The organism is Parvularcula oceani (assembly GCF_000733125.1).
GTDB lineage: Bacteria > Pseudomonadota > Alphaproteobacteria > Caulobacterales > Parvularculaceae > Parvularcula > Parvularcula oceani.
In genome coordinates this window covers 278464-333794 of record NZ_JPHU01000003.1, presented here as the reverse complement: position 1 = coordinate 333794, position 55331 = coordinate 278464, and the positions used below count along the sequence as shown (strand labels likewise).

The 55331-nt window shown below is 66.6% G+C and carries 55 protein-coding genes and 1 tRNA gene (2 of these 56 only partly in view); 31 read left to right on the top strand and 25 right to left on the bottom strand.

Going from position 1 to position 55331, the window contains the following annotated elements; all coding sequences use genetic code 11:
• The 3 genes from IE88_RS0105840 to IE88_RS0105830 all read left to right on the top strand — a co-directional run.
• On the top strand, positions 1-25 hold the 3' end of the coding sequence (locus tag IE88_RS0105840; RefSeq protein ID WP_031551511.1) for a superoxide dismutase. It extends 584 nt beyond the left edge of the window; only the last 25 of its 609 coding nucleotides appear in the window; its start codon lies off the left edge, out of view; it ends in the stop codon at positions 23-25.
• Between the two features lie 98 nt (positions 26-123).
• The gene (locus IE88_RS0105835) at positions 124-1110 is read left to right on the top strand and encodes a PRC-barrel domain-containing protein (protein ID WP_031551508.1); all 987 of its coding nucleotides are present in this window, start codon (positions 124-126) and stop codon (positions 1108-1110) included.
• Positions 1111-1141: 31 nt separating this feature from the next.
• Positions 1142-2005 carry a glutaminyl-peptide cyclotransferase gene (locus IE88_RS0105830; protein ID WP_081871472.1) on the top strand — a complete coding sequence of 288 codons (864 nt, stop codon included), beginning with the start codon at positions 1142-1144 and terminating at the stop codon, positions 2003-2005.
• Positions 2006-2035: 30 nt separating this feature from the next.
• Here the strand turns inward: IE88_RS0105830 and IE88_RS17165 are convergent, their stop codons facing one another.
• A complete protein-coding gene (locus tag IE88_RS17165; RefSeq protein ID WP_051881552.1) occupies positions 2036-3115 on the bottom strand; it encodes a BamJ family beta-barrel-assembly machinery protein in 1080 nt (359 codons plus the stop codon).
• A gap of 229 nt (positions 3116-3344) precedes the next feature.
• Here IE88_RS17165 and IE88_RS0105815 point away from each other — a divergent pair, with 229 nt between their 5' ends.
• The 4 genes from IE88_RS0105815 to IE88_RS0105805 all read left to right on the top strand — a co-directional run bounded on the left by IE88_RS0105815 (position 3345) and on the right by IE88_RS0105805 (position 8753).
• Complete coding sequence (locus IE88_RS0105815) at positions 3345-5249, top strand: ribonucleoside-diphosphate reductase subunit alpha (protein ID WP_031551502.1); 1905 nt, start codon at positions 3345-3347, stop codon at positions 5247-5249.
• A complete protein-coding gene (locus tag IE88_RS18080; RefSeq protein ID WP_156032411.1) occupies positions 5250-5810 on the top strand; it encodes a hypothetical protein in 561 nt (186 codons plus the stop codon).
• Between the two features lie 111 nt (positions 5811-5921).
• Positions 5922-6587: a hypothetical protein gene (locus IE88_RS18075; protein WP_156032409.1), complete on the top strand. Its 666-nt coding sequence runs from the start codon at positions 5922-5924 to the stop codon at positions 6585-6587.
• A 1626-nt stretch (positions 6588-8213) separates the two neighbouring features.
• Positions 8214-8753: a hypothetical protein gene (locus IE88_RS0105805; protein ID WP_031551499.1), complete on the top strand. Its 540-nt coding sequence runs from the start codon at positions 8214-8216 to the stop codon at positions 8751-8753.
• On the opposite strand, the gene IE88_RS0105800 is transcribed toward IE88_RS0105805, so the two are convergent.
• Positions 8725-9441, bottom strand: a complete 717-nt coding sequence (locus IE88_RS0105800; RefSeq protein WP_031551496.1) for an SIMPL domain-containing protein — start codon at positions 9439-9441, stop codon at positions 8725-8727. The genes IE88_RS0105805 and IE88_RS0105800 overlap by 29 nt on opposite strands.
• Before the next feature lie 497 nt (positions 9442-9938).
• Here IE88_RS0105800 and IE88_RS0105790 point away from each other — a divergent pair, with 497 nt between their 5' ends.
• Entirely contained in the window at positions 9939-10310 is a 372-nt protein-coding gene (locus tag IE88_RS0105790) for a PH domain-containing protein (protein WP_031551493.1), read from the top strand.
• On the opposite strand, the gene IE88_RS0105785 is transcribed toward IE88_RS0105790, so the two are convergent.
• The 10 genes from IE88_RS0105785 to IE88_RS0105745 form a co-directional block, all read right to left on the bottom strand.
• Positions 10307-10984, bottom strand: coding sequence for a DUF2270 domain-containing protein (locus tag IE88_RS0105785; protein ID WP_202900434.1), 678 nt, complete (start codon positions 10982-10984; stop codon positions 10307-10309). The two genes, IE88_RS0105790 and IE88_RS0105785, sit on opposite strands and share 4 nt — an antisense overlap.
• 67 nt (positions 10985-11051) lie before the next feature.
• The gene (locus IE88_RS0105780) at positions 11052-12542 is read right to left on the bottom strand and encodes a SpoVR family protein (RefSeq protein ID WP_036766640.1); all 1491 of its coding nucleotides are present in this window, start codon (positions 12540-12542) and stop codon (positions 11052-11054) included.
• Positions 12539-12868: a hypothetical protein gene (locus IE88_RS18070; RefSeq protein WP_156032407.1), complete on the bottom strand. Its 330-nt coding sequence runs from the start codon at positions 12866-12868 to the stop codon at positions 12539-12541. Before IE88_RS18070 ends, IE88_RS0105780 begins: the two co-directional genes overlap by 4 nt.
• A complete protein-coding gene (locus tag IE88_RS0105775) occupies positions 12865-14175 on the bottom strand; it encodes a YeaH/YhbH family protein (RefSeq protein ID WP_031551485.1) in 1311 nt (436 codons plus the stop codon). The genes IE88_RS18070 and IE88_RS0105775 overlap by 4 nt, the downstream gene beginning before the upstream one ends.
• 53 nt (positions 14176-14228) lie before the next feature.
• The gene (locus IE88_RS0105770; protein ID WP_036766638.1) at positions 14229-14927 is read right to left on the bottom strand and encodes a protein tyrosine phosphatase family protein; all 699 of its coding nucleotides are present in this window, start codon (positions 14925-14927) and stop codon (positions 14229-14231) included.
• Positions 14924-15700: a glycosyltransferase family 2 protein gene (locus IE88_RS0105765; protein ID WP_031551479.1), complete on the bottom strand. Its 777-nt coding sequence runs from the start codon at positions 15698-15700 to the stop codon at positions 14924-14926. The genes IE88_RS0105770 and IE88_RS0105765 overlap by 4 nt, the downstream gene beginning before the upstream one ends.
• 38 nt (positions 15701-15738) lie before the next feature.
• Positions 15739-16674 (bottom strand): radical SAM protein, encoded by a 936-nt coding sequence (locus tag IE88_RS0105760; RefSeq protein WP_031551476.1) that lies wholly within the window; start codon positions 16672-16674, stop codon positions 15739-15741.
• Positions 16674-17534, bottom strand: a complete 861-nt coding sequence (gene arsM / locus IE88_RS0105755) for an arsenite methyltransferase (protein ID WP_031551473.1) — start codon at positions 17532-17534, stop codon at positions 16674-16676. The genes IE88_RS0105760 and arsM overlap by 1 nt, the downstream gene beginning before the upstream one ends.
• A 108-nt stretch (positions 17535-17642) precedes the next feature.
• The gene (locus tag IE88_RS0105750) at positions 17643-18926 is read right to left on the bottom strand and encodes a GAF domain-containing sensor histidine kinase (protein WP_031551470.1); all 1284 of its coding nucleotides are present in this window, start codon (positions 18924-18926) and stop codon (positions 17643-17645) included.
• 137 nt (positions 18927-19063) lie between these two features.
• Entirely contained in the window at positions 19064-21025 is a 1962-nt protein-coding gene (locus IE88_RS0105745; RefSeq protein WP_238319266.1) for a PrkA family serine protein kinase, read from the bottom strand.
• Between the two features lie 420 nt (positions 21026-21445).
• Between IE88_RS0105745 and IE88_RS0105740 the strand changes: the two genes are divergently transcribed.
• Positions 21446-22084 carry a peroxiredoxin gene (locus IE88_RS0105740; RefSeq protein ID WP_031551464.1) on the top strand — a complete coding sequence of 213 codons (639 nt, stop codon included), beginning with the start codon at positions 21446-21448 and terminating at the stop codon, positions 22082-22084.
• A gap of 76 nt (positions 22085-22160) precedes the next feature.
• Positions 22161-22949, top strand: coding sequence for a sulfotransferase family protein (locus IE88_RS17160; protein ID WP_031551461.1), 789 nt, complete (start codon positions 22161-22163; stop codon positions 22947-22949).
• Positions 22950-22979: 30 nt separating this feature from the next.
• Here IE88_RS17160 and IE88_RS0105730 read toward each other — a convergent pair whose 3' ends face one another.
• The gene (locus tag IE88_RS0105730; RefSeq protein ID WP_036766637.1) at positions 22980-24365 is read right to left on the bottom strand and encodes a mechanosensitive ion channel family protein; all 1386 of its coding nucleotides are present in this window, start codon (positions 24363-24365) and stop codon (positions 22980-22982) included.
• Positions 24362-25978 carry a lysine--tRNA ligase gene (locus IE88_RS0105725; protein ID WP_031551455.1) on the bottom strand — a complete coding sequence of 539 codons (1617 nt, stop codon included), beginning with the start codon at positions 25976-25978 and terminating at the stop codon, positions 24362-24364. Before IE88_RS0105725 ends, IE88_RS0105730 begins: the two co-directional genes overlap by 4 nt.
• 86 nt (positions 25979-26064) lie before the next feature.
• Here IE88_RS0105725 and IE88_RS0105720 point away from each other — a divergent pair, with 86 nt between their 5' ends.
• The 7 genes from IE88_RS0105720 (at position 26065) to rpsA (ending at position 33457) form a co-directional block, all read left to right on the top strand.
• On the top strand, positions 26065-26499 hold the full coding sequence (locus IE88_RS0105720; RefSeq protein WP_031551453.1) for a tellurite resistance TerB family protein: 435 nt from the start codon (positions 26065-26067) through the stop codon (positions 26497-26499).
• A complete protein-coding gene (gene rimK, locus IE88_RS0105715; protein ID WP_031551451.1) occupies positions 26496-27890 on the top strand; it encodes a 30S ribosomal protein S6--L-glutamate ligase in 1395 nt (464 codons plus the stop codon). Before IE88_RS0105720 ends, rimK begins: the two co-directional genes overlap by 4 nt.
• The gene (locus IE88_RS0105710; protein ID WP_051881551.1) at positions 27887-28249 is read left to right on the top strand and encodes a DUF952 domain-containing protein; all 363 of its coding nucleotides are present in this window, start codon (positions 27887-27889) and stop codon (positions 28247-28249) included. The genes rimK and IE88_RS0105710 overlap by 4 nt, the downstream gene beginning before the upstream one ends.
• Positions 28246-29274, top strand: a complete 1029-nt coding sequence (locus tag IE88_RS0105705; protein ID WP_051881550.1) for a quinone-dependent dihydroorotate dehydrogenase — start codon at positions 28246-28248, stop codon at positions 29272-29274. Before IE88_RS0105710 ends, IE88_RS0105705 begins: the two co-directional genes overlap by 4 nt.
• Before the next feature lie 71 nt (positions 29275-29345).
• On the top strand, positions 29346-30959 hold the full coding sequence (locus IE88_RS0105700; RefSeq protein WP_031551440.1) for an amidohydrolase: 1614 nt from the start codon (positions 29346-29348) through the stop codon (positions 30957-30959).
• 8 nt (positions 30960-30967) lie between these two features.
• Entirely contained in the window at positions 30968-31615 is a 648-nt protein-coding gene (cmk, locus tag IE88_RS0105695) for a (d)CMP kinase (protein WP_031551437.1), read from the top strand.
• Between the two features lie 138 nt (positions 31616-31753).
• On the top strand, positions 31754-33457 hold the full coding sequence (gene rpsA / locus IE88_RS0105690; RefSeq protein ID WP_031551434.1) for a 30S ribosomal protein S1: 1704 nt from the start codon (positions 31754-31756) through the stop codon (positions 33455-33457).
• A gap of 157 nt (positions 33458-33614) precedes the next feature.
• On the opposite strand, the gene IE88_RS0105685 is transcribed toward rpsA, so the two are convergent.
• On the bottom strand, positions 33615-34241 hold the full coding sequence (locus IE88_RS0105685) for a hypothetical protein (protein WP_156032403.1): 627 nt from the start codon (positions 34239-34241) through the stop codon (positions 33615-33617).
• Positions 34242-34552: 311 nt separating this feature from the next.
• Between IE88_RS0105685 and IE88_RS0105680 the strand changes: the two genes are divergently transcribed.
• Positions 34553-35014, top strand: coding sequence for a hypothetical protein (locus IE88_RS0105680; protein WP_031551429.1), 462 nt, complete (start codon positions 34553-34555; stop codon positions 35012-35014).
• A gap of 122 nt (positions 35015-35136) precedes the next feature.
• Here the strand turns inward: IE88_RS0105680 and IE88_RS0105675 are convergent, their stop codons facing one another.
• On the bottom strand, positions 35137-35877 hold the full coding sequence (locus tag IE88_RS0105675) for a pirin family protein (RefSeq protein WP_238319265.1): 741 nt from the start codon (positions 35875-35877) through the stop codon (positions 35137-35139).
• A gap of 149 nt (positions 35878-36026) precedes the next feature.
• On the bottom strand, positions 36027-36236 hold the full coding sequence (gene rpsU, locus IE88_RS0105670) for a 30S ribosomal protein S21 (RefSeq protein ID WP_031551423.1): 210 nt from the start codon (positions 36234-36236) through the stop codon (positions 36027-36029).
• Positions 36237-36362: 126 nt separating this feature from the next.
• On the opposite strand from rpsU, the gene IE88_RS0105665 reads away from it, so the two are divergent.
• Genes IE88_RS0105665 through IE88_RS0105655 form a run of 3 tightly spaced genes read left to right on the top strand, consistent with a single transcriptional unit; the run spans position 36363 to position 39097 of the window.
• On the top strand, positions 36363-37046 hold the full coding sequence (locus IE88_RS0105665; protein WP_031551420.1) for a COQ9 family protein: 684 nt from the start codon (positions 36363-36365) through the stop codon (positions 37044-37046).
• Positions 37047-37083: 37 nt separating this feature from the next.
• The gene (locus tag IE88_RS0105660) at positions 37084-38304 is read left to right on the top strand and encodes a serine hydrolase domain-containing protein (RefSeq protein WP_036766636.1); all 1221 of its coding nucleotides are present in this window, start codon (positions 37084-37086) and stop codon (positions 38302-38304) included.
• 52 nt (positions 38305-38356) lie between these two features.
• Positions 38357-39097, top strand: a complete 741-nt coding sequence (locus IE88_RS0105655) for a dienelactone hydrolase family protein (RefSeq protein WP_031551414.1) — start codon at positions 38357-38359, stop codon at positions 39095-39097.
• On the opposite strand, the gene IE88_RS0105650 is transcribed toward IE88_RS0105655, so the two are convergent.
• Positions 39094-40137 carry a phosphotransferase family protein gene (locus tag IE88_RS0105650; protein WP_031551412.1) on the bottom strand — a complete coding sequence of 348 codons (1044 nt, stop codon included), beginning with the start codon at positions 40135-40137 and terminating at the stop codon, positions 39094-39096. The genes IE88_RS0105655 and IE88_RS0105650 overlap by 4 nt on opposite strands.
• Positions 40138-40207: 70 nt before the next feature.
• On the opposite strand from IE88_RS0105650, the gene IE88_RS16350 reads away from it, so the two are divergent.
• Entirely contained in the window at positions 40208-40651 is a 444-nt protein-coding gene (locus tag IE88_RS16350) for an acyl-CoA thioesterase (protein ID WP_036766634.1), read from the top strand.
• A 44-nt stretch (positions 40652-40695) separates the two neighbouring features.
• Entirely contained in the window at positions 40696-41226 is a 531-nt protein-coding gene (gene msrA / locus IE88_RS0105640; protein ID WP_031551406.1) for a peptide-methionine (S)-S-oxide reductase MsrA, read from the top strand.
• A gap of 275 nt (positions 41227-41501) precedes the next feature.
• Here msrA and IE88_RS0105635 read toward each other — a convergent pair whose 3' ends face one another.
• The 4 genes from IE88_RS0105635 to murJ form a co-directional block, all read right to left on the bottom strand.
• A complete protein-coding gene (locus IE88_RS0105635; protein ID WP_031551403.1) occupies positions 41502-42533 on the bottom strand; it encodes a peptidoglycan -binding protein in 1032 nt (343 codons plus the stop codon).
• A 4-nt stretch (positions 42534-42537) separates the two neighbouring features.
• Positions 42538-43467, bottom strand: a complete 930-nt coding sequence (locus tag IE88_RS0105630; protein WP_156032401.1) for a hypothetical protein — start codon at positions 43465-43467, stop codon at positions 42538-42540.
• A 113-nt stretch (positions 43468-43580) separates the two neighbouring features.
• The gene (locus IE88_RS0105625) at positions 43581-44546 is read right to left on the bottom strand and encodes a glycosyltransferase family protein (RefSeq protein ID WP_156032399.1); all 966 of its coding nucleotides are present in this window, start codon (positions 44544-44546) and stop codon (positions 43581-43583) included.
• A 25-nt stretch (positions 44547-44571) separates the two neighbouring features.
• Complete coding sequence (gene murJ, locus IE88_RS0105620; protein ID WP_051881548.1) at positions 44572-46164, bottom strand: murein biosynthesis integral membrane protein MurJ; 1593 nt, start codon at positions 46162-46164, stop codon at positions 44572-44574.
• A gap of 181 nt (positions 46165-46345) precedes the next feature.
• Here murJ and IE88_RS0105615 point away from each other — a divergent pair, with 181 nt between their 5' ends.
• Positions 46346-46672 (top strand): hypothetical protein, encoded by a 327-nt coding sequence (locus tag IE88_RS0105615; RefSeq protein WP_031551392.1) that lies wholly within the window; start codon positions 46346-46348, stop codon positions 46670-46672.
• Here IE88_RS0105615 and galU read toward each other — a convergent pair.
• Positions 46669-47544 (bottom strand): UTP--glucose-1-phosphate uridylyltransferase GalU, encoded by an 876-nt coding sequence (galU, locus tag IE88_RS0105610; protein WP_031551389.1) that lies wholly within the window; start codon positions 47542-47544, stop codon positions 46669-46671. The genes IE88_RS0105615 and galU overlap by 4 nt on opposite strands.
• 176 nt (positions 47545-47720) lie before the next feature.
• Between galU and IE88_RS0105605 the strand changes: the two genes are divergently transcribed.
• The 6 genes from IE88_RS0105605 to IE88_RS0105580 all read left to right on the top strand — a co-directional run bounded on the left by IE88_RS0105605 (position 47721) and on the right by IE88_RS0105580 (position 53914).
• Positions 47721-47795: transfer RNA gene (locus IE88_RS0105605), tRNA-Gly, on the top strand.
• Positions 47796-47929: 134 nt separating this feature from the next.
• Positions 47930-48460, top strand: a complete 531-nt coding sequence (gene ppa / locus IE88_RS0105600; RefSeq protein ID WP_031551386.1) for an inorganic diphosphatase — start codon at positions 47930-47932, stop codon at positions 48458-48460.
• Positions 48461-48490: 30 nt separating this feature from the next.
• A complete protein-coding gene (locus IE88_RS0105595; protein WP_051881547.1) occupies positions 48491-49699 on the top strand; it encodes a phospholipase D-like domain-containing protein in 1209 nt (402 codons plus the stop codon).
• A gap of 60 nt (positions 49700-49759) precedes the next feature.
• Positions 49760-50821, top strand: coding sequence for an NAD(P)-dependent alcohol dehydrogenase (locus tag IE88_RS0105590; RefSeq protein WP_031551381.1), 1062 nt, complete (start codon positions 49760-49762; stop codon positions 50819-50821).
• A gap of 120 nt (positions 50822-50941) precedes the next feature.
• Positions 50942-53149 (top strand): sodium-translocating pyrophosphatase, encoded by a 2208-nt coding sequence (locus tag IE88_RS0105585; RefSeq protein WP_031551378.1) that lies wholly within the window; start codon positions 50942-50944, stop codon positions 53147-53149.
• 66 nt (positions 53150-53215) lie between these two features.
• Complete coding sequence (locus tag IE88_RS0105580) at positions 53216-53914, top strand: HAD family hydrolase (protein WP_031551375.1); 699 nt, start codon at positions 53216-53218, stop codon at positions 53912-53914.
• A 334-nt stretch (positions 53915-54248) separates the two neighbouring features.
• Here IE88_RS0105580 and IE88_RS0105575 read toward each other — a convergent pair whose 3' ends face one another.
• Both IE88_RS0105575 and IE88_RS0105570 read right to left on the bottom strand, forming a co-directional pair.
• Positions 54249-54677, bottom strand: a complete 429-nt coding sequence (locus IE88_RS0105575; RefSeq protein ID WP_238319264.1) for an MmcB family DNA repair protein — start codon at positions 54675-54677, stop codon at positions 54249-54251.
• A 118-nt stretch (positions 54678-54795) separates the two neighbouring features.
• Positions 54796-55116 (bottom strand): 2Fe-2S iron-sulfur cluster-binding protein, encoded by a 321-nt coding sequence (locus tag IE88_RS0105570; RefSeq protein ID WP_031551370.1) that lies wholly within the window; start codon positions 55114-55116, stop codon positions 54796-54798.
• A 97-nt stretch (positions 55117-55213) separates the two neighbouring features.
• Here IE88_RS0105570 and tsaE point away from each other — a divergent pair, with 97 nt between their 5' ends.
• Positions 55214-55331, top strand: partial view of a tRNA (adenosine(37)-N6)-threonylcarbamoyltransferase complex ATPase subunit type 1 TsaE gene (gene tsaE, locus IE88_RS0105565; RefSeq protein ID WP_031551367.1) — the beginning only. 299 nt of this gene lie beyond the right edge of the window; the window shows 118 of its 417 coding nt (coding positions 1-118); the start codon lies at positions 55214-55216; its stop codon lies off the right edge, out of view.

The window sequence follows — 55331 nt, the reverse complement described above, 5'->3', positions numbered from 1 at the left end:
CGAAGAGAACCTGAACAAGGCCTGAGGTCTTCTCCCCGCATCCCGGCTGCCGGGATGCGGGGCCGAACGCTTTGCGTGAAGCGCGTGTTGTCTTCCTCGAAACAGCCATTCGAGGACTGACCGATGAAAACGACGCTTCTTTCCGCCGCCGCCGTTCTCGCTCTCGCCGCCTGCGGCGGAGAGGTCACCGGCGGCGGTGTCGGTTCCGACACCGATCCCGAGCGGATCGAGGATCGCAGCGCGGTCCTCGCCGAATCCGAGCTGGCGGAGGATGGCGATCTGGAAACCCAGACCCGCCTCGGCCAGCCCTATGACGGCCAGGAGATCGACCCGGACGACCCGCGCGCGGAAGACTATCCCGCTCTCGGTCAGGAGGCGACGCGCCTGCCGATCGAACCCGGCAATGAAGAGCTTGGCGGCAAGGACCTCATGCTCGCCGACGAATACGAGGCCATGGGCTATGAGGTACCCGAAAGCGCGCGCCTCGCGCTCGAGACCGCGCGAGAGGACGCGGTCGAGCCCGTCGTGGTCTATGACGGCCGGACCTATCTGTCCTATGCCGGCCTCAGCGCCGACGGGCTGATCGGTGCCGAGGCCTATGGACCTGACGGCGAGGCCGTCGCCGAGATCCGCGATCTCGTCCTGACGCCCGATGGCGCCCTCAGCTTCCTGGTTCTCGAAGACAGCGGCCCTCTCGGCCTGACGGGCTCGTCCTATACGCTCGGGGCGGACAGGGTCGCCTTCGCCTCCTCGCCCGATACCGAGCCGCGCGTGCGCACCGGTCTGACCTATGAAGAGGCGGAGGACTTCGCCGAATTCGAGGAAGATGCGCTGCCGCCCGAGGCGATCCGCGCCACCGAGCTTCTCGATGAGGAAATCGCGCTCTCCGACGGAGCGGACAGCGCGATGGTCGCCGACCTCCTGATGGACGCGGAAGGCCGCCTCCGCATGGTCGCGATCGACCTGAACGGAGAGCAGTTCGCTCTGCCCTTCGGCGATCTCAACGTCGCGCAGGGGGCCGGCGGCTATTACGCCGAGACGACGCCGCAAGCGCTCCGGGCCGAGCCGGTCTATGTCGGAGAGCCCGCTTATCTCGCCATGGAAGAGTAGTCCCGGCGCGGCCGGTATGCGAAGCTCGGCCATGGCCGGCTACCTTCTTCCCGCTCTCCTCCTCCTGACGGCCTGTCAGGAGGCGCCTTCGGGCGCCGAACCCGCGGCGCCGGAGGCAAGAGCGGGAGAGGCAGAAGACGCAAGGGGCGGGCAGGCGCTTCCTCCCCGGGCGGCGGCGCAGGCGCCTCTCCGCGTCTATGACGCGGTGCCCGTCCGCCGCTTTCCGCATGAGCGCACGGCCTTCACTCAGGGCCTCTTCTTCGCCGATGGCGCCTTGTTCGAAAGCACCGGCAAGCGCGGCGCTTCCCGCATCCGCAGGATCGACCTCCGGACCGGCCGGGCGGCGCGCGAGGCGGCGCTCCCGGACGAGATCTTCGGCGAGGGCGCGACGGCGGTGGGGGACCGCATCGTCAGCCTGAGCTGGCGCGCGGGCCGCGGCTTCGTCCACGATCTCGAAACGCTGGAGCGCGAGGGGGAATTCCCGATAGAGGGAGAGGGCTGGGGGCTCGCCTATGATCCGCAGGCGGATCGCCTCATCCTCAGCGACGGCACGCCGCGCCTGCGCTTCCTCGATCCCGAGACCTATGAAGAGACGGGCGAGCTTCTCGTCACCCTGCGAGGCGAGCCCGTGCCGCTGCTCAACGAGCTCGAATGGGTCGAAGGCGAGATCTTCGCCAATGTCTGGCAGCAGGAGGCGATCGTGCGCATCGATCCCGAGAGCGGGGAGGTGGGCGGCCTGATCGACGTGTCCGCCCTCTATCCGGCGGCCATGCGCGAAGACCCCCGCGACGACGTCGCCAACGGCATCGCCTATGAGCCGGGAAGCGGCCGCCTCTTCCTGACCGGCAAGCGCTGGCCGACCCTCTTCGAGGTCGAGCTGCGCGAGCGGGGCTAGGGGAGGGCGCGGGGCGCCCTCCCGCCATCCTCAGTCGACCGGCTCTGCCTCCTGGGTCAGCTCCGGCGTCTCGATCTCGGGGGCGTCCTCGATCCCCAGAAGCTCGACGTCGAAGATCAGCGCCTGGTTCGGTCCGATCGGGCCGCCAGGCGTGCCCGTCTCGCCATAGGCGAGGCCCGCGGGGACGAAGAAGCGATAGGTGTCGCCGACATCCATCAGCTGCACGCCTTCGGTCCAGCCGGGGATGACCTGGTTCAGCGGGAAGGTCGCGGGCTGGCCGCGGCTGTAGGAGCTGTCGAACTCCTCGCCGCTCGGCAGCGTGCCGCGGTAATGCACGCGCACGACGTCCGTCGCCGCCGGGCTCTCGCCGTCGCCCGCATCCTCGACCACCTGGTATTGCAGCCCGCTCTCGGTCGTCTCGACGCCTTCGCGGGCGGCCGTTTCGGCGAGGAAGGCTTCGGAGGCTTGCGCGTTCTCCTGCCCCATCGCCTCGAACTCGGCCATGGCGGCGGCTCTGCGCTCCTCGAAGCGGGCCTCCTCCTCGGCGCGCAGCTCCTCGAGCCGGGCCTCGTCCTCGGGGTCGACCACTTCGACCAGCGTCATGTCGAAGATCAGCGCCTCGTTCGGGCCGACCATGCCGCCGGGCATGCCCGCTTCGCCGAAGGCGAGGTCGGGCGGCAGGACGAAGCGGGCGCGCTCGCCCTCCTGCATCATCGGCACCGCCTCGATCAGGCCGGGCAGCTGCAGGACCTCGTAGGAGGGCAGGACGACCGGCGCGCCATTGGCTTCCGAGCTGTCGAACAGGCGGCCATCGGCGAAGCGCGCTTCGTATTCGATGCGGATGACGTCGGTCGCCTCGGGGCTCTCGCCCTCGCCCTCTTCGAGCGTCTCGACCTGCAGGCCGCTCTCGGTCACCGTCACGCCGTCCATGGCGGCGTTCTCGGCGAGGAAGGCGTCCACCTCCGCATTCCCCTCGGCGGGAATAATGGCGGCATCCTCGACGACGGAGGCGTCGGCCTCGACCAGCTCGTCCTCGATCTCGACATCGTCTCCGCCGCATGCGGCGAGCAGGGCGAGCGCGCTCGCTCCCGCCAGAACCTGTCTCAACATCACTGTGCAAACCTCCTGTGGGGCAAAATCCGTTCGCGCCCTTCTGTCACACACACCGCCCTTAGCCGCATGCTTCCTAGGGTTAAAGCCTCGTTAAGGAACGGCGGCGGACACTCGTTGGAGCGAATCGCTCGATAGTGTGGATAACTAGATGGAGGGCACCCTTGGTAACGGGACCCAACATGTGGTGTTCAAATGCTTACCGGGCGGATGGGCCGAATAGAGAGGGATGCGAGCGATGAGCGTGACCGATACCAGCACCAAAAAGGCTTCCTCCACGCCTGAACAGGCGCCGAAACCGGCCGCTCCCGGCGCGCGTCCCGCCTTGCGCGTCGTGCGCGAGGTCGAGGTCGACCATTCCCGCGACGCGCTCCTGACCGCCTTCGGCAAGAAGACGATGGACGACCGCTACCTTCTCGAAGGCGAGAGCTATCAGGACATGTTCGCCCGCGTCGCGACCGCCTATGGCGACGATGCCGACCATGCCCAGCGCATCTACGACTATATCTCCAAGCTCTGGTTCATGCCCGCCACCCCCGTCCTCTCCAATGGCGGGGCCAAGCGCGGCCTGCCCATTTCCTGCTTCCTCAATGCGGTGGGCGACAGCCTCGACGGCATTGTCGGCACCTGGAACGAGAACGTGGCGCTCGCCTCCAACGGCGGCGGCATCGGCACCTATTGGGGCAATGTCCGCTCGATCGGCGAGAAGGTGAAGGGCTCGGGCCAGACCTCCGGCATCATTCCCTTCATCCGCGTGATGGACAGCCTCACCCTCGCGATCAGCCAGGGCTCGCTGCGCCGCGGCTCGGCGGCCTGCTATCTCGACGTGCACCACCCGGAAATCGAGGAATTCCTCGAAATCCGGAAGCCCTCGGGCGACTTCAACCGCAAGTCCCTGAACCTGCATCACGGCATCAACATCACCGACGAGTTCATGGAGGCGGTGCGCGACGACGCTGAGTTCGGCCTCAGAAGCCCCAAGACGGGCGAGGTGCTGCGCACGGTCGGCGCGCGCAAGCTGTGGCAGAAGATCATCGAGATCCGGCTGCAGACGGGCGAGCCCTATCTCGTCTTCTCCGACACGGTGAACCGCGCCATGCCCAAGCATCAGCGCGACCTCGGCCTCAAGGTCAGCACATCGAATCTCTGCGCCGAGATCATGCTGCACACGGGCGCCGACCATCTGGGCGAAGAGCGCACGGCCGTCTGCTGCCTCTCCTCGGTCAATGCCGAGAAATACGACGAGTGGAAGGACGAGCCCCAATTCGTCGAGGACGTGATGCGCTTCCTCGACAATGTGCTCGAAGACTTCATCCACCGCGCCCCGCCCGAAATGGCGCGTGCGGTCTATTCGGCCAAGCGCGAGCGCTCGGTGGGCCTCGGTCTCATGGGCTTCCACTCCTTCTTGCAGCAGAAGAGCATTCCCTTCGAAAGCGCCATGGCGAAGAGCTGGAACATCCGCCTCTTCAAGCATATCCGCATGGGCGCGGACGCGGCGAGCGTGAAGCTGGCCGAAGAGCGCGGCGCCTGCCTCGACGCCGAGGAGCGCGGCATCAAGCAGCGCTTCAGCCACAAGATGGCGATCGCGCCCACCGCCTCGATCTCGATCATCTGCGGCGGGACGAGCCCCTGCGTCGAGCCGATCCCGGCCAACGTCTACACGCACAAGACCCTGTCGGGCAGCTTCACGGTCAAGAACCAGGCCCTCGAAGCCCTGCTCGAAGAAAAGGGCTGCAATGACGACGACACCTGGGCCAGCATACTCGAGAACGAGGGCAGCGTTCAGCACCTGGACTGTCTGACCCAGGACGAAAAGGACGTCTACAAGACCGCCTTCGAACTCGACCAGCGCTGGGTCATCGAACTCGCCGCGGACAGGGCCCCCTTCATCTGCCAGTCCCAGTCGATCAACGTCTTCCTCCCCGGCGACGTCGACAAATGGGACCTCCACATGCTGCACTGGACGGCATGGGAGAAGGGCGTGAAGTCGCTCTATTACTGCCGCTCGAAATCCGTCCAGCGCGCCGGCAAGGTCGGCATGGCGACGGGCCCTGCGGAAGGCGCCGAAGGCGCGGAAGCCATGATGCAGGCCGCTGCGCGTACGGATTATGATGAGTGTTTGGCTTGTCAGTAGATGGATGAAGTCGAACGAGACTCGTTGCACCGGATTGCGGATCAAGTTGCTGAACAAGGCAAGGCGGTCCGCAATCAGGCATCTAGTGCCACGGAGAAGCTAGGAGTTTGGCTGGTAGTAGGTCATATTGGCGCACTCGCTCTTGTGGCTAATATATGTACAAAAGACAACTCAGTAGACTGGGGTGAGGTGGTAATAGGGCCGTTATTTTTTCTACTCGGTTCTTGTTTCGCATTCTTGGGAATATATTTTTCAGCACTTTTTGCGGCGTATGTGTCAGCTGAATTGACCTCGCGGTCGATACGAATGCGCGAATACATTATGCGAGTCATGCGGTGTGAAGGCTTCAAGCAAACCCACGATATGAATAATGACGAAATTGTTGTGTCTTATGAGTTGATGGAAAAGGAAGCTGAAGAAATAGCAGGGGCCCTCAATTCGCCAATTAGATATACATCATGGCAATCTACATGCAGATATGGCGCATTGGCGTTTCTTATCACTTCAATACTGTGCTTTCCGAGTGGAGCGATCGCAACAGGATTTTCTCTGATTGGTTAAATGTCAATTTGTTGATGGAGAATTTGGGAGTGCTATAAATGATCAGATAGTATTACTTTGTAGTTATTATGATATATTTTTCTAAAGTCTCGAAGGGGATTATATTTAAATATGCTCGACGTAGTTATAGTGATTTTGATATGGATTTTTGCCACTGCAGTCGGGTTTGTCAGATACTTTGTTGAGCTGAGAAACGAACAGAAATCTCGGAAGTATATTGTCGATTATAAAAATCGATTTGTGGCTTGGGTGAATTCACGCGGGCGGGATCAAGACGCCTATGCTAAGCTTGTGCAGGATACGGAGAAGGCCACCCTACAGGTGGGACTTTGGGGAGTGCTTGACCGCAGAATCCCGCTGCAGGGTGTGCGTTTTCGGAACTTTCAAATCTTGCCTAACTTAATTCCGGCGATCAATAGAGAATTTCATAGACCTTATGGTTCAATGACAATTGATCAAGATATAAGAGCTGTTGATGAGTGTCTGTTGAGGGCAATTGGCAGTAAGAATGAGCTAATTGCAGACCTCAAAACGAATATGTGGAACCCATTTCGGCTTGCTATTCATGGGGTGCGTTGTATTTTGGTGCTTCCCCTTTTATTGTTATCCGAAATCGGGTTGTTCCCGCTATCTATATACTTTATTATACTAGATAGTGGTATATTCAAAATATTCTCTTCTATAGTCATCTTAATCAGTTTGTTTTCTGGCGTTATGACAATCATGATTGGTTGGGAAGAGTTTTTCTCTATAACAAGTCGATTTATTCATTTGTGATGCTTCGGAAGAGGGGCTGTGCGCCTGAAGCGGATTGCGCAGCTATCCGCCGCTGATCGTGGCAGCGATCACCCTTTGTGCGGAGGGAAGGGGCGCCCTTCGGCCGCCGCGGCGGATGGCCTTCGGCAATCCGCCCTACGGCACCGCCTTCCGCCGCACCCGCTGCGTCTTCTCGAGATGGGCCCCGGCGCGGGGGCCGGGGTGACAGCGGCAACGATCAGGCGTCCCCCCGGCTGGAGCGCAGCGGAACGCCGGGGCCCATCTCGGAACGGGCGGCGCTGCGCGCGTCGGCCGGTCTCTCGCGCGGCAAGCGGCCTTGTGAAGCCGTCCGTCAGAGATCGCGCCAGCGAAGACCCTCTGCGCATCCAAAGGCCCCGCTCGGCGCCAGCCGAGGCCCCGACTGACGGGACGGCCCGTTCCATCCCTATCCCTCCGAGCTCGTCCGATACCATCCCGCGCGTCCCCGGCAGCCCGAGATCAGGACCCACCGACCGCCGCCCGGTCCGGGCTCGATCCGCCACGACGACCTCCGCCCCCACCCCGCCGCCCCGCGGCTTGACCGCGGGGTCCATGGCGCGAGGCGCTGTGTCGTCCCCGGCGGAGCCGCGGAGGCCTTTGCTGGAAGTCCGAACCCTGCCCGACGCGGCACCGCAGGGGGCAAGGTCGAAGGCCGCACCCTGGGCCCCGCGAGGCGGCGTAGGGCGGCTGCCCTGCACGGTGTGCGGCTGCTCTCGCGGCGTCGCGGCAGCCGCGTGTCGCCGGGGCCGCTTCGTGCGCCTGGCTCCGCCATCGCGCGCGGCTGCCGCGACGGCGTTCGCCGGGGGCGGGGTTCGCGGCGGGGCAGCCGCCCTACGGGGCTTGCGGGGAGGGCGCGCCTCACGGCTCGCCATTGCACCCGCTTCCTCTTTCCGAGATGGGCCCCGGCGCGGGGGCCGGGGTGACAGCGGGTAAAGCCAGGCGTCACCCCGGCTGGAGCGCAGCGAAACGCCGGGGCCCATCTCGGAACGGGCGGCGCTGCGCGCGTTGCGGCGGGCGGGGCGTAAGCGGCACCGGCGTCGTGGTGGATCACGATCCACCCTACGCTTATCCCCGCGGCCTCCACATGGCGCATACTCACCCCTCGCGCCGGGAGAGGGCTGTGCGGGATCCATCACCGCTCTGCCCGGCGCCGCGGAGCCTGCGTGCCTGCCTCATGGCAGGGATGGCACGCGCCGGGCGAGCTCCGGAGGGGCCCCGGCGAGACGCTGGAGAGCTGAAAGGGCCTCGCGCCGCGCGCGGCGAGGGTGTGGGAAGCCCGAACCGAGCCGACACAGTATTCATAGACCCTCCGTCGGCACGGAAGCCGCGCGCGGGACCCTCATCTTCTGCAAGACCGGCTCGGACGGGCGATGACGCGTGCGTGGAGCATATAGGCCAACCCCAGCGGCACCGGCGTCATGGTGGATCACGATCCACCCTACGGCCGCTACGCGCCCCGCCCCCCCCGCGCACCCCACCCCGCGGAGCGAGCGACGTCCAGGAGCGAGCCGGCGCTCCGCGCCGTCGCCGCAGGCGTCAGCACCAAGAATACTTCCATTTGCCTCTCCCGCCCTCGCGCGGCATCATCGGCGGGGGGAGGCCACGCCTATGTTTCGACTGCTCGCGATCCTGATGGCGTCCTCGCCCGATGCCTGCGCATCCGCGCCTCTGCCCGAGCTGGCCCCTCCGCCTCCGCCGCCGCCCGGCGTGACGGCCCTCCCGCCGCTGCCTCTGCCGGAGGGGGCGAAGGTGCCCGCGCAGGACCCCGCAGAGGTGACGCTGCGCTATTACCGCCTGCTCTCCCAGATCCGCTATCCCGAGGCGCAGGCGCTCTGGGCGCAGGGGACCGAGAAGCGGGGCGAGGACATCGAGGCGTTCCGCCGCTCTCTCTCGCCCTATCAGTGCTTCTCGGCGGAGGTGACCGGGGAGCCGGAGATCGAAAGCGCTGGCGGCACGCTTCACGCCACCGTGCCGATCCGCCTGACCGGCGTGCGCCGGGGCGAGCGCTTCGTGTCGGAGGGGAGCGCCACGCTCAGGCGCTGTGGCGATGTGCCCGGCTGCACGCCGGAGGAGCGGCGCTGGCGGATCACGGGGCTGAACATGGACGTGACCCGGCCGGTCAGTCCACGAGCTGAAAATCGACGGTAGTGACGACGCGGACCTTCTTGTCGATCTGGCCGCCGCCGCTGTCATAGGGGTTCGCCTCGATCAGCGGGCCGATCGAGAAATAGCCCTGGCTCGCGGTCAGGATCGGGCCGACCTCGGCGCCTGAATCGGCGGCGAAGCGCTCTGCGCCTGCGCGGGCATCGCGCGTCGCCTCGGCGATCATGGGCGGCTTGATCCCGGTCAGGCCGGTGAAGACATATTGCGGGCCCTGATCCTGCACCACGACGCCCCGCGCCACGAGCTGCGAGGTGCGGCGGCTGAGGCTCTCGACGAGGTCGACCGCGCGGGATCGGATGAGCAGCGTCTGGGTGATGATATAGCGCCCGCCCGTGATCGGCCCCTGGCGATAGGGCTGGGCGGCCTGGTCGACGACCTGCAGGCGCTGGCGGATCACGTCCTCCGCCGCGATGCCGCCCTCCGTGACGAAGGCGAGGACGGCGGCGACATCGGCCTCGACCTCGTCTTGCGTCGCGGAGAGGTCGTCGCCCGCCGCCGTGATCTGCAACGGCCATTCGGCGAGGTCGGCGCGCACCGCCCGCTCGGACAGGCCGCGCACGGTGACCTTGCGGACCGGATCGCGCCCGGCCTCATAGCCCTGGCCGATGAACAGGCCCGCCAGGGCGGCGCCGAGGCCGATGAGAAGGCTTCCGAGAATGATGCTTGCCCGCATGGCGCTCCCCCTTCTTCCGCGACCCGAGCCTAGCGGGCGGCGGCGATGGCGTCACCGCCCGGCTTCAGGCGGCGGCGGAGTTGTCCCCGCCTCGTCCGGACGAGCCTAGGCTGCGCCTTGCCGGGGTCCTGCCGGGATGGGTCCATGCCGCTGCCGAGGGGGCCTCGAAAATGTGATTGGCCGGATGCGCGGGAGGAATTGTTCCCACCCTGATCAAAGTGCATCTTCGTCTCGCGGCGATGCCGCTTTCAGGGAGTCCGAAATGGACAAGAGAACCGGGGTGAAGGCCCCGAAACCCGCCAGCAAGCCCAAAGTCGAGCAGGACGATCAGGCTGCCCGCAACAAGGGCGGCAAGCCCAAGACCGGCGGCAAGAAGCACTAAGCCTTTCCGGAGCGGGCGAGGGCCGTCCCGTCCCGCCCGCTCCGACCTTCCCGAAGATGACAGCCGCGCCGCCCTCCGCCAGACTGGGCCGGCGAGTTTCGGGAAGGATGGCAGGATGGGATCGCTTTTCTTCGGCACTGCGGGCCGGATCGGAAAGGACAGGGCGGAGGAGCAGCTCGAGCCCTTCCTGATCGAGGGCGAGGAAGTGCTTCTCGCCTTCAAGGTCATCCGCGACGTCCATGCCCTCACCAATCTGCGCCTCCTGTCGCTGAACGTGCAGGGGCTGACAGGCTCGAAGAAGGAGGTCCGGTCGATCGGCTATGGCAAGATCTCGGCCTTCTCGATCGAGAGCGCGGGCACGTTCGACATGGATGCGGAGCTGAAGGTCCATGTCTCGGGCCTGCCGGAGGTCGAGATCCGCCTCGACAAGGGGACGCCGATCACCGAGATCCAGGCCCTGCTCGCCGAGAAGACGCTCAGGGGCTAGCCCATCGAGATCGGGTTCATGCTGGTCCGGAAGCGGCGCTTGTCGGATCGCCACATGATTCCCGTGAAGACCGCCAGCCCGATATAGGCGAGGCCGCTGATCAGCGCCGTCACCCAACCGGGAACGGGGCCGAGGGCGAGGGGGTGGAAGGCAGAGCCGTCCTCGCCCGCCGGACCGAAGAGCTTGCCGAACAAAGCGAGCGTCTGGACCGAGAAGATCCACATATAGTTCCGGCGCAGGCGCCTCCCGAGCGCGCGTCTGAACTGGATATGGTGCTCCGGGCGCTCATAATCCTGGGCCAGCCGCTCCCGCCAGCTGGCGGTCTCATAGGCCCTGCGGCGCAGGAGGGGGGCATAGAAATGGACCTCGATCCACCGCGCCCGCGCCCGCCAGACATTGAAGTAGCGGTAGCGCCGCGCCTCGAGATAGAGGAACACGCCGATCAGGAGCGAGACCAGGAAGAGCGGCATGGCCGAGGCGTCTGGCGAGGCATAGGAGATTGTCAGCGCCACGCCCAGCGAGAGGACGGACCAGTTGGTCGTCGCATCGAGCCGCGTCCGCCAGATCGTCGAGCGGTAGATCTCTCCGCGATAAAGATGGGCGAGGGCGCCCATCTCCGAGCTCGTGAAGCTGCTGTCGAGTGCAGGCTCGTCCTGTTCCAGCGTCTCGGTCACCCGGCGCTCCGCTCTGGCTTTTCCTTGTCAGGCGTTAGTCGCAGCACGTAGCGCAAGACAAGGCCCGTCAACTCATCTCGAGGATCTGGACGTCGAAGCCCCAGAGGCGTTCCAGGTGGCGCAACGTGGCCGCCTTGGCCTGGGGGTCGAGCTTGCGGCCGTTATAGACCGTATGCTGAACGGTCAGCGTCCTGTCGCCTTCGAGGTCCGCGCCGGTCACCATGAGGTTCGGCTCGTGAAGGCCGATATCGTACATCTGGGACAGGGCGTTGCGGGCGTTCCGGTAGCCCGCTTCGTCATGGATGGCGGTGACCTGGTAATAGGGTTTCCGGCCGTCATCGCCGAGCGCGAAGAGGCGGAAGTCGCGCATCACCTTGGGCGAGAGATATTGCAGGATGAAGCTCTCGTCCCGGAAATTCGCCCAGGCATCCTTCAGCGCCCCGCGCCAGTCGCCGCGCCCGGCGAGGTCGGGGAACCACTCATAATCCTCTTCCTCGGGGGCCTCCGTAATGCGGACGATGTCCTGCATCATGGCGAAGCCCAAGGCATAGGGATTGATGCCCGAATAGCGCGGGTCGTCGAAGGTCGGCTGGAAGACGACCGAGGAGTGCGAATGCAGGAACTCCATGATCGCGCCTTCGCCGATCCGTCCCTGATCGTAGAGGGTGTTCATGATGTAGTGGTGGGTGAAGGTCGCGCAGCCTTCGTTCATCACCTTGGTCTGCTTCTGCGGATAGAAATACTGCGAGATGTTCCGCACGATGCGGAGGATCTCGCGCTGCCAGGGCTGAAGGACGGGCGAGGCCTTCTCGATGAAGTAGAGAAGGTTCTCCTCGGGCAGCTTGATCGATCGGACCTCGTCCTGGCGCTCTTCGGCGTCGTCCGGCGCCTCGGTCCGGTGAGGCAGGGTGCGCCAGAGGTCGTTGAAGCTCTGCTGCTCGTGCTCGGCCCGCGCCGTGACCTTGGCCAGCGCCTCTGCGTCGGACAGCTTTGGCGGACGCGAAGAGCGGTAGACGCCCTGATCCATCAGGGCATGCGCGCTGTCGAGGATCAGCTCGACTTCCTCGGTCCCGTACTCGTCCTCGCAGCGGGTGATGTATTTCTTGGCGAAGTCGAGATAGCTCAGGATCGAGTTCGCATCCGTCCACTGACGGAAGAGGTAGTTGTTCTTGAAGAAGTGGTTGTGGCCGAAACAGGCATGCGCCATCACCAGCGCCTGCATGGTCATGGAGTTCTCTTCCATGAGGTATGCGATGCAGGGGTCGGAATTGATCACGATCTCATAGGCGAGACCGGTGAAGCCCTTCTGGTAGTTGGTCTGGTCCCGCGCGAAGCTCTTTCCGAAGGACCAGTGCCGGTACATGAGCGGCATGCCGTGGCTCGAGTAGGCATCGAGCATCTGCTCGGAGGTGATGACCTCGATCTGGTTCGGATAGACGTCGAGGCCGAGGTCTTCGAGCGCGATCACCTCAATCGCGTCATAGGCGCGTTGCAGGTCCGCGAAGGTCCAGGCAGCGTCGGTGTAGAGAAGGTCGGCGGCTATCGGCGTGGCGCTCATCTCGTCGTTCCTTCTACCTCACTCAACACAGAAAAGAGATCTTCGAAGAAATTCTTCGGCGGGCTAACATATATTTCTGCATACTGAAGATGTTTGAACGCCCGTTTATAATCGCCGCCGCCTTCAGCCTCTCGGAGTAATTCGCTTGTCAAAGACAGAAGCTCGCGGCTTTCAGCCTTGCCAAGACCTTTAACGGTATCGGTCAGAACCTGCCGAAGCGCTTGGTCGTCGGTGAGATCATATCCGTACAACCAATCCTGATGCAGCATCCGACTGAATGATAGCCATGCATCGGGAACAGGTTTCTTGAGGACTCGTGCGCTCATGCTGCGGCCCCCTTCCTGTCTTTCGCGAACAGCTCGCGGAACACCGGGAAGATGTCCCTGGGATGCGCGATCCGCGTCTGGGCGAAGCAGGGATCGCTGATCGAGCGATAGGCGCGCCAGAGCTCGGCGCCCGCATCGGGGTCGGAGAAGACGTCCATCTCGCGCTCGTCCAGGATCTCGATATAGGCGTAGTACTGAAGGATCGGCAGCACTTCTTCGTTCAGGAGCTGCACGCAGCGCTGGGCGTCGCCCGACTGGGTATAGCCGTCCGAGGCCTGCGCGACGTACAGGTTCCACTGGCCCGCCGGATACCGCTCCTTCTGGATCTGCTGCATCACCTCGATCGCGGTCGAGACGATCGTGCCGCCCGACTGGCGCGAATAGAAGAAGGTCTCCTCGTCCACTTCCTCTGCATGGTGGGTGTGGCGGATGAAGACCACCTCCACCTTCTCGTATTTCCGGGTAAGGAAGAGATAGAGCAGCATGTAGAAGCGCTTGGCGAGGTCCTTCTCGCGCTCGCCCATCGAGCCCGAGACGTCCATCAGGCAGAACATGACCGCCGCCGTGGTCGGCACGGGCTCGGGCTGGAAGGCGTTGTAGCGGACGTCGAGCGGGTCGATGAAGGGCGCCCAGCGGCGGCGCGCCTCAAGCTCCTCGAGCCTTGCCAGGACCTGTTTCTTCTCGGCGATCTGTTTCCTGGTCGGCTGAGCGATGCTTTCGAGCGTGAAGAGGCGCTCTTTCAGCTCGTTGATCTCTTCCGTCGAAGGACGCTTGAGGGCGAGCCTGCGGCCATGCGCGTTGCGCATGGTGCGGACGAGGTTGAGATTGGTCGGCGCCCCGACAGAGGTCACGCCCGCCCGGCGATAGCGGAAGGCCGTGTCCTGCTTGAGCGAGGTCTTGACCATGTTGGGCAGTTCCAGGTCCTCGAAGAAGACATCGAGGAACTCGTCGCGGGTCAGGGTGAAGCTGAAGCTGTCTTCGCCATCGCCCGAGTCCGAGGCATCCTTGCCGCCGCGCCCGCCGCCCTGGGGCGGTTTTCGCAAGCGGTCGCCGGCCTGGAAGTCCTTGTTCCCCGGATGGACATGCTCGCGCCGGCCCGAGGCGGGGTCGAGGCGGAAGCGCGGCTCGGCGGTCGATTTCGACGGAATCGACACCTTGCCGGAGCGGTCGAGCTCCTTGACCGAACGGTCGCGAAGAGAGCGGTTCACCGCTTCCTTGATCTGCCCGCGCGCCCTTCGCAGGAAGCGTTGCCGGTTCCCGAGAGACTTCCCCTTGGGGTTCAATCGGCGGTCGATGAAATGCGACATGAGCAGAGCTTAGCGTGAAAAGCGCCTCCACGCATTAACTCGTGCGCAAATTCCTATTCGCGTCGAAGAACGTGCTCCGTCAGCAACGCCCCGAGCGTGGTCGGACGGAACGCCGCCTGCACCGCATCGCGGTCGTACTCCTCGCGGACCCAAGACAGGAAATGCTCCGGCGTCTCGGCCGCGCCCTCGGCCCGCGCCGCCGCGCGATAGGCGTCGAAGAAGGCGCCCAGCACGCCCGTCTTGCCGTGCCGGACATGGCCGTAGCGGAAGGTGAGCTGCTGGAGCGCCTCGTCGAGCGGCCGCTCCGCACGAAGGAAGAGGTAGAGCGCGGAGGCGAGGCCCGCCCTGTCCGCGCCGGACTTGCAGTGCAGCAGGGCCGGATATTCGATGCTGTCGAACAGCTCCGCGAGGCCGAGGATGAACTCCGGCTTCGGCGCCTCGCGGCTATAGGCGCGGAAATTGACGAGGCGGATGCCGTGGCGCTTCGCTGCCTCCTCTTCGAGAAAATAGAAGCCCGGCTGGCGCTCGTGGTTCCGCAGGCCGCGCAGATTGACGATGGTGCGCACGCCGAGGCGCGACCAGCGCGCGATCCGGCCGGGCGAAGGCTGATAACTCCGCCACATCTCCTCCGACAGGCGGTGCGTGTTGTCATAGACCGTGCGCAGCACGCCATGATCGTCGAGGAGGAGCGAGCGCCAGGCGCGCCTGCGGCCCTTGGGCGTCGCGAAGTCTTCTGGCAGCAGGAACTTCATTCCGTCTCGTCTCTCAGATGCCGCTCATAGAGCTTCACGTCCTTGAGCCAGCGGCCATAGGCCTGCGCGACGCAGAAGGCGAAGCCGTAGACCCCTTTGCGGAACAGACCCTTCAGGAGATAGCGCTTGAGGAAATAGACCGGCATGCCGAAGACGATGCGGAGCGCGAGCACCCCTTTGGGCTTCTGCGCGACGCCGCGCGCGCGGCCGGTCATGTTGCGCTCCACCTTGCGGGTCAGATCGCCGATATCCTCGAAGGCGTGGTGGTAGAGCGGGCCTTCGAGGCGCGGCGCGCGGTTCTTGTCGACTTCGAGCTGGTCCCAGGCCGGGTGGTCGGGAATGCGGATGCGGCGGCGGTCATAGAGCTTGGCGCGGAAGGCGCGGTCGACCTCGTGCCAGGGCGCGCCGAAGGGCGGCACGATGACCCAGGGCAGGGCGTAGACCGGCTCGGGCGGCTCTCCGTTCTCGAACAGCTTCGCGATGCTGCCGGCGAGGGCAGGGGAGACGACCTCGTCTCCGTCGAGGTCGAGGAGCCAGTCATGCCGGCAGAGCTCTTCGGCGATGCGCTTCTGCTTTCCGCTGCCCTGCCAGTCGCGGGTGAAGACGCGCGCCCCCGCCGCCTCGGCGAGATCCGGCGTGCCGTCGGTCGAGCCCGAATCCACCACGACGACCTGCCGCGCGACCGCGAGCGCGGCGCGGACGACCTCCTCGATGTGGTCGGCCTCGTCCAGCGTGCGGATATAGGCGGAGAGGGGCGGGCGGGTGTCGGGCACGGTGTCCGGCGTAGCGGCCTTCCCGCCGCCTCATCAAGTCAGGAGCAGCTGGCGCCGCCGAGAACGCAGAAGGTCGCGCACCAGGGATGGTTGAGCGCGACGGGGCGCGCTGCCTCTTTCAGGGTCCCGCCCATCTCGAAGCGCTCGTCATAGGCGATGAGCGTGCAGGAGAGGACGACCGGCGCCTCGGCTCCCTTGCGTCGGACCACCATGCGCGAGGAGGCGCACATGATGTCCTCTGGCTTCTTGCCGAGAATGCCCCAGCAGGCCGTGGTGATCTCCGGCGGATCGTCGCCGGGCCGCATCTCGGGAAAGAGGACGAGGGCCTTGGGGTCGGTGACGTCGAGGTCGATCCCGAGGCCTTCGAGCATGTCCGCATAGCCTCTTCGCGCATCGGCCTCGTCCTCCCCGAAGACGGTGCGCCCCGCCACGGCGAGCCGGAAGCCCCGCTCATGCAGCCATGTCATGCCTTCCACCGCCCTGGCGAAGCTGCCCTCGCCGCGCTCCCGGTCGTGCAGTGCCTGAGAGTGATGGTCGAGGCTGACGCGCAGGGTGAGGTGCGCCCTCTTTTCGGGCGGCAGGGCGAGGAGCCCCCTTTGCACGCGCGGACGCATCATCGGCCGCATGGCATTGGTCAGGACGAGGACTTCGAAGCCCCGATCCAGCGCCGCTTCCAGAATGCCGAGAATGTCGGGATTCATGAAGGGCTCGCCGCCCGTGATCCCGACCTCGCGCGTGCCCATCTCCCGCGCCTCGTCGAGGAAGGGCAAAGCATCGCTCAGCGAGAGATAGACGAGCGCGTCATTCTTGGGCGTGCTCTCGATATAGCAGCCCTCGCAGGCGATATTGCAGAGCGTGCCGGTGTTCAGCCACAGCGTGTCGAGCCTGCGCAGCGGCACGCTGGCCCGCCTCTCGCCCTTGGCCGTGAGGACCGGGTCCTCGAATTTGCCCGGATGCGGCGCGCCATCGGCCATCAGCGGGGCTTCACCGCGAAGACCTTCACCGAGGCGGCATAGTCGTTGAGGTCGTAGGCGGCCATGGTCTCGCGCAGGGCGTCATGCGCGTCGCCCTGATCGGCGGCGGGTCCGCAGCAGGACGAGGCTTCCGGCGCGGCGGCCGGGGAGCAGCAGGCCGACTGGCCCTCCACTTCGCCATAGGCGTTGAGGTCGCTGCCGTCCTCGGTGATCGTAACGTCCGAGAAGCCGGCGGCGAGGAGGCCTTCGGTGAAATCCTCCTTCGAGATCGCGCCCGCGATGCAGCCGACATAGGCCGCGACGCTCTCTTTGAGCGCCGGGGGCAGGTCCTGCTTCAGCGCGATGTCGCTGATCGCGAGGCGGCCGCCCGGCTTCAGCACGCGCGCCATCTCCGCGAAGGCGGCTCCCTTGTCCGGGCAGAGATTGAGCACGCAGTTCGAGACGATGCAGTCCACGGTGCCGGTCCCGATCGGCATGTCCTCGATGTCGCCGAGAACGAATTCGGCATTGCCGTGCCCGCCCCTTTCCGCGTTCCTGCGGGCGAGGTCGATCATGTCCTGGGTCATGTCGAGCCCGATGGCGCGGCCAGTCGGCCCGACCGCCTTGGCGGCGAGGAAGACGTCGAGGCCTCCGCCGGAGCCGAGATCCAGCACGGTCTCGCCCTCGCGCAGCTTCGCGGTGGCGGTCGGATTGCCGCAGGACAGGCCGAGATTGGCGCCTTCGGGGAGCGCGGCGAGCTCTTCGGGCGAATAGCCGAAGGCGGCCGCGACGCGCGCGGCGCCGTCCCTCTGGGCGGAGGCTGCGCCGCGGGCGGTTGCGCCGTAGAGGCTGCGGACGGCCGTCTTCAATGTCTCGGACATGGCGATCTTCCAGGCTGGGGCAGGATGGAAGATCCCGGTTAACACGTCAGGGACGGCGGGCGAAGGGACCGCACGAGGCGCGGATCGCCGCGATCTGGGGAGAGGGGCTCAGGCCGAGCGGATTTCCGCCTTCGAGGCCGCCGTCACGGAGCGGTGGGCGGGAAAGATCACCGTCACGCGCGCGCCGCCTTCTGCGGCATTCTCGAACTCCATGTCCGCCCCGTGCAGCCGGGCGAGCCGGTATGCGAGCGGCAGGCCCAAGCCCAGCCCCTCGCTGCTGCGGGTCAGGATCGGCTCGGGTCCGATGAAGGGCGTGACGAGCCGCTCGGGGTCGAGTTCGGAAAAGCCGCTGCCGCTGTCGGTCACCCGGACGCGGAGCTGGTCCTCCACCAGATCGGCCGCGACCCGGACGACGCCGCCTACGGGCGAATATTTCACCGCATTCGCGATGAGCTGGCCGAACAGCTGTTCGGCGTGCACGGGATCGGCCTTGAGCAGGACGTCGCCCGCCTCCGCCTCGACCTCGACCCGGACCTTCTTCTCCGTCGCCTCGACGGCGGCGGTGTGAAGGGCGCCCTCGAGAATGGCTCGCGGCGAGACCGTGGCCTCGTTCAGCGTGACGCTTCCGCCTTCGGCCGCTGCGAAGCGGAGCGAACTCTCGATGACATTGGAGAGGCGCTCGCTGCCCTCGCCGATCTGGTCGAGATAGTCTTCTCTCTCTTCTAGGGAGAGCATGTCGCCGGCCTGGCGCAGAAGGTCGGCAAAGCCCTTGACGACATGCAAGGGCGTCCGCAGCTCGTGGCTGACCAGGGAGACGAAGCGGGTGCGTTCCCCCGCAGCATCCTCAACGCGCCTCTGCTCGCGCTCGAGCTGTCCGAGGATGTCGAGATCCTTGTCCCGCGACAGCCAGTGCGCCTCGATGTGGCGCGCCGTGAGCGAGGCGAAGGCGCGCAGCTCGCGCTCCTGTTCGGGCGTCAGCGCATCGCGCGGGAAGGTGTCGAGGATGCAGAAAGCGCCCAGCTTGGTCCCCTCCACCACGAGCGGCGCGCCCGCGTAGAACCGGATATGAGGCGCCCCGGTGACGAGTGGGTTGTCGCGGAAGCGCGCATCGGCGGTCGTGTCGGGCAGCACGAGAAGGTCGTCCTGCACGATGGTATAGGCGCAGAACGCGATGTCGCGGGGCGCTTCCTCGGTATGCAGGCCGACCTCCGAGGCGAAGCACGCCCGCGCATCGTCGATCAGCGTCACTGCCGCGAACTCGACGCCGAAGCGGCTCGCGGCGAGCTCGGTCATCCGGTCGAAGGTCAGTGTGCTGGCCGCTTCGAGAATGCCCGAGGCGTCGAGCACCTGCTGGCGCCGGGATTCATCGAAAGGAAGCGGATAGGAAGGCATGGGTCCCCCTTGAGTCCCTAAAACTGAAGGGAGCCTAGGAGGCTGTCGTTAATGTTCCGTAGAACAGGGGCTTAAGAGCGATCACGCCCGCGTCATCCGCGGCCCGTCCACCGACGGGCCGCGGGGCGCGGTTTCGCTCAACCGGCCTTGTTCACTCTCATATACCATTCGACGAGGCGGCGAACCTGCCGCGACGTGTAGCCGCGCTCGGTCATCCGGCTGACGAAATCGTCGTGCTTCTTGGCGGTGTCGGTGTCCTTCTTGGAGTCGAAGGAGATCACGGGCAGCAGGTCCTCCACTTGGGTGAACATCCGCTTCTCGATCACCGAGCGCAGCTTCTCATAGCTCGTCCAGCGCGGGTTCCGGCCTTCATTGTTGGCGCGGGCGCGCAGGGCGAACTTGACGACCTCGTTGCGGAAGTCCTTGGGGTTGGCGATCCCCGCGGGCTTCTCGATCTTGGACAGCTCCTGGTCGAGCGTGTTCCGGTCCATGAGCTGGCCGGTATCGGGGTCCTTGAAGTCCTGATCCTCGATCCAGGCATCCGCATAGGCGATGTAGCGGTCGAAGAGGTTCTGTCCGTACTCGCCATAGCTTTCCAGATAGGCCTTCTGGATCTCCTTGCCGATGAAATCGGCATAGCGCGGGGCCAGCTCGGCCTTGATGAATTCGAGATATTTCTTCTCGGTCTCGCCTTCGAACTGCTCGCGCTTGATCGCGTTCTCGAGCACATACATCAGGTGGACCGGGTCGGCCGAGACCTCCTCGGTGTCGAAGTTGAAGGTCTCGGACAGGACCTTGAAGGCGAAGCGGGTGGAGATGCCGTCCATCCCCTCGTCGATCCCGGCCGCATCCCTGTATTCCTGATGGCTCTTCGCCTTGGGATCGGTGTCCTTGATCTTCTCGCCGTCATAGACGCGCATCTTGGAGTAGAGGTTCGAGTTCTCGTGCTCGCGCAGCCGCGTGAGGACCGAGAACTTGGCCAGCATGGGCAGGGTCTCGGGCGCGCAGGGGCTGTCGGAGAGCTCTGAAGAGGCCAGAAGCTTCTCGTAGATCCGCGTTTCCTCGGTCGGCCGCAGGCAATAGGGCACCTTGATGACCGAGATCCGGTCGAGGAACGCCTCATTGTTCCGGTTATTGCGGAACTGCTGCCATTCGCTCTCGTTCGAGTGGGCGAGGATCAGCCCCTCGAAGGGGATCGGGCCGAGCGCCTCGGTGCCCACGTAATTGCTCTCCTGCGTCGCGGTGAGCAGGGGGTGGAGCACCTTGATCGGCGCCTTGAACATCTCGACGAATTCGAGAAGCCCCTGGTTCGCCATGCACAGGCCGCCCGAATAGGAATAGGCGTCGGTGTCGTCCTGGCTGAAATGTTCGAGCTTGCGGATGTCGACCTTGCCGACGAGCGCCGAGATGTCCTGATTGTTCTCGTCGCCGGGCTCGGTCTTGGTGATCGCGATCTGGCGCAGCTTGGACGGCCACAGCTTGACCACCTCGAACTTGGAGATGTCGCCGCCATACTCGTCGAGGCGCTTGACCGCCCACGGGCTCATCAGGCCCGTCAGGCGCCGCTTCTCGATCCCGTATTTCTCCTCGAGCAGGCTCTTGAGGTCCCCGCTCTGGAAGAGGCCGAGCGGGCTCTCGAAGACGGGGCTGATCTGCTCGCCCGCCTTGAGGACGTAGATGGGATGCTGCTCCATCAGGTCCTTCAGGCGTTCGGCGAGCGAGGACTTGCCGCCGCCGACCGGGCCCAAAAGGTAGAGCACCTGGCGCTTTTCCTCGAGGCCCTGCGCGGCATGGCGGAAATAGCCCACGATCCGCTCGATCGTGTCCTCCATGCCGTAAAAGCCCTCGAACGCCTTATAGCGCTTGATCGTGCGGTTGAAGAAGATGCGCGACAGGCGCGGATCCTTGGATGTGTCCACGAATTCCGGCTCGCCGATCGCCGCGATCATGCGCTCGGCCGGCGAGGCATACATCATCGGGTCGTCGCGCGCCGCCAGCAGGTAGTCCCGCAGCGACATGGTTTCGTGCCTGGTCCGCTCATAGCCCTTCGTGAAGACGTCGAAGACGTCGAGCCCGTCACCGTTCATGCTGCCACCCATGCTTTCTCTCGCTGCCGAAGGCGGGCCGCGGGCGGAACACAAAAAAGGCGGCAAGCGCTTTGCGCTGCCGCCTGTCGGTCGGTGCGAGCGGGCCCGGCGCGCCGGGCGTGCAGGCCTCTTCTCGATATCCGATCCATCGCTGTCTCCCGCGGAACGCAGCGACCCGCCTTGCCTCGGGCTGTCGCCGCTCCCATTAACAACCTACGACCGGTCAGGACGGATTGCGAGTGCGGGCTTGCCACACCGCGCCGCCCAATTCGGCTGTGGAAAAGTCAAGGCTCTGAAATAGCAGAGGAAATCAGACGGACGGCAGAGGAAAAAAATCCGTACTGCCTTTATCAGTACCCCCGCCTACTGGCAGCCGCGCGCAGGCGCTGCCAACAGGGCGAAGGGCATCATCATCGCCAAGGAGGCACGATCATGACACTTCTTCTCGGACAGACGGTTCCCGATTTCGCGCAGGAGAGCACGCAGGGCACGATCCATTTCCATGACTGGATCGGCGACAAGTGGTGCGTGCTGTTCAGCCACCCCGCCGACTTCACGCCCGTCTGCACCACGGAACTGGGCGCGGTCGCGCGCCTCAAGGACGAATGGGAGAAGCGGAACGTCAAGGTGCTCGCGCTCTCGGTCGATCCCGTCGACGATCACCAGAAATGGGTGAAGGACATCGAGGAGACGCAAGGCGCCGATATCTGGTATCCGATCCTCGCCGATGGCGACCGCAAGGTCGCGGACCTCTACGGCATGATCCACCCGGATGCCGCCGCCAATGTCACGGTCCGGTCGGTCTATGTCATCGACCCGGACAAGAAGCTGCGCCTGACGCTGACCTATCCGCCCGCCACGGGCCGGAACTTCCTCGAGATCCTGCGGGCGATCGACAGCCTCCAGCTGACCGACGGCTACAAGGTCGCGACCCCTGCGGACTGGAAGGACGGGGAGGACGTGATCATCGTGCCGAGCCTGACCGATGAGAACGAGATCAAGCAGCGCTTCCCCAAGGGCTACAAGACGGTGAAGCCCTATCTGCGCGTCACGCCGCAGCCGAACCGCTGATCCGCGCCGGCCGTTTTCCGGATCGCCACGCCGCGGCCCGGAACCCTAACGGCCGCTGATGCTGTTGGTGGGGGCGATGGACATGCGCCCCCACCACAGACTCGCCTTCGCCGCCCTGCGGCCCCTGATCGCCCGACGGCATGAGGACCGGACGCTTCTGGTCCTCGGCGTGATGCGGTCTGGCTCGACCCTGCTCACCCATATCCTGGCCGACAATCCGGGCATTGCCGGCTTCGGCGAGGCGCATCTCGTCTATGACCGGCCCGAACGCCTCGACGAGCTCGCCTACTGGACGCTGCGCTTCTCGCATCGCTGGCCGGAGCATGGCTCCTACCTGATGGATAAGGTGCTCCACGCGGGCTACCTGCCCGACCTCGCGGAGGTCGCGCGGGCGACCCGCCTGCACGTCCTCCTCCTCCTGCGGGAGCCGGAGGGCAATGCGGCGAGCCTCGAGCGCATGTTCGCCTCGGAGGGCAGGAAGGACCGGGCCGGCACGGTGCGCTATCTGGAAAAACGCCTGCGGGAGCTGTCGGCGAGCCTCGACGCCCTGCCCGGCGACGTGCCCTTCGCCGCCCTCAGCTACGATGCGCTGCGGGCCGATCCCGAGGGCGAGCTCGCCCGCCTCACCGGGTTCCTTCAGCTCCGCCAGCCGCTCGCGCCCCGCTACGGCATGACGCCGACGACCGGACGCTGGGGGTTCGGCGATGGTTCGGCCAAGATCCGGGCGGGCACGATCGTGAAGCCGGAAAGCGCGCCGCGGCCGCAGATCAGCGCCGATCTCGCCGGTGCGCACGCCCTCTACGCCGCGCTCGAGGCCGGAGCGGCGCGGCGCGATCCCACATTCACGCCGCGGACGAGAGCCTGAAGCGGCCGCGGCGAGGCGTCGGAGCCGCGCTCAGGCGTCGTATTCGGTCGGGGCGTGTTCGGAGAGGAGGTCGCCGCCTCTCGCGTCGGAGCGGTCTTCTTCCACTTTCTGTTCGAGGGTCGGATCGGGAGAGGTGTCCTCGGCCGCAGCCGCCGCGAGCCTGCCTTTCGGCGCATCCTGCCGCCGCACCGTCGCCGCGCCTCCTTGCGTGAGGCCTTCGGGCACCTGATCGACGCGCAGGCGGTAGATCGGCTCGGGCAGGGTGAAGCCTGCCTCTTCGAGCGCGATCTTCACGCCCCGTATGGCCGCCGACTTGGCCTTGAGGAAATCCGTCTCCCGCTGATCGATCCAGGGCGCGAAGGTCAGGACGATATTGCTGTCGCCGACCTCCTCGATCCAGGCCTGCGGCGCGGGCTCCGCCAGCACGAAGGGCAGGGTGCGCAGCGCATCGAGGCCGGTCTCGATGCCGGCCTTGGGATCGTCTTCGGCGTCGATGCCGAGCGCGAAGGTGAAGCGGCGCTCGGGGTTGCGGGTATAGTTGAGGATCACCGCCTTGAAGACCTGCGCGTTCGGAATGCGCAGATGATTGCCGTCCGGCGTCATCAGGATCGTCGCGCGGGAGGTCAGGCGGACCACCGCCCCCTGCTGGCCGTCGATCTCGACGAAGTCCTTGGCGCGGAAGGGCTGGCGCAGGGACAGCATGATGCTGGCGATGAAGTTCTCGATCGTGTCCCGGATCGCGAAGCCGACGGCGAGGCCCAGAACGCCCGCCGCGCCGAGCACGGCCGACAGGATCGCCACCGCGTCGAGCACGTTGAGCGCGGAGACGAGGCCGAGAAGGACGAAGACGATCGGAATGACGGTCGCGATCAGGTCGACCAGCAGCGTGTTCTTCGCCATCCGGCGCCAGAGCCATTTCTGCCGCCCGATCAGGACGCCCAGAAGCCATGCGACGGTCACGATCACCGCGGCGATGGCGAGAAGGGGGAGGAGCGCGATGGCGTTGCGCTGGAACTCCGAATAGCGCTCCAGCGCCGGGGTCAGGCGCCCCTCGACCGAGACGTCCTGCTGGAGGCGGTTCTCGACGGCGACCACGCCATTGGTCTTGGCCGCCAGGATCTCGGCCCGCTCGACCGCCGCGCCGTCGGGCACGGTCCCGGACAGGGTGACGACGCCGTCCCGGACCGTCACCTCGACGGCGGTGAGAGAGGAGAGGGCGCCGAAGACATCGCCGAGGCGCGCCGCGATCTCTTCGTCGGGCGTCAGGTCGTCGCCATTCGTGGCGATGGGGCCCTCGGTGACGGTGATGCCGTCATCGGGCTCGGTCTGCGCCTCCTCCTGCGCGAGGGCAGGGGCGGCGGCCAGCAGGAAAAGGGCCGCCGCGGCCCGCGCGGCGCCGCGGCGGACGAGCCTCATGCGCCCGTTCCGCCCTCTTGATGGGTGCGGGCGAGGGCGCCGCGGATCAGCTCGGCCGTCTCTTTCGGGCCGTAGATCTTGGCGAAGGGGCCCATGCGGGGGCCTTCGCTCTGGCCGAACACCACCTCGTAGATGGCACGGAACCAGTCGCGCAGATTCTTGAACTCCACCGCCTTGCCGGCGTCGAAGACCGCCGTCTGGAGCGTGCCCTCGTCCTCCTCGCCGCTCATGCCGTCCAGCGTCTCGGCGAGGATGCCGAGCGCCTGCGCTTCCTGCTCGGTGGGGGCGCGATAGGATTTCTTGGGCAGGACGAAGTCGTGGAAATAGTTGATCGCATAGCCGATCAGCGGCTCGGTCGCCGCCATCTCCGCCTCGCTCGCGCCCGGGCGGTATTTGCGCACGAAGCCGCGCAGCACGGCTGGATCGTCGATCCCGCCCGCATCCACGATATTAAGGAGGAGGCCGAAGGAAACCGGCGGGACCACGCCCGGAACGTCTCCCCGGTGAATGTGCCATGCGGGATTGTCGAGCGCCTTCGCGCCTTCCTGCCCTTCATATTTCTCGACATGGGTGCGGTATTCGTCCGCCGTCTTGGGGATGACGTCGAAATAGAGCTTCTTGGCCTTTTTCGGCGCCGTGAAGTTGTAGAGCGAGAGGCTCTCGGGCGCGGCATAGCGCAGCCACTGGTCGATCGTCAGGCCGTTCCCCTTGGACTTGGAGATCTTGCGGCCTTCCTCGTCGAGGAAGAGCTGGTACTGGAAGCCCGCGGGCGGCGTGCCGCCCAGCGCCTTCACGATCCTGTTGGACAGGCGGACGCTCTCGGTCAGGTCCTCGCCCGACATCTCGTAGTCGACGCCGAGGGCATACCAGCGGCCCGCCCAGTCGGCCTTCCATTGCAGCTTGGCCGCCCCGCCCTTGACGTTGATCGTCGCCCGGCTGCCATCCTCGTCCTCGAAGACGACATCGCCAGTGCCCGCATCGCGCTCGAGGAGGGGGACGTAAAGGACGCGGCCGGTCGTGGGGCTGATCGGCAGGATCGGCGAATAGGTCGCGCGCCGCTCCTCGCCCAAGGTCGGCAGGAGAATGTCCAGAACCTCGTCATAGACCTCGAGCATGCGCATCATCGCATCGTCCATGCGCCCCGACCGGTAGGCGTCGGTGGCCGAGACGAATTCGTATTCGAAGCCGAAACGGTCGAGGAATTCCCGTAGCCGGGCATTGTTGTGCGCCGAGAAGCTCTCATGCGTGCCGAACGGGTCGGGGATTGAGGAGAGCGGTCTTTGCAGGTTCTGCTCGAGAAGGCTCTGATTTGGCAGGTTCGGCGGCACTTTGCGCAACCCGTCCATGTCGTCCGAGAAGCAGACGATCCTGGAGGGCCGGCCGGTCAGCGCCTCGAAGGCGTTGCGGACCATGGAGGTCCGCGCGACCTCGCCGAACGTGCCGATATGCGGCAGGCCGGAGGGGCCGTAGCCCGTCTCGAAGACGACCGGCCCGTCCTTCGGCTTGCCCTGCTTCTCCATCTGGTCGAGGCGCTTGATCAGGCTGCGCGCCTCCTGGAAGGGCCAGCTTTTCGCGGCCTCGAAGTCCTCTGCGGTGAAGTCGGTATCGGTCAAAACGGTACTCTCGAAGCGAAGTGGGGGCATTGCGGCGGCGGCGCGAGCCGACTAGCAGGTGATGCCATCTAGTCCAGGATGCACCTATGGCCGAATCCGTCGTCAGTTTGAGCCCCCAGGACGCAGTCATCTACCTGATGGTGATGACCTCGGCGTCCGACGGGATGATCACCGAGAAGGAGCTGCGCACCATCGGGCGCGTCGTCCGCTCCTATCCGCTCTTCTCGCCCGCCGACGAGCAGAACCTCGTCGAGACCTCCGAAAAGGCCGGGGCGCTGATGGCGTCGGAAGGCGGCCTGCACAAGGTGATCGAGGCCGTGGCGGCGGCGCTGCCCTCCCATCTCGGCGAAACCGCCTATGCCGCCGCCGTCGACGTGGTCACCGCCGACGAGGCGCTGAACATGGAAGAGATCCGCATCCTCGAACTCGTCCGCGACGCTCTGGATGTCTCCGATGACGGCGCGGCGGCGATCGAGCATGCCGCGCGGGCCCGCCACATGACGGTGGAAGGCGCGGAGTGACTTTAACGCTGGGTTGGGAAGAATGGGTCGCGCTGCCGAAGCTCGGCCTGCCTGCGATGAAGGTGAAGGTCGATACCGGCGCCAGGACCTCGGCGCTGCATGCCTTCACGATCGAGCCCTTCGGACCGAAGGGGCGGCAGAAGGTGCGCTTCGGTGTCCACCCCGTGCCCGAGCGGCCGGAGCTGGAGGTCTATTGCTCGGCGGACGTGATCGACCGGCGCGACGTGACGAGCTCGAACGGCGAGGTCGAGACCCGCTATGTCATCGAGACGCCGCTGCGCCTGGGCGGCCAGGAATGGAAGGTGCAGTTCACGCTGACCGACAGGGAGGGCATGGCCTTCCACATGCTGCTCGGCCGGCAGGCGCTGGAGGCCTTTCCGGGCGAGCCGCCGCAGGTCGTGCCCACCGCCTCCTATCAGCAGGGCCAGCTCGGCTATGACGCCTATGACCGGCTCGCCAAGGCGAAGCCGTCCAAGCGGTCCCTGCGGATCGCGGTCCTGACGCGCGAGCCGAATTCCTATTCGACCTCTCGCCTCGTCGAGGCGGGCGAGAACCGCGAGCATGTGGTGGAATGCATCGACACCCAGCGCTGCTACATGCTGATCAATGCGGGCAAGCCGGAAGTCCATTATGACGGCCGCGCGCTGCCCTATTACGATGCGGTGATCCCGCGCATCGGCGCCTCGATCACCGCATACGGCACCGCCGTGGTGCGCCAGTTCGAGGCGATCGGCTCCTATACGGTGAACCGCTCCGACGCGATCGCGGCCAGCCGGGACAAGCTCTACGCCCATCAGGTGCTCGCGCGCGAGGGGATCGGCATGCCGACCACCGCCTTCGCGTCGAGCCCCAAGGACACCAAGGACCTGATCGAGCTGATCGGCACCCCGCCGATCATCGTGAAGCTCCTCGAATCGAGCCAGGGCAAGGGCGTGGTGCTCGCCGAAACGAAGAAGGCGGCCGAGTCCGTCGTCTCGGCCTTCCGCGGCCTGCGCGCGGACTTCCTCGTTCAGGAATTCATCAAGGAATCGGGCGGCGAGGACGTGCGCTGCCTCGTCGTGGGCGGCCGGGTCGTCGCCGCGATGAAGCGCACCGCCGCGCCGGGCGAGTTCCGCTCGAACCTGCATCAGGGCGGCTCCGCCGTCCGTGAGCGGATCAGCAAGGCCGAGCGCGAGGCCGCCGTCGCGGCCGCCAAGGCCATGGGGCTGGGCCTTGCCGGGGTCGACCTCCTGCGGTCCGAGAGCGGTCCGAAGGTCCTCGAGGTCAACTCCTCCCCCGGCCTCGAAGGCATTGAGCGCTCCTCCGGCAAGGATGTCTCCGGCATGGTCTTCGACATGATCGAGAAACGCACGGCGAGCCTGGTCCGCCGCAGAAGAAGGGCTGCCACATGAAGACGTTCGAAGAGGGCTACGTCTATCGCCTCGCGAGCAAGGAGGAGTGGGAGGCGGCTCAGTCCGGCGGCACGCTGCCCTGGAACGCCGATGACGAGCGCGACGGCTTCTTCCACCTTTCGGGGCCCGATCAGGTGCAGGAGACGGCGCGGCGCCATTACGGCGAGGCGCTGGGGCTTCTCGCGCTCGCCCTGAGGGAGGCGGATCTCGGCAAGGACCTGAAATGGGAAGCCAGCCATGGCGGCGAGCGCTTCCCGCACTATTACGGCGAGGTGAAAGCAGACCGCGTCGCGGGCGTCCTCAGGCTCACGCGCGGCATGGGCAACAATTTCCTGGTCGTCGGCGATCTGGCCAAGTGATCGCCGATCTCGGCGCGCGCGCCCTGACGGCGCTTCCGCCCGAAGCGGCGCACAAGGCGACGATCGCGCTTCTCCGCGCGGGGCTCGGCCCCAAGGTGGCGCGGGACGATGCGGTCCTGCGAACCGAGCTTGCCGGGCTCTCTTTCCCCAACCCGCTCGGGCTGGCGGCGGGCTTCGACAAGAATGCGCAAGTGCCCGATGCGGCGCTGCGAATGGGCTTCGGCTTCGTCGAGGCGGGCGCGGTCACGCCGCGGCCCCAGGCGGGCAATGCCAAGCCGCGCGTCTTCCGCCTGCGCAAGGAGCGCGGGGTCATCAACCGCTACGGCTTCAACAATGACGGGCTCGAAGCGGTCCGCCGTCGGCTCGAGGCGCGGCGGGGACGGCCGGGGATCGTCGGCATCAATCTGGGCGCCAACAAGGACAGCGAGGACAGGGCCGCCGATTACGTCGCGGGCTATCAGGCGCTGGCGCCGCTCGTCTCCTTCTGCACCGTGAACATCTCCTCGCCCAATACGCCGGGGCTGAGAGCGCTCCAGGGGCGGGGCGATCTCGAAGCGCTGCTGGGCCGCGTCTTGGCAGTGAGGGCGCAGACGCCCGTCTTCCTGAAGGTCGCGCCGGACCTGACCGACGAGGACAAGGCCGACATCGCCGCCGTCGCGCGGGACCTGCGCATCGATGCCTTGATCGTGTCGAACACCACGATCGGCCTTCGCGACGGGCTCTCCCGGCACAAGGCGCAGACGGGCGGGCTGTCGGGCTGCCCGCTCTTCACCCTCTCGACGGGCGTCCTCGCGGATTTCGCGCGGGAACTGAAAGGCGCGGTGCCGCTGATCGGGGTGGGCGGCGTCGCCTCCGCCCGTGACGCCTATACCAAGATCGCGGCCGGCGCCTCGCTGGTGCAGCTCTACACCGCGCTCATCTATGAGGGGCCGGGGCTCGTTCCCCGCATCCTCCGCGAGCTGCCCGAACTCCTGCGCGCCGAGGGGCATGAGCGGCTGGAGACGGCGGTCGGCTGCGCCCTTTGAGACGGCGGGGCTGACAGGGCGGAAGGAACAGGGCTAGAGGACGGGGCACCGTCCGCAATGAGGATTTCGTCATGCGCCGTGCCGCTCTTCTCCTCTCTCTCCTCTGCGCGACGCCCGCCGCGGCGCAGGACTGCGACCAGCGGCTGGTCCTCGGGAACATCCTGACAGGAACGGGAGAGAGGGCGCAGGCCGCGCTGATCGAGGAGGGCCGCTTCGCCTTTGTCGGCCGCGCGGATGCCGTGCCCGAGGAGGTGGAGGCGGAGTGCCGCATCGTCCTGCCCGAAGGGGCGGTGGCCATGCCCGGCCTCACGGACGGACATGCGCACCTTCTGGGCATCGGTCTGCGCGAGATGACGCTGAACCTCGAAGGGACGGCCTCGATCGAGGAACTCCAGGCGCGCCTCGCCGAAGCGGCCGGGGACAAGCCGCGGGGAACGATCACCGGGCGCGGCTGGATCGAGACCGGCTGGCCGGAAGGGCGGATGCCCACGCGGGAGGATCTCGATGCGGTCGTCGCCAACCGGCCGGTGATCCTCACCCGCGCCGACGGCCATGCGGCGGTCGTCAATTCCGCCGCGCTCTGGATGGCCGGGATCGATGCGGACACGGCCGATCCCGAAGGCGGGCGGATCGTCCGCGACGAGAGCGGGGCTGCGACCGGCCTCCTGATCGACAATGCCGAGGCGCTGGTCGCGGATCTGCGGCCCGCCCTCGACGAAGCGCGGCGCCGCGAGGCGCTGGAGCGCGGAGCCCGGCTCTATGCCGAGCGCGGATGGACCGGCCTGCACAACATGTCCGTCGACGCCGAGGACCTGCCGATCCTCGAGGATCTGGCCCGGCGCGGGCGTCTTCCCTTGCGGGTCGCGAGCTATGTCGTGCCGGAGGCGCTCGCAGGGCTCGAAGGCCCACGCTGCGACGAGACGGGGCGCGCCTGCACGGCAGGCGTGAAGCTCTATGTCGACGGCGCGCTCGGAAGCCGCGGCGCCGCGCTCTTCGCGCCCTATGCGGACGAGGCCGCGACGAGCGGGCTCCTCTTGATCTCGGAGGAGGAGGCGAAGGCCTATTATGCTCAAGCGCAGGAAAAGGGCCTGGGCGTCACCACCCATGCGATCGGCGACAGGGGCAATGCGCTGGTCCTGGACTGGTATGCCGACGCGATGCCCGAAGGCGGCCGCTGGCGGATCGAGCATGCCCAGATCGTGCGGCCCGAGGACATTCCGCGCTTCTCGCGCCTCGGCGTCATCGCCTCCATGCAGCCGAGCCACGCCATCGGCGATCTGCATTTCGCGAGCGACCGCCTCGGCGATGACCGGCTCGACGGCGCCTATGCCTGGGCGAGCCTTCTTGCGACGGGCGCGGTGGTGGTCGGCGGCTCGGATGCGCCGGTCGAGCAGGGCGATCCGAGGATCGAGCTCTATGCCGCCACTCAGCGCCGCGATTTAGAAGGCTTTCAGGGGCCGGGCTGGCGGGGACGGGAAGCCCTGTCCGAACAGGCGGCGCTGCGCATCTTCACCCGCTCACCCGCCTATGCGCTTGGGCAGGAAGAGGAGAGGGGGCAGGTGGCCGAAGGCATGGCGGCCGATCTGTCCGTCTTCGGGGGCGACCCTTTCGCGGGGCCGGAAGCGGCCGAGCCGCTCTTCACGCTGATCGGCGGGGAACTCGCGGCAGGAGAGCTGCCGGAGTGAGCGACTGCATCGTCATCGCGGTGGACGGCCCCGCGGCTGCCGGCAAGGGCACGCTGTCGCGCCGCCTGAGCGGCTATTACGGCCTCGCCTATCTCGATACCGGCACGCTCTATCGCGGGGTGGGGTGGCTGATGCTGTCCCAGGGCCTCGATCCCCGCAATGCCGAGGATGCGGCGGCGACGGCGCGCGACTTCACGCTGGAAAAGGTCGCCGACGCCGATATCCGCACCGGCGATGTCGGCAAGGCGGCGAGCGTGGTGGCGGTCCAGCCCGCCGTGCGCGCCGCGCTTCTCGACTATCAGCGCAATTTCGCCTGCGAGGGGCGGCCTGGCGCGCGCGGAGCGATCCTCGACGGGCGGGACATCGGCACGGTGGTCTGTCCCGATGCGACGGTGAAGCTCTTCGTCACCGCCTCGGACGAGGCGCGGGCCGAACGCCGCTGGCGCGAGCTGCAGGTCGGCGATCCTGGCATTTCGCTGAACCAGGTGCTCGACGATATCCGCCGCCGGGACGCCCGCGACAGCTCCCGCGCGGAGGCCCCGCTGCGCCCCGCGCCGGGGGCGCACTTGCTAGACACCACCTCTCTCAGTATAGACGCCGCATTCGCGGCGGCGTGCCGCGTGATCGATCGGGCCTTGGAGGACAGACGAGCGTAGCGACTGCTTGGATGCCCGGAAGGTCCGCGACCTTTCGCTCCGGCGCGCCGCTTGAATGTCCAACCCGCCCGAAGGAGCTTCCTTCATCAAGGGCCCCAACCCCGCAGCGCATCCGCGCTGCACCCAAAGGATTCCCTCTTGTCAGAGACGCTCAACCCCTCCCGCGACGAATTCGCGGAGATGTTCGAAGCCTCGATCGTTGATCGGGACACCTTCGAACAGACGGTCGTTAAAGGCACCGTCACCGGCATCGAAAAAGACGTTGCCATCATCGATGTCGGCCTGAAGACCGAAGGCCGCGTGCCGCTGCGCGAATTCATGCAGCCCGGCGCCGAAGAGAAGATCGAGGTCGGCTCCACCGTCGATGTGTTCATCGACCGTGTCGAGAACGCCCATGGCGAAGCCGTCATCAGCCGCGAGAAGGCCCGTAGAGAAGAAGCCTGGGACCGCCTGGAGCGCAGCTTCGAGGACGAGGACCGCGTCGAGGGCCACATCTTCAACCGCGTCAAGGGCGGCTTCACCGTCGACCTCGGCGGCGCCGTGGCCTTCCTGCCCGGCTCGCAGGTCGATATCCGCCCGGTGCGCGACGCGACCCCGCTGATGAACCTGCCCCAGCCCTTCAAGATCCTGAAGATGGACAAGCGCCGCGGCAATATCGTCGTCTCGCGCCGCGCCGTCCTTGAGGAGGATCGCGCCGAGCATCGCCAGGAGGTCGTCCGCGACCTCAATGAGGGCGACGAGAAGGAAGGCGTGGTCAAGAACATCACCGATTACGGTGCGTTCGTCGAACTCGCCCCGGGCGTCGACGGCCTCCTGCACGTGACCGACATGTCCTGGTCGCGCGTCAACCATCCGTCCGAAGTCCTGAACGTCAACGACACGGTCCGGGTCAAGATCATCAAGATCAACCCCGAGACGAGCCGCATCAGCCTCGGCATGAAGCAGCTCCAGCCCGATCCGTGGGAAGGCGTGCAGGCGAAGTACCCGGTCTCCGGCGTCTTCCACGGCAAGGTCACGAACATCACCGATTACGGCGCGTTCGTGGAGCTCGAAGACGGCATCGAAGGCCTGGTCCACGTCTCCGAGATGTCCTGGGTCAAGAAGAACGTGCCCCCGTCCTCCATCGTCTCGCCTGGCCAGGAGGTCGACGTGATGGTGCTCGAGGTCGACGAGTACAAGCGCCGCATCAGCCTCGGCCTCAAGCAGACCCTGTCCAACCCCTGGGAGACCTTCGCCGAGCGTCATCCGATCGGTTCGGTCATCGAGGGCGAGGTCAAGAACATCACCGAGTTCGGCCTCTTCGTCGGCATCGAGGACGACATGGACGGCATGGTCCACCTGTCCGACCTCGACTGGGACCGCTCGGGCGACGACGCGATCCGCGACTACCAGAAGGGCGACGTCGTCCAGGCCAAGATCCTGGACGTGGACCCCGACAAGGAGCGCATCTCGCTCGGCATCAAGCAGGTCGCCAACGATCCGATGGAATCGATGGGCGAACTGCAGCGCGGCGCCGATGTGACCTGCGAAGTCACGGCGGTCGAAAACGGCGGCATCGAAGTGCGCGTCGGCGGCGATGGCGGCCCCAAGGCCTTCATCCGCAAGTCGGACCTTTCCCGCGACCGCAACGAGCAGCGCCCCGAGCGCTTCGCGGTCGGCGACAAGGTCGATGCCCGCATCACGGCCGTGGACCGCGCCTCGCGCCGTCTGTCGCTGTCGATCAAGGCCCGCGAAGTGGCCGAGGAGAAGAAGGCCGTCGAGGAATTCGGTTCCGCCGATTCCGGCGCCTCGCTCGGCGATATCCTGGGCGCGGCCCTGAAAGACACGGAAGACAAGGAATAAGCGCTTCCGTCAGCGAAACTGGAAAAGCCCCGGCCTCGGCCGGGGCTTTTTCGTGGAACAGGCGGCCCGTCCATGCCGGAAGGAGAAGAACCCGCCAGCGGCCCGGCGTCGCGTGACCAAAGGCGGAGCGGGCCCTCAAGGCCCTGCGGGGGCGGGGTCAGTTGCTCGGATCGCAGTCGGAGAAGTCTCCCGGGCAGATCACCGTGATGGCGTCGATGTCTGCGTCGCCGCCTGCGTCATTGCCCTCATTGGCGTAGGTGATCGAGACCTCCTCGAGCGGCATGTCGGCGCTGCCGAGGCCGTAACGCGCCATCAGGTCCCGGTTCACGACACGGATCGTCGTCTGCATGGCATCCGGCCCGCCCATCGGCTCGAAGAAGTCCTGCATCCGCCTGTCGCGCCATTCGGCCAGCGCGGCGATGTCAGCGAAGATCAGCGCCCCCTCGACAGTGGCGGGCGCATCCGGCTGGTCCCGGAGGACCAGGCGCGAGAGCTGCGGCGCGTCCGCCTGTTCGAGGACGCCTGCGACGGAGACCTTGCTGCGGGCGCTATCGCCGGGCCGGGCATTGTTGCCGCGTGACTGTCCGTTGGCGGAACTGCCATCGCCCGTCCCGCTTTCCTCGTTCTGCGCCGAGGAAAATTCCAGAACGACGAGCGAGGCCGGAAGGGGGGCACTGTCCCCGCGCGCTGAACGGTCTTGCGCGGCGGCGGGGCCGAGAGCGGCGGCGCAGGCGCCGACAGCGACAAGGCCGATCGCGGCGAAAGCGTGATGACGAAAGTTCACGATCAAGCTCCTGAGGGTAGATGAAAAGAAAGATCCGATCCTGCCGCGATATTCCAAGACGAAGACCGGAACGGTCGAGCGCCCTCGAGGCATTCAGGAAATTGGTCATCAGGTAAGGTCAATCGGAATGCCCCCGGGATGCATCGCTCGCGCCTGTGTCGACACGAGGCATGGATGAAGAGTTCCGAAGCGACTGCGGAAGACAAAGCGTCTGCTGCGGAATTCAGTAATGCCTGAAGAAAGCCGGCTGCCTCATGCAACGCTCACGGCCTGCAAGTGTCCGCGCCCCATCAGGTTGCAAGGAGACAGGCATGCGCATCGCGGACAGCTCACCCTTAGTGCTTCTCCTGCTCGCGGCATGCGCAACGTCGGAGACGCAGGTGCTTCCGGCTTACACGCTGGAGAACGGAGCCATGCTTCAGGACGTCGTCACCATTGGCGGGGATCGCCAGGGCGGGGCGCCGAGCCTGACGGCGGTCACGACCTATGACATCGGCACGCCCGGCGTGGCGAAGGTGATCTCGCGCGAGCATGCCGCAGGCGCGGCGATAGGACCGCAGATCGCCAAGGGCCTGAGCCTCGGCGTTCCGATCGCGGTTGGCGCCGTCGGTGCGGCCGCGGCTTCGGATGGAGACGACACGCGCGTGACGAATACGAGTTATCAGACCTCCGGCAATGTCGCCTATGATGGCGGCAATGCAGGCGATATCGACGCGGCGACGCAGGTCGTGGGCAGCTGCCAAGGCAGCGATAGCTGCAATGTGAGCAATTAGGCCGCACGGCGCTTCGAGGGCGGGAAGAAGAGGCGCAACCGGCGCCCTTCCATCTCCGCCAAGGCAAATCGAGGGAGCCCCGGCCTTGGGCGGAGCTCCCCTTCGGTCGAACCCTTTTCTCGTCAGGCGCGTTGCGCTTCGAGGTCGAAGAGCAGGATCTCCGCATCCTGCCCGCCGCTGAGCCGAAGGAGGCCGGATCGCGTCACGGCAAGTCCGTCGCCTTCTTCGAGCCGGAGGTCGTTCACGGCGAGGCTTCCGCGCGCAGCCTGGATCCAGGCGCTGCGCCCCTCCCGCAGCGGCAAGTCGATGCTCTGCTCGCCGCGGAGCGTCGCAGCATAGACTTCGGCAGGCGCATGGGTCCGGATCGCGCCGGATGCGCCCGCGCCGGACAGGAAGAGGCGGAGCCGCCCGTCTTTCTCCTCGGGTGCGATATCGAGATTCTCATATCGCGGCGTTGCGCCTCTGACATCGGGCAGCAGCCAGACCTGGAGGAAATGGACGGGTTCGCTGCGGCTCGCATTGAACTCCGAATGGGACACGCCCGAGCCGGTGGTCATGAACTGCACGCCGCCGGCGCGAACCGTGCTCGCCGTACCGGTCGTGTCGCGGTGCGAGAGGGCGCCTTCGAGAATATAGGAGAAGATCTCGGCATCGCGGTGCGGATGGGTGGGAAAGCCGCCGCCCCCCGCGACGCGGTCGTCATTGATCACCCGCAGGGCCTGAAACCCCATATGAGCCGGATCGTGATAGCGCGCGAAGCTGAAGCTATGCCGGGACTTCAGCCAGCCATGGTCGGCCAGCCCCCGCTCACCGGCGGGGCGAAGGGTCATTGCCGAGGCAGGTATGAACGTCGTCTGGGCCATCTTGCCGCTCCTTTCGGGAAGAAAGATCGGCGCGGAGCGGGGGGCCTTCAATCCGGCCGGGCAGCAAACCAGCCTTGCTTTCCGGTGCGGCAAAGAAAAAGGCCGCAGCGTGTGCCGCTGCGGCCTTTTTCGTTCGGGTCGGGAAGCGCCTAGAGCAGGCCTTCGCGCTGCGCCTTCTTGCGTGCGAGCTTGCGGGCGCGGCGCACGGCTTCGGCCTTCTGGCGGGCGCGCTTCTCGGACGGCTTCTCGTAGAACTTCCGGCGTTTCATCTCGCGGAAAGTTCCTTCGCGCTGCATCTTCTTCTTCAGCGCGCGAAGGGCTTGTTCGACATTGTTGTCGCGGACGACGATGTTGACGATGGGACTTCTCCGAACTCTGGTGTGGTCGCTCTGGTTTTTGCGGTGCGGACGGGCCGCGCCTGTCACGAAGCGCGCCGTCTAGCAGAACCGGGTGATTTTGTCGAGCGGGTGCCTTAAGTGTCGATCATGGCCGAACACGATTCCTTTGAGCCCTTAAGAGCCCGCATTCTCGACGCCGCGCTGACCGAGGCGCCCTTCGACGGCTGGACGGCGCAGATGCTGGAGCGCGCAGCGCGCAAGGCCGGCATGAGCGAGGCGGCGCTGTCGCGCGGCGACCTGCACCTGGCCTTCCCCGAGGGCGTGCGCGACCTGTTGCAATACTGGTCCGAGCGGGAAGATGCAGCGATGGCGGAGGCCTTCGACGCGCTGAACCCGAAGCCGCACGGCTTCACGGCCAGGATCACCTGGCTCGTGCGCCGCAGGATCGAGCAGCTGGCGTCCCACCGCGAGGCGGCGCGGCGGGCGGCGGCGACGCTGGCCCTGCCGCAGAACGCCGAACTGGGCGCGCGCCTCACCTGGCGGACCGCGGACAGGGTCTGGCGCGCGGTCGGGGACAGCTCGACAGATTTCAACCATTACACCAAGCGCGCAACCCTCTCGGCGGTCTATGCGAGCACGGCAGCGCACTGGTTCGCCGATGAGGGGGAGGGGATGCCCGACCCCTGGCAGGATAGCTGGGATTTCCTCGACCGGCGCATCGGCAATGTCATGCAGTTCGAGAAGGTGAAGGCGCAGGCGCAGAAGGCCGCGCCCGATATCGGCGGCCTCGTCTCGATGCTCGGGCGCTTGCGCTACGGTTCGGGCCGCTGAGCTTTCCTGCGCGGCGGAGTCGCGGCAGGGTGCAGGCATGAGAAAGCTTCTCGCCGCGCTCGGCACCGTCCTCGTCCTCCTCCTCGTCGCCGGAGCCCTCTGGGCGTTCCGCCCCTGGTCGGAATATTCGCCCTACGAGACGATCTCTCTTGCCACCGCCGATGACCGGACGGGCACCTATCGCGCGATGGAGCGCACCTATCCCTATCGGGTGATCGAAGGCGCGGACACGGTCTACAGCTTTCCGCGCGCCGCCGAGGAAATCGGCACCGGTTTCGCGTGGGAGGGCGAGGCCCTGACGCTGGACGACTATGCGGATGCCTACGAGATCACCGGCCTGATGGTCGTCTCGGACGGCGAGGTCGTGCTCGAGCGGTATTTCCGCGGCGAGACGGCCGATTCCCGCCACACCTCATGGTCGGTCGCCAAGTCGGTGATCGCCACCCTGATCGGCCGGGCGATCCTCGAAGGGGAGATCGAGAGCGTCGACGACAGGGTCGCCGATTATGCGGGCGAATATGCCGGCACGGATTACGGCGACACCTCGATCCGGCACCTCCTGATGATGTCGTCGGGCATCGACTTCGAGGAGGAATATGAGCGGGCGGACGGCGATGCGCGGCGGCTCTTCCTCGATACCTTCATCTTCAACCGCGATATCGACGGGTCGATCGGCAAGTTCGAGCGCAACCGTCCGGCGGGCACGGATTTCGATTATATCTCGACGAACTCGGCCGTGCTCGCCGCCGTCCTGCGCGGCGCCTATGACGGGCGGAGCATCGCCGATCTCGCCTCTGAGAAAATCTTCGCGCCGCTCGGCATGCGCGAGGGGACGTGGCTCCTCGACCGCAATGACGAGAGCGGCAAGGAACTGGGCTATTGCTGCCTGCAGATCACGCTCGAAGACTATGCCAAGATCGGCCAGCTCTACCTGCAAGGCGGCGTCGTGGGGCGGCAGCGGGTGATCCCCGCGGACTGGCCCGCCTTCGTCTCGACGCCGCCCCAAGCCAGCCACGAGCCCGGCGAGACGCTCACCAATGCCGATTACGGCTATGGCCATCATTTCTGGCTGCCCCCGCAGCGTGACGGGGAATATTTCATGGCTGGCTATAACGGGCAGATCGTCTGGATCGACCCCAGGCGCGACGTGGTGATCGCCATGACCAGCGCCGATCCCGCCTTCATCGCCAAGCCGCCCCGGTGGATCGCGATGTTCCGGGCGCTCTCCGCCCGCGCGGCGGCGGGCCGGGAGGTCTAGCCGGAGGCGCGGCGCGAACTAGCTCCTTTCGGCGTCACAAGGAGCTTTCGTCATGCGCCTCGCTTTCCTGCCCGCCATCCTCCTTTCCGCTTCGCCCGCCTTGGCCGGAGAGGCTGTGACCTATGACGCGGGCGGCGAGGCCTATCGCGGCTACCTGGCCGAGGCAGAGGGCGAGGCGAAGGGCCTGGTCCTGATCATCCATGATTGGGACGGGCTGACCGATTACGAGGAGCGCCGCGCCGAGATGCTGGCCGAGATGGGCTATGACGCCTTCGCCCTCGACCTTTACGGCGCCGAGAACCGACCCGAGACGACCGAGGCCAAGAAGGCCGAGACCGGCAAGCTCTACGAGGATCGCGAGGCGATGCGCATGCGGATCCTCGCTGGGCTCGAAGAGGCCCGCGAACGGACGGGAGAAAGCGATGCGGTGGTCATGGGCTATTGCTTCGGCGGCGCCGCGGTCCTGGAACTCGCGCGGTCGGGCGCGGCAGAGGATGTCGCGGGCTACGCGACCTTCCATGGCGGGCTGAGCACGCCCGAGGGGCAGGACTATCCCGAAGGCACAGCGCCGATCCTGATCGCGCATGGCGGGGCGGACAGCTCGATCTCGATCCAGGACGCCGCCGATCTCGCCCAGAGGCTCGAGGAGAAGGGCGTGCCTTACGAACTCGAGGTCTATTCGGGCGCGCCGCACGCCTTCACCGTGCTCGGGTCGGACCGCTATGACGAGCGGGCCGACACCAAGTCCTGGACGTCCTTCACGAACTTCCTCGAGCGCAATCTGGATGCCTAGGCGCCGGCCTTCTTCGCGAAGCCCCAGCCGGTCTCGGCGAGTATGGGGACGACCGCGCCGTATTGGGCGGCCTTCTGGCTCGACGCATTGCCCTGCAGGGCGCGCTTGTAGACGCCCTGCACGATGCCCGCGAAGCGGAACATGTTGTAGGCCATGCAGAAATCGATTTCCGGCAGGCCGTCCCGGCCTGTCGCCTCGGAATAGACGCCGATCGCCTCTTCGAGGGTCGGAATGTTCTCTTCGGCGAAGTCGATATCGGCGATGCCCATCGTCGTGATCTTGGGCAGGCCCCACAGCATCAGGAAATAGGAGAAGTCGGCGAGCGGGTGGCCGAGCGTCGACAGCTCCCAGTCCAGCACCGCCAGAGGCTCGGGCTGGTCGGGCGCGAAGATGATGTTGTCGATCTTGTAGTCGCCGTGGACGATGGCGGTCTCGTCGCCCTCGGGGATGGCCGTGGGCAGCCAGGCCTTGAGCTTCTCCATGGCCGGCACGTCATCCGTGGCGGCCGCATCGTATTGCTTGGTCCAGCGGCCGATCTGGCGCTCGAAATAATTGCCGGGCTTGCCATAGTCCTGAAGGCCGACCGAAGCGGGGTCGATCGAATGCAGCTTCGCCTGCGTGCGGATCGCATTCTCGATCATCGGGCGGCGCTGGTCCTTCGGCACCGGCGCGAGGTCCTTCTCCCAGGTGATCCGCCCCTCGACGAAATCCATGACGAAGAAGGCGGTGCCGATGACGCTCTCATCCTCGCAGAGGGCATAGGTCTTGGGCACGGGGAAGCCCGTCGGGCCGAGCGCGCTCATCACCCGGTGCTCGCGGTCCACGGCATGGGCGGAGGGCAGGAGCTTGCCCGGCGGCTTGCGGCGTAGGACATATTTCCGCTCGGGCGTGGTCAGGAGGTAGGTCGGGTTCGATTCCCCTCCTGCGAATTTGCGCACGGCGAGGGGGCCGGAATAGCCCTCCACCTCTTCTCTCATATAGCGGTCCAGCGCCTCTTCGTCGAAGCGCAGGCGGTCGGGGGTCTCGATCGTATCCGTCATGGGAAGGCCTTAGCGAGACGCTGCCCCCTCGGGGAGACCGCAAAGCAGCGGGACTGCTAGAGGGTTGGCCATGACCGGACCCATTTCCTTCGACACCGCCCGCCTCAGTGAAAGAACCGCGCAAGCCAGCGAGATCGACGAGCTCGGCCATGTCAACAATGCCGTCTATGTCGCCTGGGTACAGGATGCGGGCGTCGCCCACTGGTTCGATGCGACGGACGAGGCGCTGCGCGCCCGCCTGCACTGGGTCTGCCTGCGCCATGAGGTCGACTACCGGGAGCCTGTCCTGGACGGCGAGACGGTGGAGGTCCGCACCTGGCTCGGCGAGGCTTCCGGGCCGCGCTTCGACCGGCATGTCGATATCCGCAAGCCCGGCTCGAAGCGCTTCTCCTGCCAGGCCAAAACGACTTGGCTGATGGTGGACAGCGCCAGCGGGCGTCCCGTGCGCGTCGGCGACGACATCATCGAACGCTTCGGGCTCGATCCGGCGAACCATCGCCGGGGGCGCGTTTGAACGGGCGCGCGCGCTTCTTACATTCCGTCCCACAAGGAGGACTTATGACCGACCAAGCCGAAAGGACCGAACGGGCGCTGCTGGCCGGCGGCTGTTTCTGGGGCATGGAAGACCTGATCCGCAAGCAGCCGGGCGTCTTGCGCACCCGCGTCGGCTATACCGGCGGCGCATTCGAGAACCCGACCTATAACGATGTCCGCACCGGCATGACGGGCCATGCCGAGAGCATCGAGATCGTCTTCGACCCCGACGTGATGAGCTATGAGAAGCTCCTCGCCTGGTTCTTCCAGATCCACGATCCGACGACCAGGGACCGCCAGGGCAATGACCGGGGCAGCCAGTACCGCTCGGCGATCTGGTACACGACCGATGAGCAGAAGGAGACCGCCAGGCGCGTCATGGCGCGGGTCGAGGAGTCCGGCCGCTGGCCCGGGCCGCTCGTGACGGAGCTGTCGCCCGCGGGCGTCTTCACCGAAGCCGAGGATTATCACCAGGATTACCTGGAGAAGCATCCGAACGGCTATACCTGCCATTACGTGCGCCCGGACTGGACGCTGGACGACGCGGCGGCCTGACCGCGACGAGTATCGGGACCAGAGAAAAGCCCCGGGGCCGGTCACCGGCCCCGGGGCTTCTTGCGTCGCGGCGGGCGGCCAGGAGGGGTGAAGCCACGCCGCCACGGCTGGCCCGGAAGAGCGATCTGCTGCGTCGAGGGAGGGAACGTAGCGATCCAGCCTTCCGGGGTCTTATCGGATATGGTCCGATCAGGGTCCCGGCTTAAGGGCGAAAACAGTTGTCAGGGGTTAAACTCTCGAAAAGTTACGGAACGTTTCAGTGAGGCGCAGAGACTTTAACGCTCCGTCAACTTGAATTCGATGCGCCGGTTCGTCGCGAGGCTGGCCGGGTCGGTTCCCTCGACGAGCGGCTGGAACTCGCCGAACCCCGCAGCGACCAGGCGCTGCTCGGGCACGTCCTGCGTGGCGAGATACTGCACGACGGAGATCGCGCGGGCAGCGGACAGGTGCCAGTTGCTCTCGAACCGGGCGCGGCACCCCGGGCCGAGCGGCGTCTGGTCGGCATGGCCGTCGACGCGCAGCACCCAGGCGACCTCCGAGGGGATCTGGTCGCGGATCTCCAGAAGGACGTCGGCGAGCTTGGCGAGTTCGCGCTGTCCTGCGGCGCTGATCGTGGCCGAGCAGGAGCCGAACAGGATGTCGCTCTCGAAGACGAAGCGGTCGCCGACCACGCGCACGTCCTCGCGATTGCCCAGCGCCTCCCGCAGCGCCTCGAAGAAGCGCGAGCGGACCTCGGCCAGTTCCTGGACCTTGCGCGCGAGCGCTGCGTTGAGGCGGCTCGACAGGTTCTCGATCTGCGCCTGCTGCTCGATATCCTTGGCCTCGGCGGCTTCGAGCGCCTCCTGAAGGCTCGCGAGCTGGCGGCGCAGGCCGGCGAGCTGCCGGTTCAGGGTCGCGATCTCCGCGCGCTGTTCCTCGCTCAGCGCCTGTTCGGCCTCGAGTTCCTCGGCCGTGGCGGCGACGGCCTCGCCCGCCTGCTCTAGGCGCGCGCTCGTATCGGCCAGCTCGTCATTGAGCGTGGCGATCTGCGCATCCTTGTCCTCGATCGTGTCCTGGAGGCTCAGGATCCGGCTTTGCAGCCGCTCGCCCTCCTCGCGGGCGAGGCCAAGCTGTTCGGCGAGCTGGTCGAGGCGGCTCGTCAGCCGGGCGAGTTCGGTGTCCCGCTCGGTCAGCTGCTGGCCGAGATAGAACTGCGCGACGACGAAGATCGACAGCACGAACATGACCACGAGGAGCAGGGTGGACAGGCCGTCCACGAAGCCCGGCCAGATGATCGCGTCCTGGCCCGATGTTCGGCGGCGGGGCACGGGTCTAGCCCTGCGGCCCCGAGCGGGTGCCCTTGGTCAGCAGCGTGCCGAGATCGCGCACCTCCTGACGGATGGCGGCCGCGCCGCGGTCCTGTCCGGCTTCGAGGCGGGACAGCGCGATTTCCAGCCGCTCGATCAGAGCGCCTGTCTCGGCCGTGGCCGCCTTGGTGCGTCCCGGCGTGGTGGTGACGTCGGTGATGCCCGACAGCCAGTCCTCGAGATCGGCATAGAAGCGGTTCTGCGCCTTGCCCGCCTGGATATCGAGAAAGCCGACGATCAGGCTGCCGCCCAGGCCGAAGAGCGAGGAGCTGAAGGCCGTGCCCATGCCCGAAAGCGGCGCGTTGAGATTGGCGATCAGCTCGGAGATGGCGTCCGCCCCTTCGCCGCTCTGGCTCGACAGGCTGCCGATCACCTCTGCGACGGCGTTCACCGTCTGCAACAGGCCCCAGAACGTGCCGAGCAGGCCGAGAAAGACGAGGAGGCTCGCCGCGTAGCGGCCGAATTCCCGGCCCTCGTCGATCCTGACCCCGATCGAATCGAGGATGGCGCGCGTGGAGGCCTGGCTCAGCCGTCCGCCCCGCTCGTCGGCGTCGAGCAGCATGCGGGACATAGCGCCGATCAGCGCCGGGGGGCGGGGCAGGCGGGTGCGCTCGGGATCGACCGAATTACGGAACCCGTTCACCCAGCGCACGGCCGGGCCGATCACCCAGGCCTGGCGAAGATTATAGGCGATGCCGAGCAGGAGGACGATCACGATCAGCCCGTTGAGGAACGGGTTGGCGAGGAAGGCGTCGACCAGCAGCGGGTTCGGATTGGGGCTGAGCGGGCTCAGATAGAAGACGATCACCGCCACGATGCCGAGGAACAGCACCATGTTGGTGACGGCACCGCCTGAACCTTGAAACCGCACCGTGCGGTCGTGCGCTCGTGACATCGAATCCGCTAATTTGTTGCCCTGCGCCCTACTTGTCCGAAAAGCGCAGCGGGGGGAAGGCGAGGGGCGCGCTTCGCGTCATAGGGAAGAAAAGCGTGTCCTGCGCGCCGCAGTCAGCGCCGCCGCCGCCGGGCAGAGCCGATCGCGCCCTGCCACAGCCCGGCGCTCGCGCCGAGATGCTGGAGGGCCAGAACGGCGCTCGCGGCGAGGCCGCAGAAAGTGCGGTGGCGGACCGCGAGCATCAGCCCCGCGCCCGCAAGGCCGCTCGCATAGAGGAGGAGATAGCTGCGCCCCGGCAGGCTGACGGCGCCAAGAAGGAGGAGCGGGAGGTGCATGAGCGTGACCGCCTCGCCCAGGCCAGCCTTGCTCTTCCCGCCGAACACCGCCTCGCCGCGCTCTCGGCCCGCGCGCCTCGCGCGCTGCCAGATCGCGCCGGGCCCGGCATGGCGGATGCGCCGGCTCGGCGAGAGGGTCGCTTCGTGCCACAGGCGGACCGCTCCGGACGCGCCGTCCAGCGCCGGACCGGTTTTCCCGGCGCGGAAGACGCTGGCGCGGCCATTGGCGACCCAGCCAGATGGAAGGCCCTGCCGCTGTTTGGCCGAAGAGGGGCCAAGGCCGGTGCCGCCCGCCATCTGGACCGCTTTGGCAAGGCAGCCGGCGCCCGGGTCCGCCTCCGCATGGACGGGATGAACGAGGGCATCCGCGCCGGTCTCGATCAGGCGGCGGGCCGCGGCGAGCAGGAAGCCGTCCGGATAGAGCAGGCCCGGCTCGCAGAGCACGAGGACGTCGCGGCCGGGCGGCGCGTCCGCCTCGGCCAGCGCCAGCGCCTCGGCGCTTCCCGCTTCGCCCGGAATATGTTCGGCATTGGACCAGGAGTCCGCGAGCGCCCGACTCGCCGCATCCTCCGCAGGGGCATGGATCCTCACCGCGACCATGCTGAGGGCGCGCGCGCCGCGCAGCAGGGTCTCAAGGCTCGCCGCCGCGTCCCCGGCGCGCGCACCGACCGGCATCACCGCCGTGATGCGGGCGGCGAGCGCGATATCCTCGAGTTCCCGTTTCGCCGACTGCCCTTCGATCATCGGCCGGGCATAGCACAAGGAGCGCTCAGACGGCGCGGGCCGGCTTGAGGTTCCGCAGGGGCGCCGCGCCGGACAGAACGGCGAGCGCGAGATAGCTCGCCGCGGCGAGCGCGGTCAGGAGCAGGAGGAAGATCCAGCTTTCGCCGAAGAGATAGGGCAGGACCGCGTCCTGATTGCGGATCGCGAGGACCAGCCCCGCGCCCATCATGGCGGCGAGCGTGCCCATGCGCAGGATGCGCCCTGCCGCCTGGCTGCCGGGGCGCAGGACGCCGCGCCGGGACAGGCGCCCGGCGAGCAGCGACACCTCGGTCCAGGCCGCGCTGACCGTGCCGACCGGCACGCTGAGAAAGCCGATGACGGGGAAGAGCGCGATAGAGATGGCCGCGTTGATGGCGATCGCGACGAGGGCGAAGGTCATCGGCGTGCGCGTGTCCTCCCGCGCGAAGAAGGCGGCTGCGAGCACTTTCTGCATGACGAAGGCGGGCAGGCCGAAGCCGTAGATGAAAAGGGCCGAGCCGGTCATGGCGACATCGGTGTCGTTGAAGCGGGACTCGCCCGCGCCCACGAGGCGGGTGGCGTCGGTCGCCATGTCCTGGAACAGCGCCGAGCAGAGAAAGCCCGGCATGGCGATCAGCGCCGCCGCGGCGGGCAGGGCGAAGAGGAGGGCGGTCTCGACGCCGCGATTGAGCGTGCGCCGCGCGCCGGTCTCGTCGCCCGATTTCACGGCGCGGGAGATCGCAGGCATCAGGACGACGCCGAGGGCGATGCCGATGATGGCGAGCGGCAGCTGGTAGAGCTGGTCGGCATAGATCAGCCAGGAGACCGCGCCGTCCTGGCGGCTGGCGATATTGGTGCCGACGATGGAATTCACCTGCAGCGCGCCGGCGCCGATGAAGCCGGGCGTGCCGAGCACCACCATGCGCCTGGCCGCCGGGGAGAAGCGCGGCAGGCGCAGGCGCAGGAGGAGCTTCGAGCGCCGCGCGGCGATCAGGAGCGCGAGAAGCTGTGCGACGCCCCCGGCCATCACCGACCAGGCGGCGGCATAGCCGATCACCGGCGCCTCTTCATGGGCGAAGAGGAGGACCCCGCCGATCAGGCAGACATTGAGGAGGAGCGGCGCGGCGGCCGCCGCCGCGAATCTGTGCAGCGCGTTCAGCATGCCCCCGTAAAGGCCCACCAGCGACATGCAGGCGAGGTAGGGGAACATGATCCGCGTATAGAGCGTGGCGAGGCCGAAGCGTTCGGGATCGTCGCGGAAGCCCGTCGCGATGAGCGTCACAAAGGCCGGCGCGAAGATCATCACGAGCGCCGTCAGCCCGGTCAGGATGAAGACGAGCCAGGCCAGGATGTCCTCGGCGAACTCGCGCGCGGCGGTGAGGTCCTCCTCGACCTGCTGGCCCTGGAAGAGCGGCACGAAGGCGGCCTGGAAGGCGCCTTCGGCGAGCAGGCGCCGGAACATGTTGGGCAGGCGGAAGGCCGCCCAGAAGGCATCGGCCACGGGGTTGCCCGAGGCGCCGATCACGCCGGCCAGAAGCATCTGGCGGGCGAAGCCCAGAACCCGGCTCACCATGGTGAAGCCGGAGACCGTCGCCATCGATTTCAGGATGGAGCTCGCCACAGCGTCTTTCCGGTTGGTGCGTCTTGCGGCCGGCTCCTACGCGCGCGCCCGGCCCTGCGCCACAGGCTTTCGAGGCCGCCGGGCGCGGCAGGAGAGGCGATGCCGACAATGCGACGCGAAGACTTTACCGGCCCTTAAAACGTCCCCCGCCATACCTGTTCCGGGAGAGCTGGAGACCGAGATGCCGCAGCCCGCAGTGAAGAACCAGGACCCCTCTCCCGAAACCGCGCGGGAGGAGACGGCCGAGCCGCGCTCCCCGTTCGAGAGCGCAGCCCAGCGCCGCGCCTTCTACGAGGATGCGGCGACGGTCACGCTTCGCGGAACCGGCCCGGGAGAGGCTGCCGGTCCCTCGCCCGCACGCCAGATGCAGGCCGCTCTCGATGCGGAATATTCGCGCAGCGAGGACGAGGAACGCCTGCCGCTGCGCTGGACCTTCGCCATGGTCCTCGGCGTCTGCGGCGCCTTCTGGACCATGGTCTATTTCGTGGTCGCCGCGCTGATCGGCTAGGCCAGAGACTTCAGCATCGGGCGCAGCGTGTCCGCGATGTCCTCGCGGTCCATCGCGAAGGCCAGATTCGCCGCGACGAAGCCGGCCTTCGATCCGCAATCATGGCTCTCGCCCTCGAAGCCGCAGGCATAGAAGGGCTGGCGGCCCATCAGCTCGGCCATGGCGTCGGTCAGCTGGATCTCGTTGCCCGCGCCCCGGCCCGTATTCCCGAGGATCGGGAAGATCTCGGGCTGGAGGACGTAGCGGCCCATGATGGAGAGGTTGGAGGGCGCCGAGCCCACTTCGGGCTTCTCGATCATGCCGGACATCTCGATCAGCTCGCCCGACGCGTCGCCCTTGGGCTCGATGATGCCGTATTTGTTGACCTGATCCTCGGGCACGGGCTCGACCGCGATGAGGTTCGCGCCGTCCTGATACCTGTCCATGACCTGCGCGAGGCAGGAGCGTTTCGAGCGCACGATGACATCGGGCAGCAGCACGGCGAAGGGCTTGTCGCCGATGATGTCGCGCGCGCACCAGACGGCGTGGCCTAGCCCCTTGGCTTCCTGCTGACGGGTGAAGGAGGCGCCGCCCGCGGGCAGGACCGAGGACATGGTGTCCTCGTAGATCGCGGTCTTGTTCTTGGCCTGAAGGGCCTGCTCGAGCTCGGGATTGAGGTCGAAATAGTCCTCGATCTCGTGCTTGTTCCGTCCGGTGACGAAGACGATGTGCTCGATCCCGGCCTCGCGCGCCTCGTCGACCACGTAGTGGATCAGGGGCCGGTCGACGACGGGCAGCATCTCCTTGGGGATCGACTTCGTCGCGGGCAGGACGCGGGTGCCGAATCCGGCGACGGGAATGACGGCGTGGCGGACGGGAGCGGAACTCGGCATGGATATCTCCAGCTGGCAGCGAACGCGTTGGCGTTACGAAGAGGGGGCTGGGCTGGCAAGCCTGAGGCGCTGCCGAGGCTTTTGCGAGAAAAGCGAAAAAACCCTCTTGCATCGCCTCGTCCGATGCGCTTGATACCGGGCCTCGCCGGACGGTGATCATTCACCGGGCGGCATGAGCGGGCGTAGCTCAGGGGTAGAGCATCACCTTGCCAAGGTGAGGGTCGTGCGTTCGAATCGCATCGCCCGCTCCATTTTCTCTTCAATGTGAAGTCATTCCCCTCCGGGGGACGTCGCCGCGTCGCGACGGTGCGGTACGGCTCTTGCTGCGCGCTGGGCAGCCGCGTAGCAGACGCCCCAGATTTTCATTCATTCGAAGAGCGTAACGATGAACCTCGAAGCCATCTCAGCCGGAAACGACGTACCCTCCGACATCAATGTCGTGATCGAGGTTCCGCTCGGCGGCGATCCCATCAAATACGAAGTCGACAAGGCCTCGGGCGCCATGTTCGTCGACCGCTTCTTGTACACGTCGATGCGCTATCCCTGCAATTACGGCTTCATCCCCCACACGCTGGCCGATGACGGGGACCCGGTGGACGTGATGTGCCTGGGCAACCGCCCGCTCGTGCCGGGCGCGGTCCTGCGCTGCCGCCCGATCGGGGTCCTGCTGATGGAGGACGAGGCGGGTCTCGACGAGAAGATCCTCGCCGCGCCGCATCCCAAGCTGACGCGCTATTACGACAATATCGGCACCTATGAGGACGTGCAGGCGATCCTGCTCGAGCGGATCTGGCACTTCTTCGACCACTACAAGGATCTCGAGCCCAACAAGTGGGTGAAGGTGAAGGAGTGGGCCGGGAAGGACGAGGCGGAACGCCTGATCCGGGCGGGCGTCGAAGCCGAGCGGAACAAGTAGGCGACGCCGAGCCAGGCGGAGGAGGGGCGCGTGTCGGAAACCGAAGAAGTCCATGGCGCCAGCCGCTTCGTCCGCGACGGCGTGAAGGATCGGTCCGAAGCGCTACGGATCGGCCTCGAGACCGTCGTCGGCACGCCTTTCGTCGGCGGCAATGCCATCGATACGCTCTGCAATGGCGACGAGATCTTTCCGGCCATGCTGGAGGCGATCCGGGGCGCGCAGTCCCGGGTCGAGTTCCTGACCTTCGTCTACTGGCAGGGCGATGTGGCCGAGGCCTTCGTCGAGGCCTTCATCGAACGCGTCAATGCCGGGGTCGAGGTCTTCGTGATGCTCGACGGGTTCGGCGGGCGCCTGATCGACGGGACGCTCGTCAAGAAGATGGAGGAGGCGGGCATCGAGGTCCGCTGGTTCCGTCCGCTGGCCACCTGGAAGGTCTGGCGCACGGATAACCGCACCCATCGCAAGCTTCTGATCGTGGACGGCGATCTCGGTTTCACCGGCGGCGTGGGCATCGCGGAGGAATGGGAAGGGGATGCCCGCAACCCCAAGGAATGGCGGGACAATCACTACCGCATCACGGGCCCCGCCGTGCAGGCCCTGCGCGCCGCCTTCTTCGAGAACTGGGTCGACAGCGCCCAGACGATCAGCGGTCTGACCGGCTGCCTCGTCGACCCCAAATCGGGCGACGGCCTCAGGGTCCAGACCGTGATCTCGTCCGCCAGCGTCGGATGGTCCGCCGTGGCCCGCCTGCACGAGGCGCTGATCCTGATGGCGGAGAAGCGGGTGCGGATCGCGACTCCCTATTTCGCGCCGCGCGAGGCGCAGACCGACAGGCTGGTCGAGGCGCTGGGGCGGGGCGTCCAGGTGCAGGTGATCATGCCAGGCCCGCACATCGACAAGCGGGTCTCCGAACTTGCCTCGGCCGAAGCCATCGACGCCCTGCTGAGGGCGGGCGCGGAGCTGTATCGCTATCAGCCGACCATGTTCCACCACAAGCTGGTCTCCGTCGACGGCCTTCTGGCATCCATCGGGTCCGCCAATTTCAACATGCGGTCCGCCTTCAAGGACGACGAGCTGGCCCTGAACGTGCTCGACGAGGGCTTCACGGCCGAAGCGGATGCGATCTTCGACGAAGACCTGAAGAACTGCCTGCCGCTCGACCCGCGGCGCTGGCGCCGCCGCAGCGCGATGCGGCGCGCGCGCGAAATCGCCTCGCGCATCGTGCGTCACGAGGTCTGACGGCTGGCGTCCTCCGGACGAGCCCCTATCTGAGCGACTCCGCCTGACAGGAGCTTCGAGATGACCGTCCGCGCCTATGCCGCTCAATCGCCCGACGACGCGCTATCCCCGTTCGGGATCGAACGCCGCGAGGTCGGCGCCCGCGATGTCGCGATCGAGATCGATTATTGCGGCATCTGCCACTCCGACATCCATTTCGCCCGCAATGACTGGGGCAATGCCGCCTATCCGGCCGTGCCGGGCCATGAAATCGTCGGCCGGGTGACGAAGGTCGGCGCCGAGGTCGAAGGTTTCGCGCCCGGCGATCTCGTCGGGGTCGGCTGCCTCGTCCAGTCCTGCAGGCACTGCTCGGCCTGCGAGGATCACGAGGAGCAATATTGCGAGCAGGGGCCGGTCATGACCTATGGCTCGACCGATCCCGTGCTCGGCGGGCCGACCTTTGGCGGCTATGCCGAATCGATCGTGGTGCGCGAGGACTTCGTGCTGCGGGTGCCCGGCAATCTCGACCCCAAGGGCGTCGCGCCGCTTCTTTGCGCGGGCATCACCACTTTCTCGCCGCTGCGCCACTGGAAGGTGGGGCCGGGGGACAAGGTCGGCGTGATCGGCCTTGGCGGGCTCGGCCATATGGGCGTCAAATTCGCAGCGGCCATGGGCGCGCATGTGGTCATGATCACGACCAGCCCCGAAAAGGCCGAGGACGCCGAACGGCTGGGCGCCCACGAGGTGCTGGTCTCGAAGGACAGGGCCCAAATGAAGGCGCACCGCAATTCCTTCGACTTCCTCCTCAACACCGTGCCCGTCGGCCATGACCTCAACGGCTATCTCTCACTGCTGCGCCGCAACGGCACCATGGTCATCGTCGGCGCCATCGAGCCTTTCGACGGCGTGCATTCGGGCGGCCTCGTCGCGGGACGCAAGCGGATCGCGGGCTCGCTGATCGGCGGCCTCAAGGAGACGCAGGAAATGCTCGATTTCTGCGGCGAGCACGGCATCGTCTCGGATGTCGAGATGACCAGCATGCAGGACGTCAACGCCGCCTGGGACCGGGTCGTCGCGGGCGATGTGCACTACCGCTTCGTCATCGACATGGCCTCCCTTCGGGAAGGACAGGGCCAGGCATAGGCCAGACCAGGCTCTTGCTGTACTGGCGAACCCTACAGCAAGAGCCGGTTGCTTTCCTTCCCGCAGCTTGCGAGCGTTCTTCCACAAGAAAGGCGCGCGAAGCGCCGTGGGAGGGGTAGGATGACGATTTCACTGGTGCTGGTCGTTCTGGCCGGCTTGGCCGCCGTCGCTTACGGCATCGCCACATCGCGGCAGGTGATGGCGATGTCGCCGGGCAATGCCCGCATGCAGGAGGTGGCGGGCGCCATTCAGGAAGGCGCCCGGGCCTATCTCGCCCGGCAATACACGACCATCACCATAGTCGGCATCCTCGTCCTCGTCCTTCTTCTCTTCTTCTTCGGCTTCGACTGGATCCCGGCGACGGGATTCGCGGTCGGCGCCATCCTTTCGGGCATTGCGGGCTATGTCGGGATGCTGGTGTCGGTCCGGGCGAATGTGCGCACCACCGAGGCGTCGCGCCACGGCCTGCAAAAAGGGCTCAGCGTCGCCTTCAAGTCCGGGGCGGTGACCGGCATGCTCGTGGCGGGGCTCGCGCTTCTGGGGCTCTCGATCTTCTTTCTCGTCCTGACGGCCGGCATCGACCTCGAGCCCGGCGACCGGCGCGTGATCAACGGCCTGATCGCCCTGTCGCTCGGCGCGTCCTTGATCTCGGTCTTCGCGCGCCTGGGCGGCGGCATCTTCACCAAGGGCGCCGATGTCGGCGGCGACCTCGTCGGCAAGGTCGAGGCCGGCATCCCAGAAGACGACCCGCGCAACGCAGCCACCATCGCGGACAATGTGGGCGACAATGTCGGCGATTGCGCGGGCATGGCGGCGGATCTCTTCGAGACCTATGTCGTCACCATCGCGGCGACCATGGTGCTGGCCTCGATCCTCTTCGCCGATCTGGTCCTTCTCACGGGCACGGGCGAGATCTCGCAGTTCACCGCCGTGCAGCGCTTCATGCTCTACCCGCTGGCCATCGGCGCGATCTGCATCCTGTGCTCGATCGCGGGAACCTTCTTCGTGAAGCTCTCCAAGGGCTCCAGCAACGTGATGGGCGCGCTCTACAAGGGGCTGCTCGCGACCGGCATCCTGTCGATCGCGGGGCTCGCGCTGGTCACGGCGCTGATCGTGCCCTTCGGCGAGGAGTACTCGGTCGGCGCCGCGGACGGTTCTGGCATCCGGATCTTCACAGGGCTGTCCTTGTTCCTGTGCGGCCTTGCCGGGCTCGCCGTGACCGGCCTCATCGTCTGGGTGACGGAATACTATACCGGCACGGGCTTCCGCCCGGTGCGCTCGGTCGCCGCGTCCTCGGAATCAGGACACGGCACCAATGTCATCCAGGGCCTCGCCGTCTCGATGGAGGCGACGGCGCTGCCCGCCGTCATCATCATGGTCGGGATCGTGACGACCTTCTCGCTGGCGGGCCTCTACGGGATCGCCGTGGCGGTGACGACCATGCTGGCGCTGGCGGGCATGATCGTCGCGCTCGACGCCTTCGGCCCCGTCACCGACAATGCCGGCGGCATCGCCGAGATGGCGGAACTCGACGCCAGCGTGCGGGAGACGACGGATGCGCTGGACGCGGTGGGCAACACCACGAAGGCCGTCACCAAGGGCTATGCCATCGGATCGGCAGGCCTCGGCGCGCTCGTCCTCTTCGCGGCCTATGCGGAGGATCTGCGCTATTTCGCGGCGCATCCCGAACTCTATCCCTTCTTCGAGGGGATCGTGCCGGACTATTCGCTGATCAACCCTTACGTCATCGTCGGGCTGTTCGCGGGCGGGCTCCTGCCCTTCCTCTTCGGCTCCATGGCGATGCAGGCGGTGGGGCGCGCGGCGGGCCGCATCGTCGAGGAGGTGCGGCGCCAGTTCCGCGAAAACCCGGGCATCATGGACCGCACGGTCAAGCCCGACTATGCGCGCGCCGTCAGCATCCTGACGGGGGCCGCGATCAAGGAGATGATCGTCCCCTCGCTCCTGCCGATCCTCGGGCCGCTCGTCCTCTACCTGCTCGTGGGCATGGTGGCGGGCACCGCGGCCGCGCTTTCGGCGGTGGGCGCCATGCTGCTCGGCGTCATCGTCACCGGCCTCTTCCTCGCCCTGTCCATGACCGCCGGCGGCGGTGCCTGGGACAATGCCAAGAAATATATCGAGGACGGCCATCACGGCGGGAAGGGGTCCGAGGCCCACAAGGCCGCCGTTACCGGCGATACGGTGGGCGACCCTTACAAGGACACGGCCGGACCGGCCGTAAACCCGATGATCAAGATCACCAATATCGTCGCGCTCCTCCTCCTGGCCTATCTCGCCAGCCTCGAAGCGGCGCCGGTCATCGGCATGTGATGGGGCAGGGGCGCCCGCCGCGCGCTTTCGGGTTTGACCCGGAGCGGCAGGCGGTTAGGGCGCCCCATGCCTTTTCCCCATGCCGCCATCCTCTTCGACTGCGACGGCGTGCTCGTCGATTCCGAGATCGTCGGGCTCGAGGACGCCGCCGCCTTCCTCTCGGATAACGGGTTCGACTGGACCACCGAAGACTTCATCCGCCACTTCGCGGGCATGCGCCATGACGCCTTCGCGCATGGCCTGCGCGAGGCGCAGGCGCGGGTCCTCGGCCGCCCCCCGCGCGAGGAGGAGGTCGAGGCCCTGATCGAAGGCGTCATCGCCGCCCGCCGCGCCCAGCGCCACACCATGAAGCTGGTGCCCGGCGCGGAGGCCATGGTCGCGGCCGCGGCGCGGGTCACGCATGCCAGCCTCGCCGTGGCCTCTTCCTCGGGCCAGCCCTTCCTCGACGACAAGGTCGAGCGCTACGGCCTGAAATCCTATTTCGGCGAACATGTCTATTCGGCCGACCGCGTCGCGCACGGCAAGCCCGAGCCCGACATCTTCCTCTATGCGGCTGAGCAGCTCGGCGTATCGCCGAAGCGGTGCCTCGTCATCGAGGACAGCGCGCATGGCGTCCGTGCAGGGGTCGCGGCGGGCATGACCGTCTGGGGCTTCACCGGCGGCGGGCACTGCCTTTCGGACCATGGCGCCCGACTCGAAGCGGAGGGCGCGCACAGGATCGTGGGCGATCACGAGACGCTGCGCAGCCTGTTAGCCGAAAGTTAACCTTACCGGCCATGCACTTTTATGGTGCATGAAACGGAAAAATTTGCTATGCACAGATTGTGCTGCGGTACTGCCCAACCTAGCCGCGGCATGATTTGGGGGGAGTGTACCTGCCCACATTCCCGTCACCGGAGATGCCCGTCTCCGAGTTGGCGGCACCCGCAAAGGTCCCCTTAGGGGGAGAGAGTAGAGACCTCGCGCTCCAGTCTTCGCAGACGAGCGCAGCGGGTGCCGCCGACCTCCCATCTACGCGGCTTTGGGTAAGATGCAACATACTTCGTTATAATGTCGCGCTGCGCCGCGAGCCTTTCGGTATCAAGGACTTGCAGGTGCTTCAGAAGGCCGCGGCGGCGGATGCGGCCTGCCGCGCGAAGCGCAGGGTGACGGCCTTGCGGCGGGCGCCTGCCAGCTTGTCCTCGGCCGCCTCGCGCAGGATCGCGCCGCCGAAGGCATCGGCCACGATCAGCCCTTCCTCCTCGGGGATCATCTCGAAGGGAAAGACCTCCGACACGCCGAAGAAGAAGCGGTCGCAATAGTCCTTGTATTCGGGCCATTTCGTGTCCACCGCCAGGTCCTCGCGGCAGGACTTGATCTCCACGATGGTCAGCATGCCCTTGGGGCAGAGGCCGGCCAGATCGGCCCTGCGCCCGTTCGGCAGCTTGAATTCGGCCAGGACCGCAAGGCCCATGTCCTGCATCATCCGGGCGATCCCCCGGGTGAGGGCGAGGGTGACGTCGGGGCGCGGCGTGGTGGCGGCGGGCACGATCGGCTCGGCCGCAACCGCTTCGTGTGCGTTGCAAAGAGAGTCTTCAAGCATCGAATCATCGAATGCCGGAACGTCGAGAGAAGTCAAGCGCCCGGTCCCGGCGGGGCGCCTCGCCTCAGCCCTGGAATTCGGGCAGGCGGACGATCAGCCCGTCGAGCGCCGCGGACAGCTTGATCTGGCAGGACAGGCGCGAATTCTCCTCGCGCTCGGAGGCGAAGTCGAGCATGGACTCCTCCATCGGGCCCGCCTCGCCGGTCTTTCCGCGGAAGGCCTCGTCGACATAGACATGGCAGGTCGCGCAGGCGCAGGCGCCGCCGCAATCGGCGTCGATGCCGGGCACGTTGTTCTTCACCGCGGTCTCCATGACCGTCAGCCCCTCTTCGCCATCGACCTCGTGGGTCGTTCCGTCGTGCTCGATGTAAGTGACCTTGACCATGCCGCGTCCCGTCTGAGGTGGAGGCGCCGCTTACAATGCTCTTTCCTTCGGGCCAAGGCGCTGGCCGCGCCGAGCGCCGCGGACTATGCCGGGCGGCATGGAGCAGACGACCGTCACCCGATCCGAAGCCGAGACCGAGGCGCTCGGCGCGAGCTTGTGGAAAACTCTTCGCGCCGGCGCTTGCATCGCGCTCGATGCGCCGCTCGGCACCGGGA

Bases quoted from the DNA above. Each gene is read 5' to 3' on its own strand.
- IE88_RS0105780 (WP_036766640.1), bottom strand. From the start codon at position 12,542: ATGAGCGCCACGCCGATAGCCGCCGACCTTCTCTACACCGACGCTGCC.
- IE88_RS0105800 (WP_031551496.1), bottom strand. From the start codon at position 9,441: ATGCGGGCAAGCATCATTCTCGGAAGCCTTCTCATCGGCCTCGGCGCC.
- IE88_RS0105720 (WP_031551453.1), top strand. From the start codon at position 26,065: ATGGCCGAATCCGTCGTCAGTTTGAGCCCCCAGGACGCAGTCATCTAC.
- arsM (WP_031551473.1), bottom strand. From the start codon at position 17,534: ATGTCCGAGACATTGAAGACGGCCGTCCGCAGCCTCTACGGCGCAACC.
- IE88_RS0105730 (WP_036766637.1), bottom strand. From the start codon at position 24,365: ATGAGGCTCGTCCGCCGCGGCGCCGCGCGGGCCGCGGCGGCCCTTTTC.
- IE88_RS0105615 (WP_031551392.1), top strand. From the start codon at position 46,346: ATGCCGCAGCCCGCAGTGAAGAACCAGGACCCCTCTCCCGAAACCGCG.
- IE88_RS0105835 (WP_031551508.1), top strand. From the start codon at position 124: ATGAAAACGACGCTTCTTTCCGCCGCCGCCGTTCTCGCTCTCGCCGCC.
- IE88_RS0105700 (WP_031551440.1), top strand. From the start codon at position 29,346: ATGCGCCGTGCCGCTCTTCTCCTCTCTCTCCTCTGCGCGACGCCCGCC.
- IE88_RS18080 (WP_156032411.1), top strand. From the start codon at position 5,250: ATGGATGAAGTCGAACGAGACTCGTTGCACCGGATTGCGGATCAAGTT.
- IE88_RS0105590 (WP_031551381.1), top strand. From the start codon at position 49,760: ATGACCGTCCGCGCCTATGCCGCTCAATCGCCCGACGACGCGCTATCC.
- IE88_RS0105570 (WP_031551370.1), bottom strand. From the start codon at position 55,116: ATGGTCAAGGTCACTTACATCGAGCACGACGGAACGACCCACGAGGTC.
- IE88_RS0105830 (WP_081871472.1), top strand. From the start codon at position 1,142: ATGGCCGGCTACCTTCTTCCCGCTCTCCTCCTCCTGACGGCCTGTCAG.
- IE88_RS0105625 (WP_156032399.1), bottom strand. From the start codon at position 44,546: ATGATCGAAGGGCAGTCGGCGAAACGGGAACTCGAGGATATCGCGCTC.
- IE88_RS18075 (WP_156032409.1), top strand. From the start codon at position 5,922: ATGCTCGACGTAGTTATAGTGATTTTGATATGGATTTTTGCCACTGCA.
- ppa (WP_031551386.1), top strand. From the start codon at position 47,930: ATGAACCTCGAAGCCATCTCAGCCGGAAACGACGTACCCTCCGACATC.
- IE88_RS0105580 (WP_031551375.1), top strand. From the start codon at position 53,216: ATGCCTTTTCCCCATGCCGCCATCCTCTTCGACTGCGACGGCGTGCTC.
- IE88_RS0105815 (WP_031551502.1), top strand. From the start codon at position 3,345: ATGCGAGCGATGAGCGTGACCGATACCAGCACCAAAAAGGCTTCCTCC.
- IE88_RS0105775 (WP_031551485.1), bottom strand. From the start codon at position 14,175: ATGTCGCATTTCATCGACCGCCGATTGAACCCCAAGGGGAAGTCTCTC.
- msrA (WP_031551406.1), top strand. From the start codon at position 40,696: ATGACCGACCAAGCCGAAAGGACCGAACGGGCGCTGCTGGCCGGCGGC.
- IE88_RS0105585 (WP_031551378.1), top strand. From the start codon at position 50,942: ATGACGATTTCACTGGTGCTGGTCGTTCTGGCCGGCTTGGCCGCCGTC.
- IE88_RS0105630 (WP_156032401.1), bottom strand. From the start codon at position 43,467: ATGTCACGAGCGCACGACCGCACGGTGCGGTTTCAAGGTTCAGGCGGT.
- IE88_RS0105660 (WP_036766636.1), top strand. From the start codon at position 37,084: ATGAGAAAGCTTCTCGCCGCGCTCGGCACCGTCCTCGTCCTCCTCCTC.
- IE88_RS0105770 (WP_036766638.1), bottom strand. From the start codon at position 14,927: ATGAAGTTCCTGCTGCCAGAAGACTTCGCGACGCCCAAGGGCCGCAGG.
- IE88_RS0105750 (WP_031551470.1), bottom strand. From the start codon at position 18,926: ATGCCTTCCTATCCGCTTCCTTTCGATGAATCCCGGCGCCAGCAGGTG.
- IE88_RS0105790 (WP_031551493.1), top strand. From the start codon at position 9,939: ATGGGATCGCTTTTCTTCGGCACTGCGGGCCGGATCGGAAAGGACAGG.
- IE88_RS0105675 (WP_238319265.1), bottom strand. From the start codon at position 35,877: ATGGCCCAGACGACGTTCATACCTGCCTCGGCAATGACCCTTCGCCCC.
- IE88_RS0105655 (WP_031551414.1), top strand. From the start codon at position 38,357: ATGCGCCTCGCTTTCCTGCCCGCCATCCTCCTTTCCGCTTCGCCCGCC.
- IE88_RS0105740 (WP_031551464.1), top strand. From the start codon at position 21,446: ATGACACTTCTTCTCGGACAGACGGTTCCCGATTTCGCGCAGGAGAGC.
- IE88_RS17160 (WP_031551461.1), top strand. From the start codon at position 22,161: ATGGACATGCGCCCCCACCACAGACTCGCCTTCGCCGCCCTGCGGCCC.
- IE88_RS0105805 (WP_031551499.1), top strand. From the start codon at position 8,214: ATGTTTCGACTGCTCGCGATCCTGATGGCGTCCTCGCCCGATGCCTGC.
- IE88_RS0105665 (WP_031551420.1), top strand. From the start codon at position 36,363: ATGGCCGAACACGATTCCTTTGAGCCCTTAAGAGCCCGCATTCTCGAC.
- IE88_RS0105680 (WP_031551429.1), top strand. From the start codon at position 34,553: ATGCGCATCGCGGACAGCTCACCCTTAGTGCTTCTCCTGCTCGCGGCA.
- IE88_RS0105745 (WP_238319266.1), bottom strand. From the start codon at position 21,025: ATGGGTGGCAGCATGAACGGTGACGGGCTCGACGTCTTCGACGTCTTC.
- IE88_RS18070 (WP_156032407.1), bottom strand. From the start codon at position 12,868: ATGAGCGCACGAGTCCTCAAGAAACCTGTTCCCGATGCATGGCTATCA.
- IE88_RS0105760 (WP_031551476.1), bottom strand. From the start codon at position 16,674: ATGGCCGATGGCGCGCCGCATCCGGGCAAATTCGAGGACCCGGTCCTC.
- galU (WP_031551389.1), bottom strand. From the start codon at position 47,544: ATGCCGAGTTCCGCTCCCGTCCGCCACGCCGTCATTCCCGTCGCCGGA.
- IE88_RS0105710 (WP_051881551.1), top strand. From the start codon at position 27,887: ATGAAGACGTTCGAAGAGGGCTACGTCTATCGCCTCGCGAGCAAGGAG.
- IE88_RS17165 (WP_051881552.1), bottom strand. From the start codon at position 3,115: ATGTTGAGACAGGTTCTGGCGGGAGCGAGCGCGCTCGCCCTGCTCGCC.
- IE88_RS16350 (WP_036766634.1), top strand. From the start codon at position 40,208: ATGACCGGACCCATTTCCTTCGACACCGCCCGCCTCAGTGAAAGAACC.
- IE88_RS0105650 (WP_031551412.1), bottom strand. From the start codon at position 40,137: ATGACGGATACGATCGAGACCCCCGACCGCCTGCGCTTCGACGAAGAG.